General features: G+C 46.2%; 44 protein-coding genes and 2 tRNA genes (2 of these 46 cut by a window edge). 27 read left to right on the forward strand and 19 right to left on the reverse strand.

Translation table 11 applies throughout. The annotated features are described in order from the left end of the window. The 7 genes from ONB37_08445 to ONB37_08475 form a co-directional block, all read left to right on the forward strand. Positions 1 to 718 carry the end of an exo-alpha-sialidase gene (locus ONB37_08445; GenBank protein MDZ7400176.1) on the forward strand. The gene continues 902 nt to the left of window position 1, outside the view, so the window shows 718 of its 1,620 coding nt (coding positions 903–1,620); its start codon lies beyond the left edge, outside the window; the stop codon is at positions 716 to 718. 144 nt (positions 719 to 862) lie between these two features. Continuing rightward, positions 863 to 2,428: a sulfatase-like hydrolase/transferase gene (locus ONB37_08450; GenBank protein ID MDZ7400177.1), complete on the forward strand. Its 1,566-nt coding sequence runs from the start codon at positions 863 to 865 to the stop codon at positions 2,426 to 2,428. Between the two features lie 146 nt (positions 2,429 to 2,574). Next, positions 2,575 to 3,459 carry a metallophosphoesterase gene (locus ONB37_08455; protein ID MDZ7400178.1) on the forward strand — a complete coding sequence of 295 codons (885 nt, stop codon included), beginning with the start codon at positions 2,575 to 2,577 and terminating at the stop codon, positions 3,457 to 3,459. A gap of 56 nt (positions 3,460 to 3,515) precedes the next feature. Beyond that, complete coding sequence (locus ONB37_08460; protein ID MDZ7400179.1) at positions 3,516 to 4,880, forward strand: sulfatase-like hydrolase/transferase; 1,365 nt, start codon at positions 3,516 to 3,518, stop codon at positions 4,878 to 4,880. A gap of 220 nt (positions 4,881 to 5,100) precedes the next feature. Continuing rightward, entirely contained in the window at positions 5,101 to 7,653 is a 2,553-nt protein-coding gene (locus ONB37_08465; protein MDZ7400180.1) for a LamG domain-containing protein, read from the forward strand. Between the two features lie 27 nt (positions 7,654 to 7,680). Beyond that, on the forward strand, positions 7,681 to 9,267 hold the full coding sequence (locus ONB37_08470) for a right-handed parallel beta-helix repeat-containing protein (GenBank protein MDZ7400181.1): 1,587 nt from the start codon (positions 7,681 to 7,683) through the stop codon (positions 9,265 to 9,267). Between the two features lie 212 nt (positions 9,268 to 9,479). Beyond that, complete coding sequence (locus ONB37_08475) at positions 9,480 to 10,451, forward strand: aldolase/citrate lyase family protein (protein MDZ7400182.1); 972 nt, start codon at positions 9,480 to 9,482, stop codon at positions 10,449 to 10,451. A gap of 23 nt (positions 10,452 to 10,474) precedes the next feature. Here the strand turns inward: ONB37_08475 and ONB37_08480 are convergent, their stop codons facing one another. The 3 genes from ONB37_08480 to ONB37_08490 all read right to left on the reverse strand — a co-directional run bounded on the left by ONB37_08480 (position 10,475) and on the right by ONB37_08490 (position 13,574). Continuing rightward, a complete protein-coding gene (locus ONB37_08480) occupies positions 10,475 to 11,674 on the reverse strand; it encodes a PP2C family protein-serine/threonine phosphatase (GenBank protein MDZ7400183.1) in 1,200 nt (399 codons plus the stop codon). Positions 11,675 to 11,744: 70 nt separating this feature from the next. Further along, on the reverse strand, positions 11,745 to 12,092 hold the full coding sequence (locus ONB37_08485) for an STAS domain-containing protein (GenBank protein MDZ7400184.1): 348 nt from the start codon (positions 12,090 to 12,092) through the stop codon (positions 11,745 to 11,747). 354 nt (positions 12,093 to 12,446) lie between these two features. Beyond that, the gene (locus ONB37_08490) at positions 12,447 to 13,574 is read right to left on the reverse strand and encodes a M42 family metallopeptidase (GenBank protein MDZ7400185.1); all 1,128 of its coding nucleotides are present in this window, start codon (positions 13,572 to 13,574) and stop codon (positions 12,447 to 12,449) included. A gap of 670 nt (positions 13,575 to 14,244) precedes the next feature. Between ONB37_08490 and ONB37_08495 the strand changes: the two genes are divergently transcribed. The 4 genes from ONB37_08495 to ONB37_08510 all read left to right on the forward strand — a co-directional run bounded on the left by ONB37_08495 (position 14,245) and on the right by ONB37_08510 (position 20,878). Next, positions 14,245 to 14,318: transfer RNA gene (locus tag ONB37_08495), tRNA-His, on the forward strand. Between the two features lie 113 nt (positions 14,319 to 14,431). Next, a tRNA-Glu gene (locus ONB37_08500) sits at positions 14,432 to 14,504 on the forward strand. 1,202 nt (positions 14,505 to 15,706) lie between these two features. After that, positions 15,707 to 19,201 (forward strand): S8 family serine peptidase, encoded by a 3,495-nt coding sequence (locus ONB37_08505; protein MDZ7400186.1) that lies wholly within the window; start codon positions 15,707 to 15,709, stop codon positions 19,199 to 19,201. Positions 19,202 to 19,882: 681 nt separating this feature from the next. Next, positions 19,883 to 20,878 (forward strand): Gfo/Idh/MocA family oxidoreductase, encoded by a 996-nt coding sequence (locus ONB37_08510; GenBank protein MDZ7400187.1) that lies wholly within the window; start codon positions 19,883 to 19,885, stop codon positions 20,876 to 20,878. A gap of 78 nt (positions 20,879 to 20,956) precedes the next feature. Here the strand turns inward: ONB37_08510 and ONB37_08515 are convergent, their stop codons facing one another. The 10 genes from ONB37_08515 to ONB37_08560 form a co-directional block, all read right to left on the reverse strand. Then, positions 20,957 to 22,729: a class A beta-lactamase-related serine hydrolase gene (locus tag ONB37_08515; GenBank protein MDZ7400188.1), complete on the reverse strand. Its 1,773-nt coding sequence runs from the start codon at positions 22,727 to 22,729 to the stop codon at positions 20,957 to 20,959. A 246-nt stretch (positions 22,730 to 22,975) separates the two neighbouring features. Continuing rightward, positions 22,976 to 25,027, reverse strand: coding sequence for a PBP1A family penicillin-binding protein (locus tag ONB37_08520; GenBank protein MDZ7400189.1), 2,052 nt, complete (start codon positions 25,025 to 25,027; stop codon positions 22,976 to 22,978). Next, positions 25,002 to 25,949 carry a hypothetical protein gene (locus ONB37_08525; GenBank protein ID MDZ7400190.1) on the reverse strand — a complete coding sequence of 316 codons (948 nt, stop codon included), beginning with the start codon at positions 25,947 to 25,949 and terminating at the stop codon, positions 25,002 to 25,004. Before ONB37_08525 ends, ONB37_08520 begins: the two co-directional genes overlap by 26 nt. 114 nt (positions 25,950 to 26,063) lie before the next feature. Next, a complete protein-coding gene (locus ONB37_08530) occupies positions 26,064 to 26,933 on the reverse strand; it encodes a site-2 protease family protein (GenBank protein ID MDZ7400191.1) in 870 nt (289 codons plus the stop codon). 236 nt (positions 26,934 to 27,169) lie between these two features. Further along, positions 27,170 to 27,961, reverse strand: coding sequence for an SAM-dependent chlorinase/fluorinase (locus ONB37_08535; GenBank protein MDZ7400192.1), 792 nt, complete (start codon positions 27,959 to 27,961; stop codon positions 27,170 to 27,172). A 26-nt stretch (positions 27,962 to 27,987) separates the two neighbouring features. Beyond that, complete coding sequence (locus tag ONB37_08540; protein MDZ7400193.1) at positions 27,988 to 28,158, reverse strand: hypothetical protein; 171 nt, start codon at positions 28,156 to 28,158, stop codon at positions 27,988 to 27,990. A gap of 21 nt (positions 28,159 to 28,179) precedes the next feature. Then, the gene (locus ONB37_08545) at positions 28,180 to 29,037 is read right to left on the reverse strand and encodes a formate dehydrogenase accessory protein FdhE (protein MDZ7400194.1); all 858 of its coding nucleotides are present in this window, start codon (positions 29,035 to 29,037) and stop codon (positions 28,180 to 28,182) included. Between the two features lie 183 nt (positions 29,038 to 29,220). After that, positions 29,221 to 30,417, reverse strand: coding sequence for a phosphoglycerate kinase (locus ONB37_08550; GenBank protein ID MDZ7400195.1), 1,197 nt, complete (start codon positions 30,415 to 30,417; stop codon positions 29,221 to 29,223). Between the two features lie 126 nt (positions 30,418 to 30,543). After that, complete coding sequence (locus tag ONB37_08555; protein ID MDZ7400196.1) at positions 30,544 to 31,836, reverse strand: 4-hydroxybutyrate CoA-transferase; 1,293 nt, start codon at positions 31,834 to 31,836, stop codon at positions 30,544 to 30,546. Between the two features lie 195 nt (positions 31,837 to 32,031). Then, positions 32,032 to 33,141, reverse strand: a complete 1,110-nt coding sequence (locus ONB37_08560; protein MDZ7400197.1) for an alanine dehydrogenase — start codon at positions 33,139 to 33,141, stop codon at positions 32,032 to 32,034. Positions 33,142 to 33,444: 303 nt separating this feature from the next. On the opposite strand from ONB37_08560, the gene ONB37_08565 reads away from it, so the two are divergent. The 3 genes from ONB37_08565 to ONB37_08575 all read left to right on the forward strand — a co-directional run bounded on the left by ONB37_08565 (position 33,445) and on the right by ONB37_08575 (position 37,825). Next, complete coding sequence (locus ONB37_08565; GenBank protein MDZ7400198.1) at positions 33,445 to 34,713, forward strand: TonB family protein; 1,269 nt, start codon at positions 33,445 to 33,447, stop codon at positions 34,711 to 34,713. A gap of 154 nt (positions 34,714 to 34,867) precedes the next feature. Next, positions 34,868 to 36,460, forward strand: coding sequence for an FGGY family carbohydrate kinase (locus ONB37_08570; protein MDZ7400199.1), 1,593 nt, complete (start codon positions 34,868 to 34,870; stop codon positions 36,458 to 36,460). Positions 36,461 to 36,853: 393 nt separating this feature from the next. Further along, positions 36,854 to 37,825, forward strand: a complete 972-nt coding sequence (locus ONB37_08575) for an ROK family protein (GenBank protein ID MDZ7400200.1) — start codon at positions 36,854 to 36,856, stop codon at positions 37,823 to 37,825. 259 nt (positions 37,826 to 38,084) lie between these two features. On the opposite strand, the gene ONB37_08580 is transcribed toward ONB37_08575, so the two are convergent. The 4 genes from ONB37_08580 to ONB37_08595 form a co-directional block, all read right to left on the reverse strand. Further along, entirely contained in the window at positions 38,085 to 38,891 is an 807-nt protein-coding gene (locus ONB37_08580) for a DUF4412 domain-containing protein (GenBank protein ID MDZ7400201.1), read from the reverse strand. 216 nt (positions 38,892 to 39,107) lie between these two features. Further along, complete coding sequence (locus ONB37_08585; protein ID MDZ7400202.1) at positions 39,108 to 39,773, reverse strand: hypothetical protein; 666 nt, start codon at positions 39,771 to 39,773, stop codon at positions 39,108 to 39,110. A gap of 183 nt (positions 39,774 to 39,956) precedes the next feature. Continuing rightward, positions 39,957 to 41,003: a hypothetical protein gene (locus ONB37_08590; GenBank protein MDZ7400203.1), complete on the reverse strand. Its 1,047-nt coding sequence runs from the start codon at positions 41,001 to 41,003 to the stop codon at positions 39,957 to 39,959. 269 nt (positions 41,004 to 41,272) lie between these two features. After that, positions 41,273 to 42,043 carry a creatininase family protein gene (locus ONB37_08595; protein ID MDZ7400204.1) on the reverse strand — a complete coding sequence of 257 codons (771 nt, stop codon included), beginning with the start codon at positions 42,041 to 42,043 and terminating at the stop codon, positions 41,273 to 41,275. 274 nt (positions 42,044 to 42,317) lie between these two features. On the opposite strand from ONB37_08595, the gene ONB37_08600 reads away from it, so the two are divergent. The 7 genes from ONB37_08600 to ONB37_08630 all read left to right on the forward strand — a co-directional run bounded on the left by ONB37_08600 (position 42,318) and on the right by ONB37_08630 (position 48,172). Next, a complete protein-coding gene (locus tag ONB37_08600; GenBank protein MDZ7400205.1) occupies positions 42,318 to 43,013 on the forward strand; it encodes a MotA/TolQ/ExbB proton channel family protein in 696 nt (231 codons plus the stop codon). Next, positions 43,010 to 43,411: a biopolymer transporter ExbD gene (locus ONB37_08605; protein MDZ7400206.1), complete on the forward strand. Its 402-nt coding sequence runs from the start codon at positions 43,010 to 43,012 to the stop codon at positions 43,409 to 43,411. The genes ONB37_08600 and ONB37_08605 overlap by 4 nt, the downstream gene beginning before the upstream one ends. Before the next feature lie 41 nt (positions 43,412 to 43,452). Beyond that, positions 43,453 to 44,034, forward strand: a complete 582-nt coding sequence (locus tag ONB37_08610; GenBank protein ID MDZ7400207.1) for a TonB C-terminal domain-containing protein — start codon at positions 43,453 to 43,455, stop codon at positions 44,032 to 44,034. Then, positions 44,034 to 45,314, forward strand: coding sequence for a Tol-Pal system beta propeller repeat protein TolB (tolB, locus tag ONB37_08615; GenBank protein MDZ7400208.1), 1,281 nt, complete (start codon positions 44,034 to 44,036; stop codon positions 45,312 to 45,314). Before ONB37_08610 ends, tolB begins: the two co-directional genes overlap by 1 nt. Positions 45,315 to 45,386: 72 nt before the next feature. Further along, entirely contained in the window at positions 45,387 to 45,923 is a 537-nt protein-coding gene (pal, locus tag ONB37_08620) for a peptidoglycan-associated lipoprotein Pal (protein MDZ7400209.1), read from the forward strand. Positions 45,924 to 46,024: 101 nt separating this feature from the next. Next, positions 46,025 to 46,816, forward strand: a complete 792-nt coding sequence (gene ybgF / locus ONB37_08625) for a tol-pal system protein YbgF (protein ID MDZ7400210.1) — start codon at positions 46,025 to 46,027, stop codon at positions 46,814 to 46,816. 144 nt (positions 46,817 to 46,960) lie between these two features. After that, positions 46,961 to 48,172, forward strand: coding sequence for a glycoside hydrolase family 27 protein (locus ONB37_08630; protein MDZ7400211.1), 1,212 nt, complete (start codon positions 46,961 to 46,963; stop codon positions 48,170 to 48,172). A gap of 348 nt (positions 48,173 to 48,520) precedes the next feature. Here ONB37_08630 and ONB37_08635 read toward each other — a convergent pair whose 3' ends face one another. Together ONB37_08635 and ONB37_08640 are read right to left on the reverse strand one after the other, a co-directional pair. Then, a complete protein-coding gene (locus ONB37_08635; GenBank protein ID MDZ7400212.1) occupies positions 48,521 to 50,023 on the reverse strand; it encodes an insulinase family protein in 1,503 nt (500 codons plus the stop codon). Next, positions 50,020 to 51,369: an insulinase family protein gene (locus ONB37_08640; GenBank protein MDZ7400213.1), complete on the reverse strand. Its 1,350-nt coding sequence runs from the start codon at positions 51,367 to 51,369 to the stop codon at positions 50,020 to 50,022. The genes ONB37_08635 and ONB37_08640 overlap by 4 nt, the downstream gene beginning before the upstream one ends. A gap of 524 nt (positions 51,370 to 51,893) precedes the next feature. Here ONB37_08640 and ONB37_08645 point away from each other — a divergent pair. From ONB37_08645 to ONB37_08670, 6 genes are all read left to right on the forward strand, one after another. Next, on the forward strand, positions 51,894 to 52,730 hold the full coding sequence (locus ONB37_08645) for a hypothetical protein (GenBank protein ID MDZ7400214.1): 837 nt from the start codon (positions 51,894 to 51,896) through the stop codon (positions 52,728 to 52,730). A gap of 479 nt (positions 52,731 to 53,209) precedes the next feature. Further along, positions 53,210 to 54,685 (forward strand): anthranilate synthase component I, encoded by a 1,476-nt coding sequence (trpE, locus tag ONB37_08650; GenBank protein ID MDZ7400215.1) that lies wholly within the window; start codon positions 53,210 to 53,212, stop codon positions 54,683 to 54,685. After that, positions 54,669 to 55,232 (forward strand): aminodeoxychorismate/anthranilate synthase component II, encoded by a 564-nt coding sequence (locus ONB37_08655; protein MDZ7400216.1) that lies wholly within the window; start codon positions 54,669 to 54,671, stop codon positions 55,230 to 55,232. The genes trpE and ONB37_08655 overlap by 17 nt, the downstream gene beginning before the upstream one ends. Positions 55,233 to 55,247: 15 nt before the next feature. Continuing rightward, entirely contained in the window at positions 55,248 to 56,267 is a 1,020-nt protein-coding gene (trpD, locus tag ONB37_08660) for an anthranilate phosphoribosyltransferase (GenBank protein MDZ7400217.1), read from the forward strand. Continuing rightward, positions 56,264 to 57,100 carry an indole-3-glycerol phosphate synthase TrpC gene (gene trpC / locus ONB37_08665; GenBank protein ID MDZ7400218.1) on the forward strand — a complete coding sequence of 279 codons (837 nt, stop codon included), beginning with the start codon at positions 56,264 to 56,266 and terminating at the stop codon, positions 57,098 to 57,100. Before trpD ends, trpC begins: the two co-directional genes overlap by 4 nt. A gap of 230 nt (positions 57,101 to 57,330) precedes the next feature. Continuing rightward, positions 57,331 to 57,671, forward strand: the 5' portion of a protein-coding gene (locus ONB37_08670; protein ID MDZ7400219.1) for a phosphoribosylanthranilate isomerase. Its footprint extends 304 nt past the window's final position; only the first 341 of its 645 coding nucleotides appear in the window; the start codon lies at positions 57,331 to 57,333; its stop codon lies off the right edge, out of view.

Raw genomic sequence — 57,671 nt, forward strand, 5'->3', positions numbered from 1 at the left:
TTATGATCGGGGCAAAACCTGGCAAGGGCCGTTTTCGTTTCCCGACTTCGGCTTGAAGGAATTAACTTCCCGAACGGATTATCTGGTCATTAGCGAAGAGAGCTGTCTGTTCTTTTTGTCCGCGAAGGTGGAAAATGTGAGAGCCAGCCTGCAGGATCGGGCTTTTTGCGCCCGCACATCGGACGGCGGCAGAACATTTCAATTCTTATCGTGGATGACTGAAACCGACACGGTGCGTTCCGTCATGCCTTCGACGGTTCGGCTGGCCGATAACCATCTTGTTTCGGCGCTCCGTCGGCGTTACGATCCGACACCAATGCAAGGATATGCCCTACAAAAAAACTGGATCGATGTCTATCAATCGCTGGACAATGGTGCTTCATGGCAATTTCTAAGCAAAGTCGCTGATACTGATAATGGTAAGCGCAATGGCAATCCGCCGAGTATGGTTCGGTTGAAAGATGGAAGGTTATGCGTCACTTATGGCTATCGGGGAATCCCGTACAGCATTCGTGCCCGGATTAGTGCGGATGAGGGCAAAACTTGGGGCAAGGAGATCATTCTTCGAGAAGACGCTCCAACCAACGATATCGGCTATACACGTTCTGTGGTCCGATCGGATGGCAAAGTGGTGACGATCTATTATTTCACCACTGAGCAGAATGTGGAGCAGCACATCGCAGCGACCATTTGGGATCCCGCTGGAATTAATCCGTAAGGATTTTATGATATTCCCCCTTTGAAATGGACAAAAGAAATATCCTCCAATCTGTAAATAGAGGGTCAGAGAGATGTTAGCTAATTCAGAATTTTTTGCCGAACAACGAGTTCAGTTTTTGATAAGAGTTATCGGAAAAGAATTATGAGCCCAACCACATATTGGAACAAAAAATTAGATGTTGTTATGCCCGTTTCCCGGCGCGACTTTATCAAAGCCTCAACCATGGCAGCCTTGGGTTTTCATCTCATCGGTTGCAGCAGATCTGCTCGCAAGCCCAACTTGCTATTCCTCTGGACCGATGAGCAACGGGCAGATACGATGGCGCTCTATGGCAATCGCAAAATTCATGTGCCCAATCTCAACAAGCTTGCTAGCGAGAGTATTGTGTTTGGAAAGGCGTATGTGACCCAGCCTGTATGCACACCTTCCCGTTCTACGGTTATGACGGGGCTTTGGCCACACACCAATGGTTGCACGGAAAATAATATCTCGCTACGCAAAGAAATTCCCTGTCTCCCAGAGTTGTTGAATGATCCTGATTACCGCACTGGTTATTTCGGCAAGTGGCATCTCGGCGATGAGGTGTTTGCCCAGCATGGGTTCGAGGAGTGGGAGAGCATTGAAGATATCTACTGGGAATATTTCAGTGAGGGACGGGATCGCAATGCCAAAAGCAGTTATGCCGAGTACCTTCTATCATTAGGCTATCAGCCCGATCGAGAGCGCGGCGATTTTTCGCGGGATTTTGCCTCACGACTGCCGTTGGAGCATTGCAAGCCCAAATTTCTGGAGCAAAGGGCGTGCGATTTTTTAAGACGACATCGTCGCGAACCATTCATGCTATATGTCAATTTCTTGGAGCCGCATCCGCCTTTCTTTGGCCCATTAAATGATGAACATGATCCGAGTGAGATTGATCTTCCGCCTAATTTCGATGACCCTTTGGAGGAGGACGAACCTCTGCGCTATCGCTTAATCCGACACAAGATTTACCAGAGCGGTTATAAGGGCAAGGAATTGCGGACCGAGGAGCAATGGCGAAGACTTGTAGCGAATTATTGGGGATTGATCACACAAGTGGATTTGAGCATCGGCGCGATTCTCGCCGAGTTAGAGCGGTTGGGATTAGCGGAGAATACGATTGTGATATTTACCAGCGATCATGGCGATATGATGGGCGCTCATCGCTTGCTCAACAAGACCGTCATGTACGAAGAGTCTGTGCGCGTGCCCTGGCTGATGCGCATCCCCCAGCAGGGAAGACGGCAGCGCTTCATTCAAAATCCCGTCAGCCATATCGATCTGGTGCCGACGTTGTTAGAATTAATGGGCCAAAAGATTCCTGAAAATTTGCAAGGCAAAAGCCTAATGCCTCTGATAAAAGACAATCAGGTTCACCAGCAGGATGTCTTCATCGAATGGAATCCAAAGCGAAGAGGCGAAGAGAGCTATCCCGCGTTGCCCGGCATTTCAATCCAAGATGTGAAGCGGGCAGAAAGAGCTGCAATCCGGACCGTTATTACGCCCGATGGCTGGAAGCTCTGTTGGAGCGATCAGGATAAATGCCAGCTATTTGATCTGAACAAAGATCCGCTGGAAACGACCAACCTGTATTATCGATATGGGTACGAAGAGGAGAAAAAGCGGTTGAAGAATAAGGTTGTGAGCTGGCAGGAACAAGTGCGGGATAATATTTCTTTGGAATGAAAGTAGCGTTTGATAGTTTTTCCCAACGGATAAAAGTCAAATCGAAACGATCGAATGACAAATAATTTTCTTTTAATGAAAAATGCTCAAATTCCAAATTTCTGGATTCAACGATCAATTTGGGACATTTACACAAAAATAAAGCCATGAAATCGAGCATAAGAATTATCGCACTGATTGTTCTTATTCTGTTCTGTGCAAATTTCAAAGGATATAGAGAGAACAATTTCTTCGCTGATTTTCAAGCAATCATAATTTCTGATACGCATATTAGCAATGATGAATCCAAGGATAAACGACTGGCACAGTTGATCGATCGAATCAATAATGATGAATTTCACTCAGTGGCGCTGCTGTTTATTACAGGTGATTTGGTTGCCTGCGTTTATGGCAACAAAGAGCCAGGGGTCCCCGATGAATCGAACAATCGCATTAAAAAATTGCAAATGATTTTGGGTGAGCTCAAAATTCCGTATTACTTGATTTTGGGGAACCATGATTACCGTTTCAACCGCAGTAGCAATTCAGATCGCTCTTTTTCCCTCCAAGAAATCGAGCGAATGGAAGCTATTTGGAAAAGAGATAGCGGCATCGAGCCGTATGGTGCTGTTGAGTATCAAGGATGGAAATTTATCTGCCTGAACAGCATGAGGGGACGCTATTTAAATCGCCATTTTGACGGCGAGCAACTGGACTGGTTGGAGGCTCAACTGATGGATGAACTGCCCACAATCCTTTTATTTCACCACCCATTGAAAACCGATCATCGGAGGATCTGGTGCAAGTCGAAGGATCTCATAACTCCAGAAAACGAGCCTCGCTTTTTTTCCCTTCTGGAAAACCACAAGTTTCAAATCAAAGCTATTTTTGTGGGGCATGGTCATCGCTGGGTGATGGATACGCTATTTGGCAAAATAAAGGTTTTTGAGACAGATTCCTTCGGCGAATCAAAGGGATTGCTGTTTTATTTGGTTGAATTGGATCATCGTTCTTTTAACCTTCGGACCACAAAATTTAAAACAATAAAATAATCAACAAGAAAATTGAAAGATTTTGATTCAAAAGGTATCTATCAAGAGGAGAGGCATTGAAACGAAGAGATTTTTTGAAGCACACAGTTCAGGCGTGCGCTGGAATCGCTTTTGGCTCGATAATTTTCTGCTGCCAGAAGCGCCAAAAACGAGCTCCCAATATCCTCATCTTTGTCTCTGATGATACAGGCTGGAATGATGTGGGGTATCATAACCCAGAAATCAAAACGCCGAACATCGATCGGCTGGCGCGACAGGGGGTGGAGCTAGACAATTTTTATGTCAGTCCAGTTTGTTCGCCAACCCGTGCTGCACTGTTGACGGGTCGTCCACCCAGTCGCTTTGGAATTTTAGGTCCAATTGCGGGGAGAAGCGAATTGGCATTGCCAAAGGGGACAATGACCCTGGCAGAATTGCTGCGCCAGCATGGCTATCAAACGGCCATCACCGGCAAATGGCATCTCGGCTTAAAGCCTGAACTTGGTCCCAGACAATATGGGTTCGATTATTCCTACGGCTATTTTCATGGTCAGCTTGATCAATTCACTCATATCTATAAAAACGGCGACCGAACCTGGCATCGCAACGACCAATTCGTGGACGAGGATGGCCACGCCACGGATCTGATTACGAACGAGGCAATTCGGTTCATTAGGGAGCTTCGGGATGAAACCCGACCGTTCTTTTTATATGTGCCGTTCAGCGTCCCCCATTTTCCAGTGCAAGAGGAGAAGCGCTGGGAAGAGATGTATTCACAGATCGAAAACGAGTGTCGTCGGCTGTATGCCGCTTCGATGACCCACATGGATGATGGCATGGGACAAATTCTAGCTGTTATCGAGGAAGAAGGTCTAGCGGACGATACGTTGGTGATCTATTTTAGCGATAATGGGGGTCAGGAGAGTTGGAGCGCCGGCCCCGATTATTATGGAGGGAAGTTTCGCCCTTGCGACCAACTCGGCGACAATCGTCCCCTGAGGGGCTGGAAAGGCGAATTATATGAGGGTGGCATCCGCGTTCCAGCAGCGGTCTATTGGAAAGGACGCCTGCAACCAAGACAGGTAACCGAAGTGATAGCGGTACAAGATCTATATCCCTCCATCGCCGATTTGGTCGGCGCAGAAATATCCTCTGATTGGCCTATCGAGGGCATGGACATTTGGCAAGCTTTGAATGGCGGTGCGCTTCCGCCCCGGGTTTTGTACTGGCGCACAAAAGGGCAGTTTGCTGTGCGAAGAGGAAACTGGAAATTGATTCACACTGGAGAATCACTCGAGAGAGGCGAGCAAGAGCTGTTCGATCTGGCGCAGGATCCGTTCGAACAAGATAATTTAATCACGCAATGGCCAGCAATGGCGAATGAATTGATGGGAGAATTGTTAAAGCAAGCGTCTCTGGATACCATTTATGAAGGAAAATGAAAACTTGCCATTAAGATCGGCGAAAAAAACGGGCAGAGAGTGCCTTGCGCAGTCCGAAACAAAATTCTAATTGTCTGTTATCGTGATGGATCTTGTTTCGTTGACTTACTTACCATTTCTAAAAATATCGATCAAGCCGAGGAATCAATAAATGATTCTGAAATTAGGTATGACCCATTCAGGATGCCATTGAACTGAATAACACAGGAGTTTTGATTTGATGAATTATGAAATTGTTCATGCTATCGTCTGCTTGTTGCTTGCAATATTTTTTCAAATCGCTCCGCTTTCTGCTCAAACCATAGTTTTATGGACGTTCGACGAGCCGCAGGGGGGGTATCCCAGCACAGTGCTCAGCGATCATGGCCCCAATGATTACCCGCTGGTTATCGGTCTTGGGGGGCAAATTGTTGAAGGAAAATTTGGCAATGCCCTAGAGCCGATTGAACATCCAGATCGGGCTCTGGTGATCGAGCGGTTGAAGCAATATACCGCATCATTTGATGAAGATGAAGGAATTTTATTCGGCCTAAGAACATTGCCTATACCTGAAGGCAGAACCGTCGAGCCGATGAGCTGGCTCAATGCCAATTTCTGCGCACTGATGACCAGCGGAGAGATGCATCTGCGCAAAGAGGTTGGTTTCATCCAGCCCACCAAAACAGCGCTAAATTTGGGAGACTTCGATTGGACGATTGAATTTTGGTTTTTGCCAACTCGCATCACTGATGAGGCTGGTGTCGTGTTTGAAATCGGTCAAGGACCCAGAGGGGAAAATGATTTTGTTACCCGACTGGTTCTGAATGCGGACCAAAAAAGTTTTTCTCTTTTGAATCAGCCTTCGGGAACAAACCTCACTATTCCATCGGATGGTCAAGCCCTCAATCCCGCTTCCAAGCGATGGCAGCATCTGGCGTTTGTTTATTCCGCAAGACAGCAGCAGATTGTGCATTTTGTCAATGGCAAAAAACAGCGCCTCCCCGAAAAATGCCAATTAAAGGCGTTGAATCGAGGCGATGAGGATTATTTCACCATCGGTCGAGATGGGAAGTGGCGGCGTCCGCTCCAGGGTAGGATCGATGAGTTGCGGTTTTCATTGGGAAAAATATATCAAAAAAACTTCATCCCACCAGGCAGCTTTGCCGAGCCGCAGGCGCAAATCATTCTGAAAACTGGACCGCGGCTGATCTTCGCTGATAAAGAGATACTAACTCCTGTGCCGCTGGATGATCGAAAATACCTATTTATCGACGATGCCATTGTGGAGAAAATGGAGAACATCACTTTTAGCGTCAATCCGCCCCGTGTGATGGAATGCGTGATCGACAGCATTGAGGGCCCGTTCCGAAAGCACGTCAGCATTATTGAGGATGAAAATGGGCTAATTCGCATGTATTACGGTGGTCCAGACGATTGGCTTGAGGTGCGCACTTCACGGGATGGTATTCATTGGGACATCCCTGATCTGGTGCCTGAATACAAAGGCAGAAGAAATTATGTGATCACCGAACCGACCGCTATGGGAAATGTGTTCATCGATCCCAATGCCCCAGCAGAGGCTCGTTGGAAATACGTCAGCGATTTTCACCGACGGGGTATATTCCTCTATGCTTCTCCAGATGGCTGGTCATTTAAACGGCATAAAACAGCGATCCTGCCCGCTCGCTCTGGGTCTCAATCCAATGTGTTTTATGATGACCAGCGCCAGCTCTATGTTGGCTATCATCGGTCTGATCTCGGGGCCACGCCGTCGGGTAAGAGCCAGCGAATGTTCAATCTCACCGAGACGCGGGACATTATCCATCCCTGGCCATTTAAACCGATTCGATTGGCTGAGGAATTAGAGCTCGCCAAGAAAATTCGTTTGCGCGAGCCACTTCCTCATTACCTGGATAATGGACCGCTCACGCCCAGTGGGTTTGGCGTGGAATATCCCATCGTGTTTGCCCACATCGATACGCTGGATCCACTGGCAACCGATATTTACGTGCCCAAAGCATTAAAATATCCCTGGGCGCCCGATACTTATCTGGCGTTCCCATTGCTTTATTTTCATTACGAGGACGACGGGCCGATCACCCGGCAGATCCTTTATCATCCGGACCGGGGGTTGGGCTCTGGCACGGTGGAAACGCAATTGGCTGTCAGTCGGGATGGCATCCATTGGAAGCGCTATCCACGTCCGACTTATGTGGGAATCGGGGAATATGGGAATCACTACCTGCCGCAGATCTACATGGCACATGGGCTGGTAAAACGAGGCGATGAAATCTGGCAGTATTTCTTCGGCGAGACTCGCTACCATTCCTCCTGGCAAAAGCAAGGCCAAAATATTCGAGCGATTTATCGAACCGTGCAGCGCTTCGATGGCTTTGTTTCGGCGGATGCACCTTACGATCGAGAGGCCATTATCATCACCAAACCGTTGAAATTCACAGGCAATCGTTTGGTATTAAACATCGATACTGATGCCGCTGGCTACGCTCAGGTCGGTTTTTTGGATGAATTGGGCCATCCGATCAAAGGATTTTCGGTTGACGATTGCGTATACATCAATGGCGATTTTATCGCGACTGAAGTGGAGTGGATCAAAAATCAGGAAGTGCTACCACCCATCGAAGGAATGAATGAACGCCAATTGTTTTTCGAATCCCAAAAGCTTGGATTCAACAAGGATGTTTCTGAATTCCAAGGGAAAATTGTGAAGCTGATATTTCGGATGCGGGGGGCGAAATTGTATTCGATGCAGTTTGTGATGAAAAAAAAGGAATAATATCCCAGTATTCTGAAAGAGATTCCCATGAAATTTCTAGTACCCAAATTAATTCTGTTGATTCTGTTTTCTCACATGGATTGCTCTGCTCCTCAAGAAGAAAACTCCGGGCAAGTAGTTGGACCCAATACCGCTATTTTAGCATTGGGGGATTATCAAAAAATTGTATACGTTTCAAAAAGCGCTGCTTCAGATCAGCAAAATGATGGCTCCAAATCCCATCCCTGGGCATCAATTCAATTGGCTCTGTCCCGGATCAACGATACAAGCCCCGATAAGCGCTATGCGATTTTGGTAGCCGAAGGAGTTTACGCTGGTGAAACCATTCAGATGAAACAGTATGTCGATCTATTCGGTGGCTTCGATCCCTCTTCTTGGCAACGAGATATTTTCCGATTTCGGACTGTTCTGAGTGGCCGAGATAGCAATCGGGTGATTATTGCCGCCGATTCTGCCCGATTGGATGGATTTGTGATCAGCGGAGGCCAGTTTTGCGGCAAAGGAGCAGGGGTGCTTTGTGCAGGTGTTTCACCAGTAATTACAAATAACGTCTTCACCATGAATAAAAGCCTCGCGCCTCGGCCCTGGAATCCAAAATATCGCCATGAAATCGGACATGACGGTGGGGCAATTTATTGTGAGAATAGAGCAGCTCCAATGATTGCTCATAATTTGTTCGTGAATAATGCCACTGAGGTGGGTCGGGGAGCGGCAATAGCTTTTCATTCGCACTGCCAAGGTAGAATCCAGAACAATGTATTCATTTCAAATCAGTCTGGCATAGCAGACCCCATGCGCAGCAGCGATGGCGGTGCCGTGTCGATTTTCGATTGGTCCAGCCCAATTATCGAGGGAAATATTTTTCTGAATAACCAGGCGTTGAACAAGAACGATGCTGGTGGTCTCTTCGTCGCCCTATGGTCCTCGCCGATGATCCGAAGAAACCTTTTCGTTGGGAACGAGTGCACGGATGACGGCGGCGCGTTGTTCGTTGGCGGCCAGGAACATCGTTATGACCGACCTCTGGATGAGCTGCCTGGGCCAGATCAGTTTTTCGTCACGATAGCCGAAAATACATTTATCGGCAATTCCAATCCATCGCGAAATTCGGGAGCTCTTCGATTTACGATGGAGGCTCGGGGTGAATTTCGCGATAATTTCACTGCCCACAATAACGGCGTCTATTTTCAACGATGCGAGGCCACGATTTCTAATAACATCATCCTCGATAACTTTCTGTTGGTTGAGACCAAAACAGGATTGCACCCCTGTACGGTTAAAGATAACCTTATTTGGGGTGATTTCGATGTACAGGCTAAGGCAATTTTATCCGACAATCAAATGTTATTGAACTCAAGCCAGAAATTCCCGAGCCGTTCGGATGATGGAGCCCATTGGATCGCGACAAGTTCTCGATTCGATCGGACGATGTATTTGACCACCTTTTATTTTCCCAACGCCCATCTTCGACCTAATGAACTGAAGCATCGAGTGATCAAAATCGGCGATCGCTGGGGAGTGATTCGCGACAACGACACTCAAACCGTTTCGGTTTGGGGTGATTTTTCAGGCCAAGTGGAATTGATAGTACTGCCCACGATTCAGAAGGATTAGGTATTATCATGAACAGCTTCAAATCCGAGTAAGTGAATCCATAAAAAATTTGTCCGTCATTTGCAGGTTGGAAATGAAGTTTCTTTTTTAAATGGTCAAGAGATTCTCCTCCGCTTTTTCTCATTCATTGAGATACGGAATATCCAAAAAATTTGCAAAGGCATTTTCAAGCTGAAAACAAAGCGACTTAATTATTTCGGAGGGGCGAGTCAGTGAAAAACATAAATCGTCTTTGGGTCGTTTTAACATTTTTTTTGATCTGTTTGAATTACTGTGATGCCCATGCTCAGCAAGAGGATGCTAAAAAATATCAGCCGAAGCGGGTCAACAAATGTATTGAGCTTCTGGAACAAGGGCAGCCAATTTATTATATCGAAGCATATGGAGGCTATGAGGAGGGCAAAAAATTAGCTCAGACCTGGGCCGATTTCATCTATTTCAATATGGAACATCAGCCGTTGGATTTTGGGCTATTGCGAGAGTTTATGTGCGGTTTGGTTGATGGTGGCCCGACTCCCAGCGGCCACCGGACGCCGACGGTGATCGCCATTGTACCGGTGCTGGGCCTTGATGCGGCGACGTTCAAGGGGGGATCATGGATGATTCAGCAAGCTCTGGCACAAGGGGTTCATGGGGTCCATCTTTGTCGGGCACAAGATCCTGAGGCTGTCCGGCTTTTTGTTCAGGCTGCTCGTTATCCCTTTCAGAAAGCTGGCGTCGAACAGGTTGGTGAAGGTGTTCGTGGCTGGGGCAGCCAGAAATTTGCCGCCTGGGTCTGGGGCATCGATGAGAAGGAATATCTGAAAAAAGCCGATGTCTGGCCCCTCAACCCTGACGGGGAACTCATGCTCGGTTTAAAGATCGAGGATAAATTCGCCTTACAAAATGCCGAGCAAAGTCTTGCTGTGCCAGGGATCTGTTTTGCTGAACATGGGCCGCGGGATATGGGGCTTTCCTATGGCTATCTCGATGGTCGTGCAGATCCGCCTGTCCCACCTGAAGTAGCTGCGGCAGGAGAGAGAGTGCTTTCCGCTTGCAAAAAGAACGGCGTGTTCTTTCTCGATAACGTTTTACCTGAAAATGTGATCGAGCAGATTAAAAAAGGGGTGATGATCGGGGCTGGTCGGCGTCAGGACTCGGCTGAAGTTGGAAGGAGATATACCAAGCGGATCATGCCATGGTGATGCGGAGCCCAGAAGTGCAATGATTAGGCCAGTCGCTTCACCACGACTACAGTGACATCGTCAAGCCATCGACTCTGTTCGCCGAATTCATAGGCTGAATCGATGATCTTGTTGACTAGATCGTTAGCGCTGAGCTGTTGATATTCCAGCACAAGCTTGGTCAGCCGCTCCAGTTCAAACGGTTCTCCGAAACGATTGAGACGTTCAATGAGACCATCGCTATAGAGGATGAGAACGCTTCCTGGATTTAAGGTGGCAAAGCCGCGTTTCAATTTCACTTCAGGCAAAGGTCCCAAAACGAACCCACCTTGATCTAGCGTTTGAACGTTGTAGCCTGAGATGATGATCGGAGGAGGATGCCCCGCGTTGCTATAAACCAGATTCCCATTAGTTTCGATTTCTCCATAAAACAGCGAAATGAACGAAGTTGACAGCGTACTGCGATGAATAACACGATTTAATTTTTCCAACGTCGGGGTCAATTTTAGATCTTTTTCAAGACCCATTCTGAGCCCAGTCACCACATCCCGCACCAGTAGCGCTGCTGGTAGCCCATGACCGCTGGCATCACCGATCGCCACTCCAAATGTGGAATCATCGAACACGATGAAGTCGTACAAATCACCGCCCACAATATCCGCAGCGATAGATTTTCCTGCGATGTCGAATCCTGGGATCTGCGGAGGCGCTTTCGGTAGTAAGCTGCGCTGAATGTGTTCGGCTTGATGCAGATAATTCTGAAATAATTCACTGGACATTCTGGCATTGAGCACTTTTCGGATCGTATTCAGAGAAAAATCGATCTCCTCTCGATCCCAATCCCGATGCAGCTCGAAAATGAATAGCCACATTCGATCATCTTTCTGAACCATGAAAGCTGCCGGAGTAGATTGATCCCCTCCAGCGTTTGTGGCGATCAGTCGGCTCAAATTTGGATCATTAAAAATGTAGCTACCGTGTTTGATAATCAGTTGAACCGCTACATTGCTTAATGGCAATTTTTTTTCAAGTCGGGTACTGTCCTCTAAATTGACTGATTCAACTAACCGAAAATGGTCCAATTCCAACTCGTACAATCGCCCATTTTGAATGCGCAGGTCACGACCCAACAGCATTACAAGTTCCTTGAGCACGACCGAGAGGACGTTATCGGCTCCGATCAAATATATTTCGGAGAGGAATTTATCTAATTTTCGATAGAATTCTTTAGGGTTCTGTAACATAAATGAGATGGTCGTTTGAGGTCATTGGTTAATAGGTTTGCCAGGGGAATATTTGGTAACGGTTTCGCAATTACAAACCCAGGCTCACCCGAGCCTCTTCAAGGCTATCGTGAAAATTAAAAAATTGGTGCAGTCGAGTTAATGTGAGCGCGCCCTGGATGAAATCGTTTGCCCCAATCAGCGTAACTTTATCCTCGCCCTTCTGAGATGCCAATGTGGAAGCGGTAATGAGGATCGCCAGTCCAGTACTATTGATGCGATGCACCCTTGCCAAGTCTAATACAATATGAACCACCCCTTTGCTGATCAAATCCTTTAATTGCGACTCGAACCGCTTGGAGTCGGCAGGTTCACCCAACATCTTTCCTTCAAAGGCAATCACTCCGATATTGTCAATAATTTGACTATCAATTTCCATAAATCCTCCAGGCTGCTCACATTTCTGTTTCGGATCATCGAGCCGCGCAAGGCAACATGTTTCAAAACACCGCTCACCCAATCTGGACAAGACACGTTCGACGAATACTTGCCTCTTGTTGTGAGTGGTGATGAAATCTCTATTGCGGCGCTCGATCAGCGAGACAAGATGCCGAATCCGAACCAAGCAAGGATGATGATCAATTCAAATCAAATGCAAAAATCAGCGGGATTCGATTCCCCCTCCATGGATTTGCTGGATCAGGCCTCTTAAATCAACTCGAAATGCCGATCGACTTCGGCAGATGAAACCCAACAGTAAGGATTCCAAGAAGTATTAAATTCAGATTCAATATTAAACAGAGATGAAACTGGTCGCTGTTCGCGTATCCAACGTTTGAATAACATGCAAAACCAACTGGATCGTTTGCTCAACATCGTCTAAACAAAGGATTCCGACATGAGAATGAATATGCCTTGTTGGAACGCCTAGCACAATACTCGGGCAACCTGCTCGAACCAAATGAATCGCTCCCGCATCTGTTCCTCCGCCCGCCGAGGTCGCAAATTGATATGGAATATTGTTTTTTTCGGCAACTTCAATAATGAATTCCTTGAGCGCCTGATTGGGGATCATCGACGCATCATAAGCGCAGATCGCTGGACCTTTGCCCAGTACCGCCTGCGCTTTCTGGGAGTCAACCCCAGGGATATCCCCAGCAATTTCCACCTCCAGTGTCAGGCAAACATCTGGATCAGCTAACCATGCTGCTGTTCTGGCTCCCCGCGCACCCACTTCCTCTTGAATCGTTGCCACCCCTATGACCGTGTTGGGATGAGATCGGCCCTCCTCCTTGAGTCGCCGAACCACCTCAGCCGCAATAAACACACCGATCCGATCATCGAAGGCTTTGCCCATGGCCAAAGTGATTGTCCCTTTCTCAATTACCTTGCCATTTTCTATCTCGTAGCCTTGTTTTTGAAAGGTCGAAAAGTTAGAAAATGGAATAACTGGATCACCGATCCGCACCCCCAGTTTCTCAGCCTCTTTCTTATTCGAGCAGCCGATATCGATAAACATCTCATCAAGCTTGACGAGCTTGTTCATCTCTTCAGTGGTCATCACATGAGGCGGCTTGGCAGCAATAACACCTGGGATATCTCCCCGCTTCGTTCGGACAATCACCCGCTGGCCTAACAAAACCTGATCGAACCAATCTCCAATGGTGTTAAAGGATAAAAACCCTTTCTCATTAATGCTCGAAATAACAAAGCCGATTTCATCGATATGCCCTGGCAGCAAGATGATTGGGCGAGAGGTACTGCCGATTTTTTTGAACAAACATGAACCCAATTTGTCGAAATAGATCTCGTCGCAAAAGGGTTCAACGTAGTTTTTAGCAATTTGAATTGCTTCACGCTCAAAACCAGATGGGCCGAAACTGTTGCTAAGCTGCTGTAAGAATTCTAAGGATGGATTCATCGGTGCTGCCTTTCTTCGATGATGCGGTTCATGAGTTCATTATACAAACTCGGTTGCGATGATTCTTAATTCCAAAGTCAAGTGATGCAGCTATGGATCATGTTGTGCCAAAAAATGTTCAAGAATTGGAGCGAGTTTTTTTTAATCGTCCAATGAAACACCTGAAACCTCTTCCTCTATGGTGCTATCAGGATTGGGTAAATTCCCTAATTTATATGCTTTGATATTTTTAAAACGCTGGCAAATTTAATAAATCAAAATCGTAAAGTCAAGCAGTTTTTGGCTGAAGCAAATGTCTGTCTCTTGCGCTTCTTGTTATTTAGTATCGAAGTCCGACCATAGTTACGGCGGGATAAGCGAATTGTTCCTTTGCCGAGCAAAAATCATTTTTTATCTTACAAGTGATCAATAGAATGTAAAATGGGGCAACCAGTTTTTGAAATTGAATTTGGTCAGCTAATAATTTCTCGTTGAGATATGACGATCTGATTTCGATCCTTGCGAAAGGTTTCTTTTGTCAAAACAACCTTAGTTTTGTCAAACCAGCCAACCAAATCGAGCGTGATGCTTCCTTATAAGCTAACCGCTTATGGCTGAATATGCTGAAATTTGCCGATTTTTTTCTTGCATTTCAGAAAAAAATAGCTTATATTTAGCCACACAAAAAATGGAGGGTGTAGCTCAGCTGGATAGAGCACCAGGTTGTGGCCCTGGTGGCCGCGGGTTCGAATCCCGTCACTCTCCCTGGTTAGGGAGTGGTTAAAGGTGCATTGCGGAGAATGATGGCACTAATCTGATTCATGCGCACGTAGAAGGCCATCAATCTCGCAAGTGCGCTAATGCCATTCACCGAAACTGTCCCCATCGTCTAGTGGCCTAGGACTTAGGATTTTCGATCCTACAACGGGGGTTCGATTCCCCCTGGGGACGCTCAAACCAAACAGCCGTGAAAAAACTTCACGGCTTTTTTTATTTAAATCTGAAATTCCATAATGAAATTTTTTTCGGACGCCCACGGACCACGCAATATTAGGATAAAAGCGCTTTTTTCGAGTTATAAATCCTTCCTCATGTTTCGTGGTCTAAGGCTTTTTATAATTCAGCGTTATGGTTCAGCATTGCAATTTAACGACAAATTTTCCTGCTGTGTCGAATTCTATTTCAGCAACTCTCATGCAAATCCCCCGATCAGTTGCTTCTCATATTATTCGATTATTTTTAAAATTGAAGTTATGATGATGCGAAGCGAATAATCAAAATTTGGGGCGAAAGTTCTTTTATGATTGCATTGAATGGCTGTTTAAATCTCTAGCTAAGCAAATATGAACGGGTGCTATTTGAAAATATTTTCATTCGGATTTCGAGCTCACAATGAGTTTTGGAGATCTATAAAGACAATCTAAGCGAATTTCTTTTTAATCTGTGCATGACGTTCGAGTTGCTCGAATCCTATTTTAAATTGTATTCCGCTGCTAGTCGTCCTTCGACTTTATTTGTTGCACCACTTTGAAACCGAAATTGAGCCTCGCAATATCATTTGGCCTCAAGATTGAAATGATTTTTTAATTCGTGGGTAAATCATAGAATGTGGTTCTGAATACATTTTTGTAAATTTGAACCAACAGAGTTTTGTTTCTGGCGGGGGAATGCTCTCATTATCATCAAATTCTGTTCGATGATATTGATGGCTGACATCTTGATATGCAATTTCATGAAATGCAAAACTCGATATTAAATTCTGTTAATCGCATACAAATCACTTGAAAATTTTCCGTTTTTTATATTTCTTGTCCCAATAAATGATCGATTTGATGGGCTTTGCATCTTAAACTTATGGGATCGAAACGGGTAATGGTCATCATAAGGGGAACAGGGGAAAGATAGTCGAGTTTATGGTCCGATTTTCATCATCGAGATTCAGCCGCTATGCTCGGAGAAAGGGAAGAATCGCCTCTGTTTGGACTAAATTATGAGACAATTTCGATCGAAATTTGGCGGCTCATCGTCGCGAGACCTTTATTGCAGCAAAAGTCATAGCCCTTTTGGATATGATGGAGGGATTTGTTCGACCATAAATTGCTAAAGGAATTCCTTTGACCCATATAACATTTTAACCAAAAGTAGGAGTCGTTATGAAGAGAATTGGTATGCTGTTGGTGTTGTCAGTGATTTGTGTGGCTGGCGTGAGGCTGGCTTATGCTGCTCAACCTTTTGAACGGGTGAAGATGGCAGGGGCACAAAATATCGCTATTTTGGAGTCGTTTGACAAGGGCGATCTGCCCGCAAATTTGGCAAGCAGCTTAGATCGCCTGTATGCCCTTTACAAGACCCAGAGAGATTTCCGAAGCTATGCGGAAGACAATAGGGTCCAATTGAAGGGAGACATGGTGGTAGCTACGATGCTGCCATATCAAAACCGAAGCACGGCCGACATTGATGATCGATTGCTGCAAAAATTGGGAGTAACGATCAAGGCAAAAGGGAAACATTCGATGCGGGTGGAGATCCCGATTGCAGAGCTTCGGCGTGTTGCCAATGCGGTTCAAGGCATAGCAGAGATCCATAATGTCATTAGGCCCATACCTGATGCGATCATCAGCGAAGGGGTTGCATTGATGAATGCCAATACCTGGCAATCAGCCGGTTATACGGGAACAGGAGCGAAAGTGGCTGTGATTGACGGCGGTTTTGCTGAACTAACGGAGGCCCAAGCCAATGGCGATATTCCCTCGAGCTATTATTCGCTTGATCTGACTGGTCGCGGTCTGGAAGCTTATGCTGATGGTGAACACGGAACGGCTGTTACAGAGGCGGTTTACGATGTCGCTCCTGGAGCAGCTTTGTACCTTTATAAAATAGACGATCTCACCGATCTGGAGGTTGCTAAGAACGATGCGATCAGCCAGGGGGTGCATGTGATCAATCATTCAATGAGCTGGTTTGGTCTTTCCTATTACGATGGTACAGGCGGCGCATGTAATGTGGCGGCAGATGCCATTGCCAATGGCATCACCTGGGTTAATTCCGCCGGGAATCATGCGGAAGATCATTATCGGGCGGTCTTCGTGCCGACCCTAGATAATTTCCATGACTTCACGGGCACAGGGGAAAAATTAAATCCAATGGGGCCAGACCCCGGTTATGTTTGGCTGTTTCCTGCTGGAGTAATTATTCAAGTGTGGTTGAATTGGAACAATTATCCCACCACCAGCGAGGATTACGATCTCTATCTTTACAAATGGAATCCATCCAACTCGACGTGGGAAGCTATTGCCAGCTCCACCAATCGCCAATCGAATTCCTCGCCTACCGAGTCGATAGCTTATTTGAACAGAACTTCAAACGCTCGCTATGCTGTGGCGGTCAAAAAGTATTCGGCTACAACGAATGTGGACTTCACCATTTTTGCAAGCTATGGGTTGAGCTATCATATGGTCGAAAACAGCATCACAGATCCTGGATCCCATAGTGATGTGGTGACTGTTGGAGCTATTGGCGCAAGTTATTATAGCACAGGACCTCAGGAATATTTCAGCGGTCAAGGACCAACGACAGACGGCCGACCCAAGCCTGATGTGGCTGCGCCCGATAGTTGCGATAGCTTCGCTTATGGCTATTGGCAGGGCACTTCCCTTTCATCTCCGCATACTGCAGGGGTATGTGCGCTCATTAGAAGCCGATTCCCGAGCTTTTCTGAGTCGGAGATCAGGAATTATTTATATACGAAATGCACATTTGATCTGGGCGATCCTGGCCGTGATAATGTCTATGGCTGGGGCAAAGTGCTGTTACCCAATTTCGGTGAAATCACTGTGACCAGCCCCAATGGCGGGGAAGATTGGGCAGTCGGAAGCACCCATGCAATCACCTGGACTTCGAGCGGCACTTCTGGCACCGTGAAAATCAATTATTCGGTCGATAATGGCAATTCCTGGATCCCCATCACGGCTATTTGTCCTGACACTGGTGCTTTTCGATGGACCATTCCTAATACCCCATCGAGCCAGTGTCTCGTCCAGGTGGCTGATACGGCCATAACCCCTGTGGACAAAAGTGATGCGGTATTCGCGATTACATTGTTAAGCATTGCTGATCTTCGGGCCTCGGTGCAAGGCAGTAGCATTTTGTTGGAATGGAGCCCTGTGAATGGCGCGGAGAGTTACAACGTCTATCGGGGCACAAGTTATGATTTCGTGCCAGATAAGATCGGGGGCAGCAATCGGATTGGCACCCAGATAGTGGACGAGGATCCTGGAACGAATGGCATCCAATGGACAGATACCGGCAACGGCGCGACGGTGGTAGGCGACGTGAATGTCTATTATTGCTATCGGGTGACGGCAGTGGTGCCCAGCCAGTCGTTTGAAACCGATCCTTCCAACCTGGCGCTGGAGTTCGATTATCCGCTGATCACGACTGGCAGAACAGACATCAATGAAATTGCTGTGTTGGTAAATACCCAGAATACTCGTAAGCCTATTTCCACTGCCGAGGAACTGGCGCAAGCCATTCCGAATTGTACCGATGTCTATTATTGGGATGCAGCAGGGCAGGGGATCGTTGGCCATCCAAAGGGACTGCCGTTCAGCAATTTCAGCATCATCCCTGGTTACCCGTATATCGTTAATGTAGTGGCTGATACGGTGTGGACTGTGGCTGGCAGTTATGAGATGCCGCAGTTCAATTTGATAACGACTTCGGGGACAGATATCAATAACCTGACCGTGCCGCTGGAAAAAGCTGGTCTAACAACGGCCGAGGCGCTCGGAACTGATATCTCCAACTGCACCGATGTCTATTATTGGGATGCCGCAAGTCAAGGAATCGTGGGCCATGTGGTGGGTTTGCCATTTGCAAATTTCTCGGTGCAAGCAGGTTATCCCTACTATGTGAACGTCACTGCACCAACGACTTGGCCAGCGTCTGGAACGATGCTGTCCACGGCGCCGACAGGGCTGCTTCGAAGCGGATCGATGGCTCCGAACAAGGCTCGGGGTACTGCTGGAGCGCCCCATATCGCTTTCGGCAAAATTAACTCCAGCTCATCCCAATGTCTTCCAAAGGATGGTTTTAAGATTAAAGCATGGATCGCTGGTCGGTCTGAAGAGATCTTGACCCAAGATGACATCGGCACTGGCTGTGATGGCTCTTATTGGTGGGTTGCAGTCAGCAATTTCCCATCGAAATGGGCTGTCGGCGATACGCTGCACGTGATCGTGAGCCATGATAAAATTGGGCTCAACGCTCAAGCGTCAGTGAAACTCACTAACGCCGGTTCTGATTATGCTGGAGAAGCTCAAACAATCGAGGCTGCAACAGGCATTAGCGATCAAAAGGGGAATACATCCCCCAAATTGATCCTGCAATCCAGCCATCCTAATCCTTTCAATGCAGAGACTGAGATAACATTTCGGCTCACCAGCACAGGGCAGGTGAAAGTTCAACTCTATGATGTGACTGGGCGTTTGGTTCGCACGATATTTTCGGGCGTAAAAGAATCTGGCGAGCATCGGGTTCTTTGGAATGGTCGGGACGATGCGGCTCAGCCAGTGAGCTCGGGCATCTATTTCTGTGTCATTGAGGCGTTTGGTGTCCGAGAGATGATCAAGCTCGGCTTGATAAAATAGCAAGGATCGCATCACAAATGAACATCAAAATTCGATTGAGTCATTCAGCCGTTCGATTTTTTCATTCATTTGTGATGCGTTCGAATTTTAATATTCATGAGTGCCAATCTGGATTGTCTCGCCCATTTGATAGATTTTGTTTCCCACAGATTGAAGCTTACGGATTTCAATTTTCTCGGAGGATGAGGACGGAAGTTCAATCTGTGGGAAATAAATTGATTAATTGAAGAAACCATATTCGATCAAATCTCTCTCTTTATCCAGCACCTTCCTGTCAGAAAAAAGCAGCCGCAAAACCCTATTGAATTCTACACCCCTTCTGAACGTCTCGGTGAAATCCAGGTTTCAGTACCTCAAGAATTCCAAATGGAGCCAAAATTGCATTTTCATTGGTTCAAGAATATTTCCAATGAATCCATTTGATGGATGGCGAAAAAAGAGATTGACACTCTGTGGATATTTTGCTATTATTATGTCCCGCTATGGGTTAAATTTGCTGCTTTAGGTTCACGATGAGTTTCAATTGTCCTTTTTCCAAAATTGAGAGTGAATCCACAAGCTTATCGGCCATATGTTTTTCAATCAAACATTCGCGATATTGGCTGAAGTTTGGATTTAAGATGAAGCAAACTTTGATTATTTTCGATATGAACCGATGAAATTTCGACATGGAGGCACCAGATGAAAAAGGTTCGTTGGGGAGTTCTTGGCGCAGCCAAGATCGCGCTCCAAAAGGTGATCCCGGCGATGCAGGCCAGCCGCTATTGTGAGGTTATTGCTATCGGATCTCGAAGCTTAGAAAAGGCGCAAAAAGCCGCTGCTCGATTGGGAATTCCTTTATCATTCGGCTCATACGAGGAATTGTTGGCAAGGGATGACATCGATGCAGTTTATATTCCTTTGCCCAATCATCTCCATGTGCCTTGGTCCATTCGGGCGTTGCGAGCTGGGAAACATGTGCTATGCGAGAAGCCGATCGCGCTATCTGCGCTGGAGGCAAAAGAGCTGTTGATCGAGGCGCAACGATATCCTCAGCACAAAATCATGGAAGCGTTCATGTATCGCTTTCATCCACAATGGCAGCGGGCCAAACAATTAGTTGAGAATGGTGAGATCGGCGAGCTACGAACTATCCATTCTTTTTTTTCTTATTACAATGTGGATGTTACCAACATCCGTAACCAGGCGGAGATCGGTGGCGGTGGTTTGATGGATATCGGTTGTTATGGCATTTCACTATCTCGGTTCATTTTTGCTGCGGAGCCGCTGCGCGTGTGCGGAATCATGGAATTTGACCCTCAGTTTCAGGTCGATCGTCTGACCTCAGCAATACTGGAGTTCCCGCAGGGCATCGCCAGCTTCACTTGTGCCACGCAACTGATCCCATATCAACGAGTGAATATTTTCGGTACGAAGGGCAGAATTGAAATCGAAATTCCGTTTAATGCCCCTCCCGATCGTCCCTGTAAGATCTGGCTTCAGATAGGGAATGAGCTGAAAGAGATCCTATTTCCCATCGCGGATCAGTATACGATTCAGGGAGACCTTTTCTCATTGGCAATTCTCAATAACACGGTTGTTCCCACGCCGCTGGCAGATGCGGTTGCCAATATGCAAGTTCTCGATGCCGTGCGCCAAAGCGCTCAGGAGAAAATCTGGATTGATTGTTTATTTTGAGAGATTACATCTAAGGACCATCCCAGTTGAACAATGATTGGTGAATTTGATAGTATTTGATCGTTTCCGCAGGTTGGTTCAGCGTTCAATTTCCTTTTTGTTCATTCGCTGCTTCAAGCAGCTCTTTTCGAGCCAACGCTGAAACGTTCCCTCGATCACGCAATTATGGCATAGATCCGTTGGCAGTAGAATGATTTGTGCATTTGACTCGAGCGATTGCCCATATTTGAGATGAGCCTTATTAATCGACCTGATGAATTGCTGATGTTCTTCCGCAAGATGATCAGTATAAATGCTTCGTAATCGGTTGTGTTTGTCCCGGCGCAGCCAGGGGATGATTTGATCGGTCAAATCATAAAAAGCGTCGAATAAAAATAGCTCCTTCACCTGGTGGTCCATTCCGCCGCGAACCAAGGAGAGGATGGCTGGTCGATAGCCCCCACTATGGGCTGAAATGATGATTTTGCCGACTTGGACATAATGAATCCGATTTTCTGATTTTAATATTTGCAGGATTTCTTCAACAAACCGTTTTAGCCCACCTTCATCTTCCATTTTGCCACCACCAGAATCCGAGGCCCTGTAAGGGCCTTGGGCGAAGATCAAAATGGCATTTTTGTTCGATGCAATCAGTTGTTGCACCATGTTAAACTGTTCCATAACATTGAGCACATCGTTATTCCAGCCATGGAAATGGACAATAAGATCGATCGACTGATCGACCTCGTGGAACCCACGAGGAATGACGATCACGGCGCTGCTATCGCAATAATGAGGATCAAACGGGAAAAAGCGATCTTTATACTGATGGCCTTGGCTTCGGGAACCATGGGGAAAAGGGGCATGTCTCAAAAAGACCCGACACCACTCGCCGCTCGGGAAGCTATTCCAATCGATCGAGGTTGAGTAGGGTCGATCGAGGCCTTTGTCTCCAGTAAAAGCGTTCCACACGATTCGGCTGGCATATGCCGCTGCCAGCACCCCGAGATTCTCAGGGCCGTCGCGGTGATCTTGAATTTGATCACAAAAGATCGCAACGGCAAAATCAACTCTGGAGGAAAGCACTAAGCCGACATCAACGCGCACCGAAGTGACACCACCAGTTTTATGCGCGACTTTGATATCAGGAGTGATTTCGATCGGCAAAAAGCGCGGGATCATGTCGTTATATTGCTGCTTGGCTAAAATGTCAATCATCGTTTGGCAGGCCATAGAGTCGACCAATTCGCTTCGATACAGTTTTTCCAGCAATAGTACCATATCTTCTGGAGTTGAAACCCCTACGCCATAGCGAATCGATTCTGGGGAATCGGTCTTCGTCACCCATGACATCAGTTTGTTCAGCAACCTGGTCTGCTTGAGGCCTAATGCGCGCATTCGGTCATTCACGGCAGATAATTTTTCTTGATGATTTTTGCCCAGCGCATCGATGACCAGATTGGTGGCGGTGTTGTCGCTGATGGTGATCATCATCATCACCGCGTCGATCAATTGGTGTTCTGTTGTGCCAAAGAAATATTGATACAGGCCAGATCCGCCCCATTTATTGGAATCTGCTAATACCATTTTTTGCGTGGGATGCACTTTTCCTTCGGCGACTTGATAGAAATATTCGACCATAATTGGCAGTTTGATCGCGCTGGCGGTTGGAAATTTTTCATCAGCCCGAAAAGATAAGACCTGGCCGGTTTTCAAATTTTTGGCCATTATGCCCAAACGGCCACCAAATGACCGCTCCAAAGCGCGCATTTGTAGGGCAATATCAGATTGATCCTGACAATAGAGCGGTGTAAAATACCAGCAAGTTACAAGAATAAGATTCAGAACAAAGCACCAGACGATTTTTTTCATCGCAAATAGGTTCATAGCACCAACCAATGTTAGTGAGGTTCAAATTTTCAGAGCTAAAAAAAGACTACTAATTTTGCATTCAAGCGAATGAAACTCATAAAGTGTGTTCGATGTGCTTACAATAATATTTCATTTCGTGCAATTTTTAAACAAGAGATTCCAAGACCAGGTCGCAGGGTGAATTTTACTTAAATCATGTGGGCAACTCAGCCGAATCGATTCAATAGAAATTTGGTCAGTGCGTTATCAACGATTTCGATAGGCAGTGCTATCTATCATGGTGGATTGGTTGAAAATCTTTTTATGGTCTTCTTTTCGAGGGAGAACGGTGCCGATCTTCAATGCCACCTGCTGGGCATTCGGGTAATCGGAAGGCACAACTTCCCCAGTGGTTGGATCAACATATTCGAACAGGATGCCTTCGGGGATTGGGAAATCGCGATAACGTTCGGGCTGCAGCGCGTTTTCCATGAATCGGACCCAAATAGGGATCGCTGCTGCGCCACCGGTGAGCTCTCTATTGTTGGCATCTCTCACAGGACGGTTATCGTCATATCCAACCCAAACTGCGGTGACGAGCTCTGGGGTGAAGCCGATAAACCACAGGTCTCTGGCATCGTTGGTCGTGCCAGTTTTTCCTGCTGCTGGTCGGTGAAAGCCCCAGTCGCGCAGGCTCCGAGCCGTTCCTTCCTCCACCACGGCTCGCAGCATATCCAGCACCATATAAATGGACTGTGGATCTACCACCTGAGCACTGTGACTGGTGAATTCCCGGAGCAAGTTACCTTGGTAATCTTCGATAAATTTCAAAATCAGTGGCTCCCGCTTGATGCCCCCATTTGCAAACGGGCAATAGGCGCGGCACAGCTCCAGCGGCGAGACGCTGGAGGTCCCCAACGCGAGTGACAAATTCGGCGCTAAAGGACTGGTGATCCCCATTCGCTGAGCATATTGGACCACGGTTTCAGGGCCAATGTCGTAGATGAGTTTAGCCGTCACCACATTGATGGAATGGGTTAGTGCGGTTTTCAGGGTAATTGGACCACGGAATTTCCGATCGAAGTTCGGAGGTGACCATTTTTGTCGATCGAATTCAAACGTCACGGCAGAATCGACCACAATCGAAGCGGGGGTGTATTTGCCCTGATCGATCGCTGCTAAATAAACAAATGGCTTGAATGCCGAGCCCGGGAGACGGTTGTTGCTAATGGCGCGATTAAATGGGCTGGAGGCAAAATCTCGACCTCCAACCAGGGCTTTGACTTTGCCATTACGGGGATCAATCGCAACCAGAGCTGCTTGGAGATAAAGTTTCTTTTCCGCCTCACTGGCCAGTTCGTAATCTTTCAAGCCAATACGGCGATCGAGGGCCGATAGGCCGAACTGTACTGCTTCTTGGGCATAGTTTTGAAGTCGAGTGTCCAACGCGGTATAGATTTTGAGTCCGCCATAGGATAGAACCTCTGGGGAATACAGGTTTTCGACCATCCGTTTCACCTGATCAACATAATAGCTCGCTTTGCCCCAAAACAAGTTTAATCGTTTCAGTTGCAGGGGCTCTGCCAGGGCTTGGTCCTTTTCAGCTTCAGAGATAAAACCTGCGGCCACCATTCGCGACAGAACCAGACGCTGTCGTTCTTTGGCGAGGTCAAAATTTAAATAAGGATTATAGCGGCTCGGCCAGCGTGGAAGGTTAGCCAGAAACGCCGCTTCAGCCAGCGTTAACTCGTCAGCGTGCTTGGCAAAATAGGTCTCGCTCGCCTGTTCGATCCCAAAGGCATTCGATCCGAAATCGATCTGATTACAGTATGCTTCCAATATCTCCTCTTTGGTATAACGTTGTTCCATCTGACAGGCAAGCAGCAATTCCCGCACTTTGCGACCCCAACTCCGTTCAAAAGAGAAATATAAGTTCTTGGCCAATTGTTGGGTGATGCTGCTTCCGCCACCTGCCCGACGCCAGCGAATAAAATGGTTGAACAACGCGCGCATCAGGCCTTTTTTGTTAATGCCATGATGACGAAAGAATTCAGCATCTTCCATAGCGAGGATCGCTTTGATAAAATACGGCGAGACTTGTGAAAGGCGAACTTCCTTCCGATTGGTGAGCACCAGGATCAATTCGCCTGAGTCGGAATAAATTTCAGATGGAGTGCTTAACGCTAAATCATGCAAACGATCGGGCAACTGGGGCAGCGTCAATACCAGGCGGAAGAACAAAATCATCAGCATGACCAATAAACCGAGCAGCACTGCGATCCATGTTTTTCGTTTAGAAATGCTCGGCAGACGCTTCATAGCGCTCCTCCGGGTAGATGTAATGAAGCTCAGGATAAAGCTGATTGAGGTTTTCGATCAGCAGTTCAACGGCCAACTCGCTGGCCTCAAAAATATGAACCTCACTGTAAATTCCCTGTCTCACTTGAATACCCAATGGTACAACATTTCCGTTGGCATGACGGGCGATGGCTACTTTCTGAATGTTCTTGTCCCATTTGACCAGTTGAAAGGGATTATTGATGAGTTGCAATTTAATCGAAGTTGGAAGGTCATCAAAGGCAGCGAAGAACTGTTCGCGCGTGATGGTCCTGCCCGTAAATTGCTCCATCAAATCCAAGCCTGGCGACGCGATTTGGCTCGAATCCGCGATAGCTAATAAAAGCGCCATTGATGGGTAGCTATCTAATAGCAATTGCTTATCGCCATCTAAAAAATAAAAGCGCAAGCTGCTATCGCTGGTAACAATTTTGGTCCAGACCCATTTGCGACTATGGCTCAATTTGAGAAGATCGAAGGGCGAAACCATTTCCCCGGCCAAATTGGGCGGGAATTGGCTATATAATTCGACAAATTGATCTGCACTGAGGAACACGGAGCCGTGAATTTCGAGCCAATTTTTGAGCTGGGGGAGCGTATTGATCTGAGGTACCGGGGGAGATTCATCTGGTAAGGTTGCAATGATTTGTTTTATTTGTTCGTTAGCCAATCGGTCCTTGCGATATAATTCCCAGATCGTGCCCGACCTAGGCCGATACGGATTGGTCAGTTCAACAGCCGTTCCTAACATAATCTCGACAAAGTCAAACGAAATTTCGATGATGAACAACGACAATAGGATTGACAAGACAATGATTAGTTTTTTATGAGAGAATAAGCGAATCAATTTTGATTTGAAATGGGCAAATAGTTCTTCTTTGCCAGCCGTGGCTTGCTTTTTCATCTTTAGTATAAATTTTCTGATTCACTCCGGGCAGTTTTAAATATCTCTTGCAAATATTGAATCGCAGCATTAAGCTGAGCCATAGCTGCCTCGGGCTTCAACTGCCCAGTTTGTTCATCGGAAATAAAATGGCACTGGGATGAAAGATACGACGAAAATGACAAATGTGCCATAGCCAATAATCCGTCGTTTTTTGTCGAGTTGAATGTAGTCGTTTTCCGGAGCTGGATGATGGAAGCCTAACAACAATAGGAGTACGATCATCACCAACCATCCGGGATAGAAGAAGGCAGCGACGATGATAAAGGCCGCCATAGTGAGCTTAAAAATTCTCTGACTGTGATGGCCGAACAACGCATAAAGTACGTGGCCGCCGTCCAATTGGCCAATGGGAAGCAGATTTAAGGCGGTGACGAACAATCCCGCCCAACCTGCATAGGCCATGGGATGAAGCGCGGTATCATAGCCCTCTGGCGGTGTTCCGAGGATCAGCTTGGCGAGCTGAGAAAATAGCAACGATTCCCCCAAAAATAAGCTTTCACCTGGCAAACTATCCAACCGGACAAATTGAGAGTTCTTCAGTCCCAGAATGAGCACTGGGATCGTAAGGGTCAGCCCAGCAAGCGGTCCTGCAACTCCAACATCGAACAGCGCCCGTCGGTCGGGGATTCGTTCTTTCATTTTGATGAATGCACCCATCGTGCCGAACGGTGCAAAAGGAACCGGGATGAAATAGGGTAACGTCGCAGCAATGCCATATTTTCGGCACATTAGATAATGACCCATCTCATGTGCCAACAAAATGGAGACGATCGAGATCGAGTACGATATGCCATTGACCAGGTAGGTTGTCAGGATCGTCAGCAAAAATAAAATGAGGTTGATATAAGGTCGATCGCCTTTGATTCGATTCAATAAACGCAAGCTTTGTTGCGGCTGATATTCATAACTTTCAAATCGAAAATAATATTCTGGCTCTGGCATAACTGTTCCTCGGTGAAACGTTCCCTTTCCACAATTGGAAAACGAAATGAGTGAATTTAAGTTTTTCGAATCAATCCCATCTAATTGGGATCAAAGATGATGATGGAGCATCCCTATAGCTAAGTTTGATTTTTTCCCTGCAATTTCAATTCCAAAATTGAATCGTTGTGCATGCAGGAGCATGCCCAAAAATTTCGCTCAGGCCGCCTTCGGACAGAGCGTTTCATTTTCGAACCTCAACGATCATGTACCATTTTGAGGGTGACCTTGGTCCCTGGCGACGCGGACAATCGATTTTGAGCATTCCCATTCCGAATGGCGATCTCTAAAAATCCCGAGCTGCCCACAATGGCCAGCGGTTGACCAATTTCAACTTCGGCATAGCTCTGCGACAAATGTGGGATGGTCACATCTCCCACGCAAATGCGAAACTCGTGTTTCGGCAACTGTGTCGCCTCGATGTTAGTGATTAAGTTCCCGAAGCGATCACAATAGATCACTTTCCCGATGATTTCATGCTTCGAGACCGAAGGCAGATGGATCTGACCTCGATCGTAATCTGATGTCAGTTCCCCCAATTGAAGAATGTCGACTCCTAAAGAGAGATGCGCCGCGATCGGGGCGAAAATGTCTCGACCATGAAAGGTCTGGCTAACTTGGCCCAGGAAGAACCGCTTGTTTAACACTTCAACTACGGTCAAGGTTTCCCCGGCATGAAAGACATATTTGAGCAACTGGTTGTCTGGTGCGAGAAACCAATAGTCAGAGGATTTGACTGCGAGAATTTTGCGGTTCGTACCCACGGTGGGATCGACCACGGCCACATGAATGGTACCGCGAGGGAAATAGCGAAAACTAGCTTCGAGTACAAATGCCGCGGCAGCAACATCCTGAGCTGGAATATCATGGCTGAGATCGATGATCGTTGCTTTTGGGTTGATGGAAAGGATTACCCCTTTCATCGTTGCAACGTATCCATCCGATAGACCAAAATCGGTCAGCAGCGTGATAATGCCACTTGGTTTCATGACCGTTCTGGGTTGATATTGTATTTTTATTTGACCGAACGCAGGGTGATCTCAATGGTCTGCGGCTTGTCTGGAATTTTCAGTGAGCTGACCAGCGCAAAGGCGACATTCTTGACCATCTCCTGGACAAAAAGATTCATGGTCAGCTCATGGCCATTCACTTTCACAGAGACTTGGAATGATTCGGTATTTTGCATCGTAAATTATTCCTCGATTGATTAAAATGTTTCAAGATAAAATTTGATAGAATCAGATGTCTGATAGCCCATAATCCGAGCTAACAGATCGAGCGTGACAGTCTCCACATGTTCAACGCTTAGGTTATGGATCGGTTCAGCGATCGCTGCATCAATTGTCTTGATATAATTGTGACACTGATCGCAGCCATCGATGCGAATAGGCTTCCGATCCGAAAGAAAAATATGCTTTGCCTTGCTTGCATCTTGATTCAAACAATAGGGGCAACCGATGAATGGATAAGCCCATGTGGTATCGCAGATGCGGCACCACAGTTTTCGCTCCATCTGTCTTTCGTTCACCAGCGCCATGGTTGGCGCTCCTCCACAAATCGGACAGACCGGCAGCTCCCAATGGTACTGGAGCAGCTTCTTTGTGAAGAACTCTGAGCAGAGCTCTAAATAAGGCTCGGAAACGTATTCTACCAGTTTTTCAATAAGAATAGCTGGGATATTATATTTATTGGCGAGCTGCCGAGGCTGGACTTTGCTTCCGGTGATCTGGTCAATAATTAGATTTCCAAGCGGCAGCTTTCTTCTATCGTAAAGTTCCTCGATTCGAACGAGTAGCTCTTTGCTGCGATAAAAATATTGCTTGATGAGGGGGAAGATCAATTCAAAGATCAGCTCGATATTTCGATCATCAAAAATAAAATTGTCTTCGCCCAAAATCGGGAGCTTCTGACTGAAGCGGCTGCCGATGTCGATCTGGTTCAGCTTTTCAAAAGGAACTAATGCCACCAAATGTTTCATGCAGTCCAACTGAATATTGAACAGCTTATGGTGAAATTCCAGATAAGTGGCATAAAATTGCTGCAGTCGAGATAAATTCTCGCTCATTGGTCTCTCAGTGCTAAGATGCAGTGCTACATGAGTCAGGAAAAGTGGATCAACGATTAATGTTCTTGACCATTATCCCACCGATGTGCCTTGGTTTGGCAATGAATTTCAAGGGCGATGCCGAAAGTCCATGATTCCATCGGTGGGATGATCTGAACAAATTGCTTCGTCAATATCGATGCGCTATTTATCGCTCAAGGCTGCTACTCCAGGCAGGGTAAGTCCACCAAGAAATTCTAACGAAGCGCCGCCGCCAGTAGAGACATGGGTGACTTGATCGGTCAATCCCGCCTTTGCCAATGCTGCCACAGAATCCCCACCACCAACAACCGTGGTTGCACCTTTGCGGGTGATTTCAGCGAGCTTTTTTGCGATGGTCAGGGTACCGGTAGCAAAGGGCTCGATCTCGAACACGCCCATTGGCCCGTTCCAAATGACAGTTTTGGCGCCATCGAGGGCTGAGGCGAATTGTTCAATGGTCTTGGGGCCAATATCCACACCGATCCATTCATCGGGTATAGCCTGACCATCGGTCGTTTTGGATGCGGCTGTGGCTGAAAGCTCGGTCGCGATCACGTGATCGACTGGGAGATGGAATTTAATTCGTTGGGATTCAGCTTTCTTTAGCACATCCTTAGCAAGCTCCACACGATCGGCTTCGAGCAGCGATTTGCCGATGGGGATATTTTTGGCATAAAGCAGCGTATAGGTCATCCCTCCGCCGATCAGCAGGGCATCGACTTTGGCCATGAGGTTTTGAATGACATCGATTTTACCAGAAATTTTGGCGCCGCCCAGCACTGCAACCAGCGGGCGCTTCGGATTATCGATCGCATCGCCCAGATACTGAAGTTCCTTTTGCATCAAGTAACCAGCCGCGCGCTGCTTGAAATATTTGGTGACACCCTCGGTCGAAGCGTGAGCTCGATGTGCTGTCCCGAAAGCATCGTTGACATATACGTCCCCGAGCTTCGCTAACTTTTCGGCAAACCCAGGATCGTTCGCCTCCTCTTCTTTATAGAATCGAAGGTTCTCGAGCAACATCACCTCGCCATCATAAAGTTGATTGACCGCTTTTTCGACCTCTGGACCAATGCAATCGGTCATATATCGAACCTCCTGATCCAGCAATTGCGACAGTCTTCTGGCAACTGGCGCCATTCTCATGGATTCATTCACCTTGCCTTTGGGCCGCCCCAAGTGCGACATCAGAATGGCCCTGCCTCCTGCTTTAATGATCGCTTGAATGGTGGGCAACGCAGCTCGTATCCGCGTGTCATCTGTCACTTGCAAATTTTCGTTCAACGGTACATTGAAATCCACTCGCACTAACACTCTCTTATGTTTCAGATCTACATCATCAATCGACAGTTTCGCCATATCTTTGTCTCCTCAAATTGCTGAAAAATTCAGATTTTTGCTAAGCCTAAATCTTGCAATGCATAGGGTTCCCCTCGGGCTCAATTCTCTTAGCCGAGTAGGACAAATGCAATATGCCATTTGTGGTTAAATCAATTTTATTTTTTTTGCGAAATGAGTCAGCTCATCTCGGAAGTTGGGATGTGCAATGCTGATCAACGCTTGCGCTCGGCGACTCAAGCTTTTTCCATGCAAATATGCCACGCCGTATTCAGTAACGACATAGTGAACGTCGCCACGGCTGGTGACCACGCCTGCCCCTTCTTTCAGATGCGGGACAATTTTCGATATTGTGTCATTTTTGGTGGTTGATGGCAGGGCGATGATCGGTTTTCCTTCTCTGGAACGTGCTGCTCCTCGAATAAAATCCACTTGCCCGCCAAAACCAGAATAAATTTGATAGCCGATCGAATCTGAACAGACCTGGCCGGTCAAATCGATCTCAATGGCGGAATTAATGGCTACCATTTTATCATTCTGCGCCACAATGAACGGGTCATTGGTGTAATCCACAGGATGCATTTCGAACAAAGGATTGTTGTGTGCAAATTCGTACAGCGCCTTGCTGCCCAATAAGAAAGTGGCAACTATCTTGCCAGGATGCAAAGTTTTCTTGGCCCCAGTGACGATCCCTTTTTCGATGGCTTCCATAATTCCATCAGATACCATTTCTGTGTGAATACCCAGGTCCTTCTTATTTCCCATAGCGCTCAGTGCTGCGTTCGGGATGCCACCGATGCCCAGTTGAAGAGTGGAACCGTCCTCCACCAAATCAGCGATATACTCACCAATCTTTCGTTCCACTTCACTGGGGGGCGTGATCTCCAGGGTCGGGAGCTCCATTGATACCTCAACGATTTTGGTGGCCTTGCTGATGTGGATAAAGCAATCCCCGAGCGTGCGCGGCATTTTATCATTGACCATGACGATCAGTTTTTTGGCATGCTCTGCTGCTGCCTTCGTGGCTAAATCTTCAACGCCTAAAGACAAAAAGCCATGGGCATCTGGCGGTGACGTTTGGATGATGGCAACATCCAGCGGCAATGTGCCTTTGCCATGGACGAACAATTGCGGGATCTCATAAAGAAAAATCGGGAAATAGTCAGCTTTGCCTTCATTCACTGCCTTGCGGTCGGCCGGGCCCACGAATAGCGATTTATGCCGAAAATGTCCCTCCATGCCCGGGGCGGAAAGAGGATCTTCACCCAACAACAAGACATGAACCACATCTACATCACGAAGCGAATCCTTTCTGGCTGCAAGCGCCTTCACGAGGGGGAATGGAGTCGCAGCATTGCCTGAAATATAAACTCTATTACCACTCTCCACAATCGATACTGCATCCTCTTTCGTCGTCAATTTGCTTTTGTATTCTTCCATCCATCTCATCGTTTACTCTCTCTTGTTAAATTAATTATCATTGCTCGTTCTGATTGGTATTTTGAATTTGCGACCTGTGTCCTGTTGAATAAACCTGTAGTGTTTATCCATGCAATTTTTAAGTGTTACAATATTAGCATGGCGTGAGGATTCGGTTTTGGTTTATCATAACAGTAAAATTTCTTAGCAATGGGACTAACATTTATATTTGCTAAACTCCAAATCATATAGATCTGCCACTCCTTTATTGGTGCATTTGCCATCGCTCAGATAGATACCAGAAGCCAATATCTGGTTTGTTTGGCAGGCTTTTTTGATGCCCTCTCGAGCGATCGACATGGCAAATGGGGCGACGATGTTATTCATGGCTCGAGATGCTGTCCGAGCGACGACCGCTGGAATATTAGGAACGCAATAGTGCAGAATCCCTTCTTTGATAAATACCGGGTCAGAATGCGTGGTCGGTCGGCTGGTTGCGACACATCCCCCATGGTCAATAGATGCATCAATGATGAGCGAACCTTTTTTCATCAACTTCAGATGCTCTTCGGTAATGAGAATCGGGGTCCGTTGTGCTGGTTGATACACAGCACCAATGAACACGTCTGCAAATTTTAGTGCCCGCTCAATCATATAAAGGTTGGCTTCAGCAGTGATTACCCTGCCCCCTAATTCTCGATGAATAAACCGCAGTCGCGAGATATCTTCATCCATGACGACGACCTGCGCGCCGAGACCGACAAAAGCTTTGGCAGAATTGAAACCTAACTGGCCTGCACCGAGAATGACAACGGTCGATGGCGGGATGCCCGGGAATCCACCAATGGCAATCCCACGGCCACCGTTATCGCATTGCAAAAAACGACCTGCAATTTGGGGCATCATGTTGCCAGCAATTTCACCCATAGCGACCAGGAGCGGTCGATATTTGGGTGCGATCTCGATCAATTCCGTCCCCACAGCGGTGACTTTCTTTTCCAACATCATCTCAATCGTACGCTTTTTCAGCAGCCCCGTCAACAGAAATGAGAAAATCATTTGCTCTGGATGAAGCAATTCCGCCTCAGATTCTGTCGGTGGCATCACTTTGATAATCAGATCGGAGCGCTTAAACACTTCCTCGTGGTTGAACACAATTTCACCACCCATTTTTTGGAAATCCTCGTCTGAAAAGCGACTGTCCAATCCTGCTCCACGTTCGATGTAGACCTTATGCCCTTCCTTGACCAATGAGTAGACACCTGGCGCCGTCAGCGAAATTCGCCGCTCCTCAGCTAGGATTTCCTTAGGAATTCCAATATTCATATCTTAACCTCCACAGGAACGATTTATTTTTTCCCAAAAGTTAGCTATATAAGATAGCTTTTTTTTGCTAAAATGCAAGTGAATTATTTAAATTTTTATCAAATCCATATCAACCATTTATCTTCATCTAAATCGCTGGGGTGAAAACTTTAAACTTTGCACAAATCACATCCTGCTGGCAGACATTTTGCTTTCTATAAATTTTAGTAACAAGGATTTTATGCTTGACTTTAAAGAGAATAATTTTTATAATTCATTCGAATTTTGAAAAGCAAGGGGTAACAAGTTATTGTGGAGACCAGTGTGAAGCACGATAGCCGCGACCGCACCAAGTTTGAAGTGTTGAAAGATTTAGCTAAAAACGAAAAATCAAGCGCTCAGACCTTTAAAGTGGGCACTTCCCAGAAAATCGAAAAATTTCCAGCCGAATTTAAAAAGGGGATTCTTCAATCGATCGATTTGCGCTTCCTCCTGATTCTCTTGTTCTCATTAGTCCTAAATGTGAGCTTTATTTTTTTGCTCCGACGGATGGTGCCCATGGAATTAACCAGCAAAGCGATTAGCAATATTCAAGAACGCTACGCAAAACTTTTGCTCAAAGAGGGCTCTCTCTCGTACCCGAGCTTTTTGGATCGATTATCGAAATACGAAAATCGAATCGATCCTGAGGTGATCACTGGATTGACCCGATGGATGTCTACTTATACGGATAATTTTATCGAGAGCATAGCAGAGATTCCTGCAGCTCGCGAATCAAAAGGTTCAAGTGCTGGTCCCTTAGGACCTAGAGAGACAAGCTTACCATCCCGGGAAGATTTGCTTGGTGCGCGATCTACGGCTACTGCGCAAAGGCGAGCGTCTCGGGCTGAATTAGAGCAGCAAATGAGCTCAGTAGGGTTATTGGGATTAATTTCCAGTAATACTCGAGCAGCCGATCGCGAGTATGTGGAGGACCTCCTGGAATACGCTTCAGAAAACTCTGAGCATTTAAGTGAGGTGCTATCCCGTCTGAGTGCAATCGAGGTTCCGCGCTATGGAAGCAGTCATTATCTCAGGAGATTAAAGGATGGGGATGATAGTCGTGGCATCGGTAGCGACGAGGCACTTCTCAAAGGGGGACGTATCACAGCTAACGAAGAAAAACAACAGGCGATCGAAAATGTCAAGCCAATCGAAACGGTTCAGGCAAAGCCTGCTAAGCGCAATCTAAATTACGAACCTGTTCCTACGAGCGAGGAGGAGCAAGCAGCCATAACCCAGAAGCGCGTCAAAACCCGGTCGGCTCAGGACGTGATGCGGGTTGTCCAATCTCATACTCGCGCTTTGCAGGATTGCTATAAGCAAGAATTGCGCTACGCACCGAATATCAGTGGTAAGATCACTGTGCGATTTGTGGTTGATCCTGATGGCAATGTGAAAGATGTCGCGCTTGTATCTTCCACGCTCAATAGCCCCAGGATGGAACAATGCATTATCAATCGGATCAAACGCTGGCGCGACTTCCCACCGTGCGACCCAAGCGTTGGAGATAAAACCTATCGACAATCGTTTAGCTTCGGAGAGAAAAATTGAGTCATGGGCCTCTGCACCACTGAAACACAGCAAAATGATTAGCAGCTTGTGCTGATGTTGGCAGACATGTGACGCTCAAATTGAAGAATGGAATAAAGCAGAAGATTGTACTACCAGCGGCGAGATGAATTGACCGAACTCAAGGAGGGAGAAAGTGAAACAATTATTTGCTGGCATTGATTGTTCGACCCAAAGCTGTAAGCTTGTCATCATCGATCTGGATCTCAAACAGGTACTTTATACTGATGTTGTCAATTATGATCATGATCTTCCCCAATATCACACAGTAAACGGGGTTATCTCAGGCCTCGGTGAGGGAGTTTCTGAATCTGATCCCAAGATGTGGATCGACGCGCTGGAGACGCTATTTCAGCGATTGGCTCGATCTGAGATTTCGCCGCGGGATATTCAGGCGATTTCGGTATCAGGGCAACAGCATGGGCTGGTGTGTCTGGATCGGGAAGGCAATCTCTCGCGAACAAGAAGCAAGCTCTGGAACGATTTCTCCACACGCGCCGAATGCGAACAGCTCACCGAATTTGTCGGAGGGCCGAAGCAAATGATCGCTGAAGTGGGGAATACGCAACGCACCGGATACACCGCTGGCAAAATTCTACATTTCGCTCGTCACGAGCCAGACGCCTTCAGAAGAACTGCAACCTGTTTTCTGGTTCACAATTTCGTCAATTGGTACCTAACTGGTGGCAAAAACGGAGGCGTGCGCGTTATGGAGCCAGGTGATACATCCGGTATGGCGCTTTGGCATCCAGCCACAAGATCTTGGTCTGAAAAATTGATAGATTTCATCGATCCCAGCTTGCGGGAGAAACTTCCTCCAGTCCTGCCATCCGATCGATTTATCGGCACCATCTCTGCAGATTTGGTCCATCGCTTTGGTTTCGATCCCAAATGTCAAATTGATGCTGGCAGCGGCGACAATATGTATGGTGCGATTGGAACTGGCAATGTGGTCCCAGGGATTGTTACAGTCAGCCTGGGCACCAGCGGCACGGCGTATAGCTTCATGGAACAACCATATATCGACCCTGAAGGTGAAATTGCAGCCTTTTGCGATAGCACAGGCCATTATCTGCCGTTGCTTTGCGTATCCAATCTCGCCAATGGATATAACACGCTGCTGCAACAATTTAACCTGAACCATGAGCAGTTTAATCAAATTGCAGCTAAAACCCCTGCTGGTTGCCTGGGGCGAGTGGTGATCCCATGGTATGCTGGGGAGCGGACTCCGGACGTGCCTTTGGCTGCTCCGCTCTACTTCGGTTTCGGGTTGGACGATTTTCGTCCCGAATGGCTCTGTCGCGCGGTGCTTGAGGGACATGTACTCAATCTATATGATGGATTTCAGCGGATGCCAGTGACCGCTCAAGAAATTCGGCTGACAGGTGGTTTGTCGCGCTCGGAGATCTGGTGCCAAACCATTGCCGATATCTTTGAAGCCACGGTCGTGCCAGTGGAGGGAGAAGGCGCTGCGTTGGGTGCTGCTCTCCACGCTGCTTGGGTATATCGTAAAAATCAAGACCCCTCCATTTCTTTGCTTGAATTGATTACACCTTTTGTCCTGCTCCAAGAACAACGTCGGAAAAACCCAATTGCCGATAATGTCAGGCGTTACCAGATCCTTAAAAAGCTATATCATTCATTGAGCTGCCTTGTTCGCAGACAACCGAGCAGTGAAGATCCTTTTGAACTGAGAAATCATCTAATTCAAATCGGCAGCAACCGATGAGTTGGTATTTCAATATTTCTTACAGGGCTGAGAGGCTGATTTGATGCTAAAACTATTATCATCACTCAAAATCTTCATCTCAAGGCCCTTACTCACCACAAAGGGTTAACAATCCCCCAACGAGGACGCATTGCAGGCCAATTATCCTTCAGCCCAATTCGTCACTGTTGGGGCTTTTTTATTTATTTGTTCGGCTTTGGTTCAAAGAAAATTTAATTCAAATAAGGTTCAATGCGTCATCTGGGTATTTTTCTGAATTCAAAAAGGAGTGAATTTGAGTTGTTACAAAAAAACAAAAAAAGCTTGACTTAGAAAATAATTTCCCTTAAATTTGCCAGCTATCCTTTGGATTTTCTGATTCGAAAACGGTTGAATGAAATCTTACGGTGAGTAATGAGTTTATTTATCGGTTTGGATCTTGGGGGGACAAATTTGAAATATGCGCTGGGCACTGGGAATGGTGATTTGTTGATTCGTTTTAGCAAGCCTTCGATGGCGTTTGCCAAGCAAGATAAGATTTTCGAGAACATGTTTTCCGCTGTGGATCAGTTGATAGAAGTAGCGGCAAGTCGAGGCGAGACCGTGGTTGCCATCGGGATCGGCAGTCCTGGTTGCGTTGATTTTGAGACAGGTCAATTATTGGGTAGCACGCCAAATTTTGTGGATTGGACCAATGCTCCGATCAAAAAGCGTTTCGAAGAGCGATTTCACGTGCCAACTTGGGTTGATAATGATGCGAATATGATGGCTCTGGCGGAGTCGCGCAAAGGAGCTGGCCGGGGATACCGATCCGTTCTCTGCGCGACATTGGGGACAGGAATAGGCGGGGGAATGGTCATCAATGGAGAACTCTATCGAGGTTCACATTATTCAGCAGCGGAGATCGGGCATATTGTGATTGAGATCGATGGTAGGCCGTGCAATTGCGGCAATCGCGGATGTCTCGAGGCTTACGCTGCCGCCCCCGCGATTGTGGATCGCTATCGGAAAAAGTTGAAAAGATTCGGCGTCATGTTCGATATCGAAGGTCTAAATACCGAAACGATCTTTTTGAAAGCACAACTAAACGAAGACCTCGCTAAAGAGACCATTTTGGAGACCTGCGACTATCTAGGGACCGGGCTGGCAAGCGTGGCCAATGTCATCGATCCAGATTTAATCATTCTTGGGGGCGGCGTAGCTGAGGCTGGCAATGAATTTATTCAGCGCATTGAGCAAGCAGTAAAACAAAATGCCATTGGTGCCATTGCCGAAAAGATCCGCGTGGTAAAAGCCATGTTGAACGTCGACGCTGGCATCATTGGCGCGATCCTTCTGGCTGCTGAAAATTATGCGGCATCACATAGCAAACCCAGAAAGCTATAATGATGAAACCCCGCCCCCATACGAGGAAATGAAATCGAAATGAAATTTTATGTTTTCAGAAATCAGGAGTAAGAAAGATCGTGATTGAATCGAATGAAATTGTGGGTTTTTATGCGCTCAATCCACAGGGTCATCTTGACCAAACAGCCGCGGATTAAATGATTAGTGGTACAGGCATCTCTTTTTTTCTTTTCAATTCCAATCGAAAACTCAGCCAATGGTAAGCTCGTTGCAAAAAGATCCTATTTCTGTTGGTTGATTAATGTTTGAAAGGCGTCTCCAAGGATTTCTTCGTGTATCCCCTCGGAACTTCAAATTCGCTATCAGAAATTGAGGTCTTTACTACCCGTGTCGTTTCGGTGATTATTTCAATTTTCACCATGCCTGTCTCGGAGTTTATTTTAGTGAGCAACGGCAACCCTCGAAGTTTTCGAGCTTCCGAAGATAATTTAACTTTCATCATGCCTAACTTTTCGTAGATATCTACCCACTCGCTGCCCATATTCAGTTTGCTGGTTAGCCACATCTCCATAATCGGTTCATCGTCCAAGTTGAAAAACACTTGTTCACAGTCGTAACCGAGAATCATTTTGGTTTTCCCTGTTTTCTTAAAAGAAATTTCAAATAGTGATTGATCGGTGAACATTTTGCCTAGATCCTTACCCAGCATTTGTTCCATGGCTTTGCGTTCCTCGGGAGACATCTTTTTCATCTCCTGCTGCATAGCGGACTGCATGTCGGTCATCCCCTTCTGCATATCTGCGAAGGTCATCTCCGTATAGCTTTTCTCCTTATGATTGACTGTCCACATTAATTCTTTATCGAACCTGAGGATCATATCTTCTCCATTTGTCAAATCGGCAGACTTAAACTTGCCCGACTTATAAAACGCCTTGTGTTGTTCAGTTTTCTGGCTCGGCTGCCTTGGCATGGTAGATTTCGTTATTACAGTTTGCTCTAAATAGCCTTCAAAGGTTTGAGCGTTGGCAAATTGGAATGTCAAGACCATTATGGCGAGGCCTAAAAATTGGAATCCTTTGATCGGACGGTTCAAATTTGTTCTCATGAATGATTCCTTTCAGCTAAATTAACAAAAGTTGCACGATAGATTCGTTGAAGCAATGGACAACAAAAATATTTAGATTTCTTCTTGTTTTTCAGCCGAACTGGTTATGAGAGATGGCAAGTGTCGGTTCATTGGGCGTATTTCTCGAATTTTTTTACCCGAAAATGCCAAAACCTCATTTCAGCCAGTGACTTCATTTCACCAAAGGCTTGTTGATTAAAAGAACCATCTGGAAGTGACGTAGAGACCGGTTCCGATGGCGAGACCGACCACAATTACCAGGATCAGATATCTGCTGAAATCTAGTTCAATCTTTTCTCTTTCCTTACGCCGAATGACGTTAAAAAGCATAGTGGCCAACGCGACGACGACGGTGAAAAAGAAGAAATACATTGGAGTATCAAAATAGCCGCGGGAGACCCCAACCTCCTCTCGAAACGAGAGCTTTGCCAGCACAATCGAAACAACGAGAGTGACTGCTTGCACGATGACCCGAAATTCGATGTGCGTTTTTTTGGATAACCAGACGTTCAACAATGTCAGACCAGAGCACCCCAAAGATGCCGTCAATAGGATGGCAGCATTGTAGAACAAAATCGAATATTTCAATGGATGGTGGGTCAAGGTCAGAAAAAAAAGCCCTACCATTTCACCGATGATGATCGTCTGGAGCAGCATAATAAATTTGGGATTGGGAGCCTTCGCCTCTTCAGGTTCTGGAGGAGCTGCCTCTTTGTGAATACGAATTTTTCGAGCCTGGCGATTAATAAATCCATCCTTTGGCGTTTCAGATTCATCTGATGCAAAAGAGGCGAATAATAGGATGAACAGCCCGGTCATGCTAACCAGAAGGCTGAGGCTGCTGAGGCAAATGAATACCATTGAGGCGCACTCCGAAGTGGGTGATCGCATTGTTTGCCTTAATATATGAAATAATAGCAAAATGTCAAGTAAAATTATTGTTTCAATTCGAGCTCAAAACCTGCCGGCATGATCATTTTTTCCACTGAGAAACCCAATCGGCAAAAGGGAATGATAGGAAAAGCGTCACCTCACTAGTCGCTGCTAAATCGAGGGGGAGATTTTCCGATGCTGGCTTATAGGGGAACCCGGTTCTTGCAGCGCATTGGGAGATTTCAAATAGATCGTTTCGAACGCCTGAATGAACAAGCTCATGATCCAATCTGAGCTTCCTTGTTTACGAGCAAAATCGAATTGGGACCATTCCGGGATCCGCTTTTCCGATCGCAATGCATGCTCTCTCCTCCAGCGATCCAAGATTGGCTTTAATAATCGAGCAAGGTTTTCCGGTTGAACAAGGTGAGCAAAAGTGGAGATACTATGCACCAAATTTAAGATATCCAAACCTGTATAGTGAGGGGGATACCGCAATTTGTTGAAATTGAGTTTGGCATGATGGTCGAATTCGCATCCAAGGGCTGCGGACTCAAGATCGTAGTTCAACAACGAGCGAAGGGATGGCGCGATAATGGCGTCATATTTCCCATCGAATTGGGCGAGCAGCCGGGCCACATGGACCGTGGCTGCTGGGCAACTTGGAGTGGATTCCAATTTTTCACCTGGCTGCTTGAGCCGATCGCAGTGCCAGCCTCCATCTCCTCGCTGCGTGGTGATTATGTAATTTATTGCCGCTATGACTGAATTGCTCTGCCGATACCCCAGGCGCGTTAAACAATAGGCCAAATGAGCCGTGATGCAAACGAGCGTGATGGCTTGTTGTTTTTGGCGATGATAGCGGATCATAAATTGTCCGTCCTCCATTTGTTGCCATAGCAAAATCTTTAGCAACTCGTGGATGCCGAGTTTTTCCGCTGAAACGCCTATATCGGCGAGGAAACGAATGACCCAGTAGAATGAACCATATACCCGATAATCGGCTGGCCTTTTCAGTAAAGATTTGATCCCCAGCGTTGGATCATTCAGCCGCTGGATCAGATTTGCGATGTTTGGGTCAGTGAGCAGGGCTTGTTCCAGCAAATTGCGCCTTGCATCATAGTTCGGCAACAATACCAAACGCGACCAGGTAGTGCCGGAAGATAATATTTTCCCCTTTTGCTCATTTATTGAATAAATAAATTGATCGAAATTCATATCGATTTTAAAGTACCTAATCAAATGATGAAATGAAAATTGACAAGCATATCTGCTCTAAAATTTTTCAGAGATAGGGGGGAGGATCATCACGAAAAAAATCTTATAAGTGTTGAAGTCCTATTCGTGTTAGTTATTTTTCAGCGCCGATCAGGAACATCATGATCATTGAAAGAAAACAGACTTATCCTAAACGCAAAGATCCTGCCATTGAATTTCCGTTGCGCTGCTATTAGAGAAATCAAATTAGAAACATGTGTAGGCAAAAGCTAGGGCTGCTGAGGAAACAGCTCATCGATTGGGGTTTGCGCCAGCTCGCTGAGAAATGTAGCGATCCGTTGGCATACCAGCGCCAAATACTGTCTTCCCTTTTCAGCGCTCGCTCGTGATGGATCGCCCACAGCGCAATGATCATTGAGATTTTTGAACCGACGACTGGTTTGAACCCATCCCCTTTTTAGGGCTTCAAATCGGAACGGACGAGCTGGGGCAGGTTTTGCCCTTGATAGCTCCACCAATTCAGGATAAATGGCTAATGCAACGGAGGTCTCGAACTCGCCAGCATGATCGTCTGGGGTTTCAAAAATCTCATCGTATTTATCCGATCCCACTTTCCACCAATTGCAAACGAACAAATGGACGTCCAGCTCGCATTGCAATTGTCGAACCAAAGGGGTAAAATCATTGCCCCCGTGCCCATTGAGAATGACGATCTTTCGAATCCCATGGTGCCGCAATGAACGAATAATATCGCGGAGCATGCCATCCAGCGTGGCTTGAGAAATATGGATCGCCAGCGGGAAGTCCAACAAATTGCAATCGACCCCATATGGGATCGCTGGCAAGCAAATGATGGAGCGGCACTCTTGCCAAGCCAGTTGACAGCTTTGTTGCGCCACATAGGAAGTGTGAAGAAAATCCTGCCCTTCTGGAAGATGATGATTGTGCGGCTCAATTGCACCAACGGGTATGACTGCCACCTCAAGTTTTTGTTTCGAGAGACGATCCAGATTCGTTTGTGTTAGATCCCATTCGTTCATCAATTGTTCACTCCTCAGATTTGATATCTTAACCGATTCGTCATGGTTGAATTTAATGATTTATTCAATTGAATGCAAGACAATTGCTTCAGCTCGTTCATGTTTGCTTTCAACGAAGCAGCGGAAGACTTTTTTCAATCAACGATTGATAGGTTCGAACATTTTATTAAAAGGATTGGTTGTAGAGATGAAACTAATTTCTGCCTTGATGGTTAGAAATAGCAACATGACAAAGCGGGCAAAAATTTTTTCATCGTGATGTGGGAAGCAGCGTATGGCCGAGTTGACAAGATTCGTTTTTCAATCGAGTTTAGTTGCCAAAACGGTTTTATTGATCTTGTTCGTTTTATCGGTGATTTCTTGGGGGATTATTATTGAAAAGGCAAGATTGTTCTATAAAATTGCCAAGGAGAACGAAAAATTCTCGCGGCTGTTCAAGCTGCGAGTGAAATGGAATGACCGATTTACCTTCAGTCGCGAATTCCAATATAGCCCAATTGCCCGCGTATTCCGAAAAAACGCCACAGATCTCAAAGTTTGGCTCGAGCAGTCTCTTGAACCCAATGGAACTGTGAATCTTTCAACGGATCGAACGGTAAGCAATCGACAATCCATTCCTTTGCGTCAGATTTTCGACGTCTCTATCGCTGATGAGATGGAGCTGTTGGAGCGTCGTTTGGTATTTTTGGGAACGACCGTGAGCGTTAGCCCATTTTTGGGATTATTTGGTACTGTCTGGGGGATTATGACATCGTTTTTGAGCATGGGCATGCGCGGCTCAGCCGATATATCAGCAGTTGGACCAGGGATTGCTGAGGCACTGATCACGACTGTGGCGGGCTTGGCTGTCGCGATTCCTGCGCTGGTGGCTCATAACTATTTCGCCAATCGATTGCGCCAGATTGCAAATGAAACCGAAAGCTTTTTTTCCAATTTGATGATTTCCATCGAAAGAGAGCGACCGCTGTGAAAAACGGAAGATATCGGATCATTTCTGAAATCAATGTGACTTCCCTAGTTGATGTGACCATGGTGCTATTGATCATTTTCATGATTACCGCACCGTTGATGCGAAGTGGCATCGATGTCGAACTACCAAAATCGACTGCCGATGATCTCAAGCCCTATGATGGCGTCGTGGTTACTCTGATGCGGGATGGAACCATCAAGTTGAACGATGCCAAGGTCAGGCTGGAAAATTTTGAAGTGAGATTATTGCAGCTTTATGCTACAAGTCGCCAAAAAGTGGTAATGCTTCAAGCCGATCAAGAAGTCCAATATGGCAAAGTCATTCAATTGATGGATCGAATCAAGGCGGCGGGGATCAACAATTTGGGATTAATTGTTCAACCTGAAAAAAAGCCATGAGAAACTCGGTGTTGTTATCTTTGGCATTGCATGGAATGCTAATGGTTTTATTAGTGTTTTGGCCGTCACGGCCAAAGCGCCCAACGAAACCGATCAATATTTATCCAGTGGAGTTGATCAGCGCGGCGCAATTGGTCGAAACACATGCTCCCAAAATTACGGAGACCAAAACAACACCGCCGCCGCCGAAGCCGAAAGAGCAAACCGTTCCAATCGCCAAAACAGCGCCCAAAAAACAGATGGAGAAGAAGAGCGAGCCACCACCTCCTCCAACCGCTCAGCAATCTGAAGCACCAGTTGCAGCAGGATCGAGCGGATTGAAAATTGATACCAAAGATTTCCCGTTCAGCTATTATCTGGCGATCTTGCAGAATCGGATCCAACGGAACTGGCAGCCACCTTATCAGCAAACCACTTTGCCCGAAAAACTGACTACAATGATTCGATTTCAAGTGCAAAGGAGCGGCAAAATTGTGAATGTCGTAGTGGAAAAATCATCGGGGCGATATCTATTCGATCAAGCAGCGCAGCGTGCTATCTATTCGGCAGATCCGCTGCCTCCGCTGCCGGATGATTTTGCGGGCGAATTTCTATCCGTGCACATTGAATTTGAGGGATTATAATGAATAATCGAATTCAGATCAGCCTATTCATTCTGTTACTGTTGGCGCTGGGTTCGCAAGCGCCAGCACAGGATGAAGTCTATTTGAAAATTCAATCCGAGGGATATAATAAGATCAATCTTATTATTGCCCCGTTTCGAGCAGAGGAGCAATTGGAGGCCACAGAACAGATCCGCGGTATTATGATCAATGATCTCACGTTATCAGGTTTTTTCAACATCATCGATGCCGCACAAACAATAATGGCTCTCGGCGATACAGGGACAGGAACTCAAGCGATAACCGGCGCGCAAGTCCAAGCAAGCTTATCTTATCGCAGCGATCAAATCAATCTGAAAGTGTTGTTGTCCGAACTTCCTAGCCAGCGCAAAATTTTTGAAAAAAAGTTTGAGGGTCAGCAGCAATCGCTGCGTTGGTTGGCCCATCAAGCGTCCGACGAGGTCGTTTATTACCTAGTGGGAGAAAGAGGGGGTGCAACGACGAAGATCGCCTTCATCAGCCAACAGGGCAATGGAAAAGAACTTGCAGTGATCGATTATGATGGGGCTGGATTTCAGCGACTCACATCATCTGGGGTTCTCAATTTATCGCCGCGATGGTCGCCACAAGGTGACAAAATCGTGTTCACGAGTTACATTATGGACAATCCCGACCTGCTAATTTTGCGATTGAGCGACAAGAAACCCTATCGGATTTCAAAAGAAGCTGGGTTAAACACATCACCAGCATGGTCCCCTGATGGCAAAAAGATTGCCCTTACGCTTAGCAAAGACGGCAATCCGGAGATCTATGTCATGGAGTACGCCAGCCGCAAACTGCAGCGATTGACCAATCACCCAGCCATTGAATCCTCGCCCTCCTGGTCACCCGACGGTCGGGAGATTGTATTCACCTCTGACCGAAGCGGCTCTCCCCAGCTCTATTTGATGGACGCGCAAGGAGGTAACATTCGCAGGCTGACTTTCGAGGGGAGCTATAACGAGTCGCCCGCTTGGTCTCCCCGCGGCGATCGGATCGCGTTCGTCTCACGAGACAATGGTCGCTTTCATATCTGCACCATTAGCGTGACGGGCGAAGATCTTTTGAAATTGACAGACGGGCCTTCGGATAATGAAAACCCGTGCTGGTCTCCCAATGGATTGCACATCGCCTTCGCATCGAACCGTGAGGGGAGATGGGATATTTACGTGATGAACTGGAATGGCACCCAACTTAGAAAATTGACGCGAACTGGTGGAAACACTTCGCCGACATGGTCGCCACGATTGACCCAAAATTGATCTGTCTTTTATAAATGGCTCGATTCATTAGTCAATTCATCTTTCATAAAAATTTTATAGGAGGAATTAGATATGAGAATCCATAAGATACTCGGACTATTATTGAGCCTGTTATTAATAATTACATGGGCTAGTTGTTCGAAAAAGGTGACCAAAACGGCTCCACAAATAGGAGAAACTAGCGCGCCTGCACCATCGCCCCCGCCTATTGAGAGCGAGCGACAGATAGCCCCAATAGACCTTGATGTCAAAGAAACCGCCGAAACTACGGAAGAAATCGTGTTCCAAGATATCAATTTTGATTTTGATCGGTATGATTTAACCCCACGAGCGCGCGATATTCTGGCCAATCATGCGCGGATCTTGAAAGAGAATCCGCAGATCAAGCTGACCATCGAGGGACATTGTGATGAACGAGGCACGATTGAATATAACCTGGCGCTTGGCGAGCGACGTGCCAATGCCGCAAAGGAATACTTGGTCAAATATGGCATCGACCCCTCCAGAATTCGGACCATCAGCTATGGCAAAGAACGGCCGCTGGATCCAAGAAGCAATGAAGAAGCCTGGGCCAAAAACCGTCGCGCTGCTTTTGTGATTCGAAATTAGCGAATATTGTTTTCTAAATCCAGCAAATCTCCTCGGAGGTTTACCGCGCTCCGAGGAGATTTGCTTTGTTTGAAAGAATGATATTCGAACGGTACTAAAAAATGAAGCATCAAATCACTATTTTCAGAATGTGTCTGATCGGATTGATGGCAGCACTGATGCTAAGCTGTGCGACTCGCAAAGAGATCGTCCAGTTCAAAGATGACACTGCCTATCTCCGATTAAAGTCGGATGCTCTGCAACAAGAAAATGCCGAGCTCAAGCGGATGCTTCAGGAATTGAACCGGCAATTAGCATCCCTTCAGGACGAAACGCGTCGCACCAAGGCCGATTTGCTGACCGAGATCGATCAACTTAAAAGCCAGATCCAGATCGTCTCCAGCCGATTGGAAGATAATACCTATCGCATGTCTCATCTGATCCAGAAACCTGGACCAGTAATGCCCCCGCCAGCAGCAAAGGATACGGCGAACGATGCCGCAGGTTCCGATGCTTCGATCATGAAAACCATTTTGAGCGATGATGATCCTTTGAAAATCTACAACGCAGCCTATCTTGATCTCTCCAAAAGGAATTACCAATTGGCCTTGCAAGGTTTTCAGCAATTTTTGCAGCGATACCCCCAAAGTGATCTGGCTGACAATGCTCAATATTGGATTGCAGAAGCCTATTACGCTCAGAAAGATATACAAAGAGCGATCGAGAATTTTAAGAAAGTGATTGAAAACTATCCCAGAGGGGATAAGGTCCCAGCTGCTTTGCTTAAGCTCGGATATTGTTATTTGACGCTCGATAATCAGGTGGAAGGCAAAAAATATTTGCGAGCGGTCATTGAGCGATTTCCCAATTCTGAAGAAGCACGGTTGGCACGAAATCGGCTCTCGTCGAATTGATTTGAAAATGCAGCTTGACCAAAAAATCAAATGTTAAATTAGGAATATCACTTCTGAGTGAGCAACTCAGAAAATTTCCAGAATTATCTATTTGAGTTGCAAAAAATACCTATCACCACCTTAACTCAATAAAGGAGCTAAACCATGAAAGCGCGAACCCTGCTGATTCTTATCTTGCTATTATCAACCTCTTCGCTTTATGCCCAAAAATTTGCTGGATTGGCATTGACGCCCCCCATGGGCTGGAATAGCTGGAATAAATTCGGCTGTGACGTAGATGAGAAGATGATCCGAGAAATGGCCGATGCAATGGTAGCTAGCGGTATGAAGGATGCGGGGTATCAATACATCGTAATAGACGATTGCTGGCATGGCGAGCGAGATGCACTCGGTTTCATTCAGGCCGATCCAGAGCGATTCCCCTCCGGAATCAAGGCGCTGGCTGATTATGTACATTCCAAGGGGTTGAAATTCGGCATTTACTCGGACGCTGGTTGGAAGACCTGCGCTGGTCGACCAGGCAGTCGCGGCCATGAATATCAGGATGCGATGAAGTATGCGGAATGGGGGGTAGATTATCTGAAGTACGATTGGTGCAATACTGAAGGATTAAACGCCGAGGGCGCTTATTTGACCATGCGAAATGCACTTTACGCCGCAGGACGGCCCATTGTATTCAGCCTATGCGAGTGGGGCAGCAACAAACCCTGGCTTTGGGCGAAGGATATTGGCCATCTATGGCGCACCACTGGCGACATTTCAGTCAGCTTCGGCCAAGATATAGATCACGGCACCTGGAAATCATTGAGCGTCATGTCCATCCTCGATTTGCAGGAGGGGCTGCGTGGCTATGCAGGACCCGATCATTGGAACGACCCAGATATGCTGGAGGTCGGCAATGGAATGTCGATTAGCGAAGATCGCGCCCATTTTTCGATGTGGTGCATGCTGGCCGCGCCGCTCATCGCTGGGAATGATCTGAGAAACATGTCCAAAGAGACGGTGGCAATTCTTACCAATAAAGAAGTGATTGCCGTCGATCAAGATTCTCTCGGCATCCAAGGCTTCAAATATTCAGCACAAGATAGTCTGGAGACCTGGTTCAAGCCGCTCTCAAAGGGCGCGTGGGCGGTCTGCTTTTTGAACCGCAGCATCGCTCCGAAAAAGATATCATTCACATGGAAAGACCATACCATAGTGGACGATTTCGCCAAACGGGAGATCGATTTCAAAAAGGCGAGTTTCAAGATTCGGGACCTCTGGGCAAAAAAAGATGTTGGGACAACGGATAAGCCCTTGGTCACCAAGGTTGGCGGGCATGATGTGGTGATGCTAAAATTAAGTCCTATTAAGTGATTTTTCATTTTAGCTTAATGCTCAGCTACTAAGGACAGTGAATCTGTTGCCAATGTCTTTAACGGTTCAAGCTGAGCGACAGGTAGGATAGAATTCGTTTCTCTATAAAAATAACCAAGGGATTTTCATTAAAATGAGGACGTATCATTTCATTTGATTATTCTATGTGAAGTGAATTTGCGCGAGTTTTCTCAGAGAACCGTCGCACAAGCCTCCCATCGCTTTAAGCGATAAAAATCAAAAAAGGAATATTGAAACTCAGGGATGCTTTTGGATGCATGGAGTCCCTTTAATTCAATATTCCTTTTTTTATTCGCTTCAAGTGTAAACGAGCTAATATCTGGATTCTCAGCGCAGAAAAAGCTCGGCCACTGGAATGATCGTCACGTTCTCTGGCTTGATGTTGAGCGGATAGCGCTCGATCTCTCGATCTTCCTGGAGCACCTCTGCGGGTTTTGGAGTAACATATTTCATAGGACTGGGGGCGTCCGCAATCAGTGCTTGCTTCAAGGCAATAGCGTTATTGGTTACAATAACGATTTTCAGGTTTTGATATTGTAAATGCCGTTTGATCGCAGCGTTGACCTGTTCCAACGTCAATCGATCAAGCATTTCAGGGAATTTTTTGAGATGATCTTGAACCCCATAAAATTTATCGTCCAACTGATACCCTAACCGCAATGATGTGGTTGGAGCGTAATGGAGATAGTATTTTTTGAGGAACTTTCTAGTCAATTCAAAATCCTGCTGAGTCATGCCGTTATCGACCAACTTTTGCAGCTCGCGAATAGCGGCACGAAGGGCGAAATGGGCAGCCTCGGTCTGGACAGGCCGGATCCAGATCTCAAAGATCTGTTGCCTTCGGCCCACATTCGGGGCGGGAAATTGTCGCGCCCATCCGTTGGGAAAGCATTCAATGTATGAATAATCACCATAATTCATCCCGCGCGCCTCACGGATGACCTGGTACAGGTGGCTGCTCGAGTTGCGATGCTCGCCAAACCAGGAATTAGCCAGCCATAGTGCATAGAAATCATCCTCACCTCGCAATACATCGATTGGAAATCCTATGGAGATGGCGCTGGAGCGAGTGTCCTTTTCGACCAGGATCACTTGCCGACCGTCGATCGGTAGGGGAGAGGGCTTCTCAACTGGAACTGGAGCCCCTTTCGGCAGTTTATTGAGCGCTTGTTTCAGCCGATGCACAAGCTCATTGTCAAATCCTCCACCAATGCCGATCACCAAATTGTCACGAGCAAAATATTTTTTATAGAAATTTTTTATATCATCCAAGGTGATCGACTTAACGCTTTCGATCAGCCCCGCTTCAGGGTGGCCGTAAGGTGTTTGCTTAAAAATCGCCTGATAGAGAACTTCTTTGCCGAGCGCTTCATCATTCGCATAACGCAAAGTCTTTTCGAGGTAATTGATCGTATTGCTCTTGATCCGCTCAAAGTCCTCGGGTTTGAATGCTGGGCTGATGATCGCCTGGGTGAACAGATCGAAATAGCGATCGAGATTATCCCGATGGATTCTCCCGCTGATCACGGTCATCTCCTTATCCACCGAAGCGCTATAGCTTGCAGCCATGGGATAAAGTTGTTCGAGGATCTGATCGTAACTATTTTGTTGCGTGCTTGCTTCAGTCAGCATCGCGGCGGTCAATTGGGCCAATCCTTCTTTGCCAGAGGGATCGTTCTGCGAGCCGACCTTGAACCAGATCGCAAACGAAATGGTCGGATCGGATGAAACCTTGAGCAGAACGGTTTGATCATTAAGTGAAGATCGACAGCCGGCATAGAGAAAGCCGAACAGAATAGCCATTGCAAAAACAATCATGGGAGATTTCATGACTTCTGCCCTCCTTTCAGCACCACGACGGTTCGTTTTTGTTCGACCAGCAAATTATTGGCAGCATCACGGATGTCGGCTGGCGTAACCTGTTCATAGGTTTCATAAAGCTGATTCACAGCCTCAATGTCACCAGTCAGGGCGATATAACGGGCCAAACTTCCAGCGACATCATCGGGCGTTTCTAATCCCATGAGGAAGCTGTATTTGAGCCGGCGCTTCAAATCGTTCAATTTCTGCTTGCTGACTGCTTCTTGCTTGAAATGTTCGATTGTCCGATAGATCTCATTCTTGATGTTGTCAATATCGTCCTCCCGCTTGATCATCGTCCAGATAGTCAGCAGTTGCGGATCTCGAGCTGAATTGAAATCGGCCGAAATAAATTGCACTCGCTGCTCGTTCAAGACCAATTTTTTATATATATCGCTGGTCTCGCCGAACGCCAAATCGCCCAAGAGAACGCAAGCTGCCATGGTTTTGCTCTTGGGGTCAAAAGCCAAGGATTTATAGGCGACGCAGAGGATCGGCAACGTCTCTCCGTTATAGGTGACATTGGCAGTACGTTCGGCCTGCTGTTCTGGTTCTGCTGGGATTTGCGGTGGAACATAGCCTGGTTTCCAATTTCCATAGTATTTTTTGACCAACTCCATTGTGCTGGCTGGATTAACATCTCCCACAATCACCAGGACTACGTTTTCTGGTCGATAATAGCGATTGAAGAAGGAGAGGCTATATTCGTACATCGTTGGCATCGCTTCGATATCCTGACGAAAGCCGATCGTCGTATGCTTATAGGTGTGGACATCAAAAGCGGTATCCATGAGCTTTTCCGAGAGCAAAAACCAGGGACTGGAGAGGCTCTTCAAATATTCGCCATGAACGGCCCCGGCCTCGGTTTTGAACGCTTGTTCTTCGTAGTATAAATTTTGAAAACGATCGCTTTCTAATTCCATAACCTTTTCGAGGTCCTCTGAAGCGAAGTTTAAATGATAACAGGTCAGATCATCAGAAGTGTAGGCATTGGCATCGGCACCCATCTCGGTGATGAGTTTATCATAAACCGAACCAGGGTATTTTTTGGTCCCCCGAAACATCATATGCTCAAAAAAGTGGGCGAATCCCGAATGCCCTGGCTCATATTCATCACGGCTACCCGTCCGAACGATGCTATAGTAGGCCACTAACCCCGGGCTTTCCATAGGAATGATGATCACCTTTAGCCCATTATCCAAAACCTTTTTATGATATGGATAGGGGAAGATCCCGCTGGCTTGCTCCGACTGAGCAGCCAACGCAAAAACATAAAACAGCAATAACAACAATGAGCTCATCATTACAGTTTTCATAATGAGTTTCATCCTCCTGGATTTCATCCAAAGATACACCAATTATGACTTAAGATTTGGTGATACTTAATTGAGCAGCTCCTTTGGTTCGTCCATGAGAGCCGCTATTCATAAAATTATTTCTCATAACTGAACGTGCCTTTTGAAACGATATCGGATGTCCATAATGCCAACCGATAAGAAGCGCAACATAAAATTGAAAATCATATTCGAATCGGTTTCAAAAATCTGTTCAAGAATTTTAAACGAAAACTGACAATGGCAAAAAGGATTTGTTGATGATTCCGATTCTTTGGAAAAGATCAGGTATTTTGAGGATATTAGTATCCCACTGCCCCCAAAATCGAATTGCACGAAAGCTTTTATTATGCAAAATCCGCCTCATAGATAATGGCTTAAAAATAACAAACCAGAAAAATAAATGCAAATGATTTCTTTCAATAAATGTGCTGTACATCAAGTTTTTTTATAGCAAGAATTTTAAATTATCAACAGAAAAGATAATCAACCAGGAGGACAAAGCCATGAAGAGAGCGCGAACGAAAAAAATTCTTGCTCTGGGGGGTATGATTATCTTGTTAATGGGTTTGACGACCTGTGAGAAAGAACCTACTAAGCCGGTTGCTGTGGCGCCCGATTTACCACCCGTAGAATCCTTGCAGGCCGATCTCTCCTTTTTCAAGCTGAATTCCAATTCAACTTTAAATAAAGCCACTCTTTCTAAAAGCAATTTTTTCGCAGCGGTTTTCCGAGTTTCCGCGATCAATCTTACGGTATTGGCAGCTTCGGCCGTTCCGACTGCTGTACTGACCGCGGCGCTCACTCAGCCAGCAGAATTAAAATCCGATGGAAAATGGCACTGGATTTTTCACGCCTCTGAGGGACCTCTGACCTTTAGTGTCGATCTAGCTGGGTGGATCGATACCCAAAATGGCGAGGCAGTGTGGGAAGCATATATATCAAGCAATGCCCATCTTCCACCGTTGGAGCATTTCCTCTGGTTCGAAGGACGGGCAAAAATCAGCAACAAAGAAGGATGGTGGACCTTTTATGACCATCAATCTCCCGATTCTCTCATTGCTACTCTAAAAGTTGAATGGGATTTGAGTGATGAAAACGATCGGGAATTGACCTTCACCAGGGTGAAAGTTGGATGTAAAAATTATGGAGATTATTTGAAGTACGGGATAGAATTGACGGATCATTTTTTGATTTACTACGATGCCTCGACAAATCGGACCAATACGATCTATTGGAATTCTGAGACACGGGCTGGATATATCGAGTGGTTCGATTATAACAATGGGCAAAAAAGTTATTGGGATGAATATTTTAATGATATATCGGGTCCTCCAGCATAGTTGAATCGTTTCATTCAACGACCAAAGCCCTGGTGCTAATCCCCTGATCGGTACCAGGGCTTTTTTATTTGGAGAGATCAAATCTGGTGAGCACACTCGGAGCTCCCGCATCGTCCTTTCAAATAGACTTCATTTTTTTTAAGGTCCGAAAACAAATTTTCCGCAAATAGAACAGACTGCCGGTATTTTGCGCACAAAAAGAGCAAATTTATTCTCGATGGTATCGATCCCTTTTGTAACGGTTTCATTTGATCAATGAATTTTAGAGGCAGTATGTTTTATAATATATCAAAAATCGACAATGCGAACAACTGGTGGTGGCGCTGGATGAATTGCACGTAGGCGTCCACCCATTATTTTTTAAAGAAAATCTCATTGGCCGTGGATGTCTACAGTCCACGGCCTTTTTAATTGGAAAGGCTGTGATCTAAAAGTAAGACAGCCTTTTTTATTTTCAGCCCTAAAAAAAGGAATAATGTATGAAGCTTAACCAATTATTGGATTCAAAAATCAGAATGAAATCGTTCAGCAAAAAATTTCTTGCTGACATGGATACTCCTGTATCCACGTATCATAAATTGAGCGATCAACCTTATTCATTTTTGTTGGAGAGCATGGAGGGAGATGGGCAGCGCGGCCGGTATTCGGTTATTGGAATGAAGCCTTTGCTCATATTTAAGCGACTATCCAATCATACTATTATTGAGAGTCCGCTTTCAGAGGATCAACTGGATTTAGGAGATGGAAATCCATTTGACCATTTGAAGTGGATATTGACCAAGTTTGAATTTGATCGAACAGCCTTATTTGAATGCGGTTTTCTTTGCGGGTATATCTCCTACGATGCGGTCAGGCATATCGAGCAAATCCCAGCCAAATCAAGGGTTGATTTGCAACTGCCTGAGATCCTTCTGGTATTGCCGACACAAATCATCATTTTTGATAATTTCAACCACACGCTTCAACTCATTATCCACTTTGAGGATGGGAGTGCGCCGAAGCAGTTAGCTGAACGTGCAGATGCTTTTTTTGAGATGACACTCAAAAAATTTTCTTTACATCAGCCGAGAATAAGGGAGATACAAGGGAATCCGAAAGCGTCAGCGCCTGGGGTATGGTTCAATATGACGGATGAAAATTATCTTCAGAGCGTCGTTAGAGCCAAGGAATATATCCGAAATGGGGATATTTTTCAGGTCGTCTTGTCGCGTCGATTTCACGGCTCGATCCACTGTGGGGGATTCGATGTTTTTCGGATGTTGCGGTTGATTAATCCCTCCCCGTACATGTTCTACCTCAATTTTAATGGATTGGAACTTGTGGGGTCATCACCAGAGACCATGGTCAAATATGACGGTTCTCGAGTAATGGTTCGACCCATTGCCGGAACACGCCGGCGCGGGCAAACACCAGATGAGGATCGCAAGATCGCGGCAGAACTGTTACACGACGAAAAAGAGCTGGCTGAACATGTGATGCTGGTAGATCTGGGGCGCAATGATATTGGCCGGGTTGCTCGATATGGAACTGTGAAAGTGGACGTGTTGAAGCATGTGGAGAATTATTCTCATGTCATGCACATCGTTTCCACTGTGACAGGTGAATTACAGCCAGGATTCGATAGTGTCGATGTATTTAAAGCCTGCTTTCCTGCTGGAACGGTCACTGGTGCGCCGAAAGTCCGTGCCATGGAGATCATTGATGAACTGGAAACGACGCAGAGAGGCTTTTATGCGGGTGCGGTCGGTTATTTTGATTTTTGCGGAAGGATGGATACCTGTATAGCTATTAGAACAATGTTGATCAAAAATAAAATCGCATACTGGCAAGCTGGAGCAGGGATCGTCGCTGATTCCGTGCCTGAAAAAGAGCTTGAAGAAACAGGGAATAAAGCACGAGCATTATTCAAGGCCATTTTAATGGCAGAGGAGGCTCATGATGATTGCCGTGATTGATAATTATGATTCGTTCACCTATAACTTAGTTCAGTTCCTCGGTTGTCTGGGGCAACAAATTGAAGTCTATCGCAATGATCAAATCACGATTGCCGACCTTGAGCGGTTGGCTCCTGATCGGATTGTCATCTCTCCAGGGCCAGGTTGGCCGAAAGATGCGGGCATCACGATGGGGGTGATTGAGCATTTTGCTTCAAGGATCCCAATTTTGGGAGTTTGTTTAGGTCATCAGGCCATTGGTCAGGTGTTCGGCGGTAAAATTGTGCTAGCGCCCGAAATGATGCATGGAAAATCTTCGAACATTTTTCATGAAGAAAGGGGTATTTTCAAAAATGTGACAAATCCGTTCAAAGCCGGGCGTTACCATTCATTAATGGTTGCTCCTGAGTCACTACCAGAGACACTCAAAATTACGGCGCGTACGGATGATAATGTGATCATGGCGATAAGCCATAAGACCTATCCTACCGTAGGCGTCCAATTTCACCCCGAATCAATTTTAACAGAGCAGGGAATGCTAATTTTAGAAAATTTTTTGTATCTTTAGATGAGGAGTCAGCTCATGGAATTTGCAACTTATTTAGAAAAGCTAATTAGAAAGCAGTCGCTGAGTGAATCGGAAGCTTATGATGTGATGATTCAGATATTAAGCGGCAAATATTCCAATGAAAAAATCGCAGGATTATTGGTGGCTCTCCGTGCCAAAGGCGAAACGTCTGCAGAGGTGAGTGGCTTTGTCAAAGCGATGCGTGAGTTATCTGTCCGAGTCGAGACTCCTTTGCCAGTGGTAGATACCTGTGGAACTGGAGGAGACGGAGCGCACACGTTCAATATTTCAACCGCTGCTGCTTTTATTGCTGCTGGTGCGGGTGTTCCTATTGCCAAGCACCATAATCGTTCTGTCTCCAGCAAGTGTGGGAGCGCTGATGTGTTAGAGGCGCTGGGCATTGATATTTTGATGCCTCCCGAAAAAGTAAAAATGGCTATTGAAACGATTGGGATCGGATTTTGTTTTGCGCCGCTGTTCCACCAATCGATGAAATTTGCTACTGTGCCCCGAAAAGAATTAGGGATCCGAACTGTATTTAACATGCTTGGTCCTTTATTGAATCCGTGTTCGGCAAAGCGACAGGTTATCGGCGTTTTTGCAGATGATCTGACAGGCTTTTTTGCCGATATTCTCAAGCAATTGGGAAGCGAGCATGTCTTCATCGTCCACGGCGAGGATGGTCTGGATGAATTGACTTTATGTGGCCGAACCCTGGTCACAGAGCTAATTGGCGATCGAGTATCGTCGCAATTTGTCAGCCCTGAGGATTTCGGTTTCCAACGAGCGAGATCGGGAGATCTGCTGGGAGGAAATGCATCCGAAAATGCCGTGATTTTAAAAAATCTTCTTTATGGTGAAAAAGGTCCCAAGCGCGATGCAGCGGTATTGAATGCAGCTTTAGCAATTGTCTGTGGCGGGTTAGCAAATTCAATACATGAAGGAATTCAAAAAGCGCAAGAATCCATTGATTCTGGGGCGGCCATAGAGAAATTAGAACAGCTAAAGCATTTTTCTCAAGGAGGAAAGAAATGAATCTTTATCATATCGTGCAAAAGGTTAAAGAACGAATACGTGAACAAAAGAAAATAGCTCCCATGGAATGGTATCAAAGTCCAAGATTTCCCCATCAGAATCCGAATTTATTCAAACAGGCGTTCGAGCAGCCTGGAATTCAATTAATTGCGGAAATCAAAAGGGCTTCCCCAACAGCGGGAACGATTACCAAGGATTTTGATCCCGCTGCCATCGCCTTGGATTATGCCACTGCGGGCGCGGCCGCTATTTCCGTCGTCACAGAACCCGATTTTTTCCAGGGCTCTTTAGAAATTTTGAACAAAGTTCGCCAGGTTGTCTCAATCCCCTTATTGCGCAAAGATTTCATCATCGATCCATATCAAATCTATCAAGCGCGATATTTTGGAGCGAACTGCGTTTTGTTGATTGCAAGCATTCTTTCAGACGACGAACTGAAAGAATTTTCTAAATTAGCCGCTGACTTGCAGATGAATGTGCTCCTTGAAATTCATGACGAACAGGAATTGGATCGGGCATTACCAATTGAAACCGCCATAATTGGAATTAATAATCGAGACTTAAAGACATTTCAAGTCGATCTCCACACCAGTTTTCGATTGATAGAAAAGATCCCCTCGGATCGGATTGTGGTGAGCGAAAGTGGCATCAAAGATCATCATGAGGTCAAAGCATTGGAACAGGCTGGCTTCAAGGGAATTTTAGTGGGGGAGTTTCTTATGAGGCTTAATGATAAGAGACATGGTGTAGAATCCCTCCTTGGCAACACGCTTACGCAAAACAAGAAGAAAGATCATTTCGACCCGCCAGTGGCCGAAGAGAGACCTGATTAATGAATTAATCGTGTGAGAAATGCACCTTTGTCAGTTTGCTTGGTTCTGTTAAAAATGATATAAAGATTTCGTTCTGCGAACTTCTACATGATTAGAGCTCTGCAAAATAATAAAAGCGAGTCATTACGAGGAGCAAAGCTACGGAGCAATTTTTGGTTTTTGACGATTGATGGGATTCTTCGCTGCGCTCGGAATGACTTGATTCTCTGTTTTGAAGAAGTCTATTTAACATGATGAAAAAGGAATGGATTATGCTTTTTGTAAAAATATGTGGCATAACCAATATTGATGATGCCCTGTTAAGTGCGGAATTGGGCGCTTCGGCGGTGGGATTCGTTTTTGCTCCCAGCAAACGCCGCATTTCCGCTGAACAAGCCAGACATATCATTTCTCACCTACCGAAGGACATCGAAAAAGTTGGTGTTTTTGTGAATGAATGCCCAACGAATATTTTAAACCTTGCTAATTACGCAGGTCTCACTTGTGTTCAACTTCATGGCAATGAGAGCCCAATGATGTGCGAATTGTTGGGAAAATATCTGCCTGTGATAAAAGCAGAGAAAATCACCCC

Source organism: candidate division KSB1 bacterium, from assembly GCA_034506395.1.
Classification (GTDB): domain Bacteria; phylum Zhuqueibacterota; class Zhuqueibacteria; order Thermofontimicrobiales; family Thermofontimicrobiaceae; genus Thermofontimicrobium.

Coding starts and splice junctions, on each gene's coding strand:
- ONB37_08450 (MDZ7400177.1), top strand. CDS start 863: ATGAGCCCAACCACATATTGGAACAAAAAATTAGATGTTGTTATGCCC.
- ONB37_08455 (MDZ7400178.1), top strand. CDS start 2,575: ATGAAATCGAGCATAAGAATTATCGCACTGATTGTTCTTATTCTGTTC.
- ONB37_08465 (MDZ7400180.1), top strand. CDS start 5,101: ATGAATTATGAAATTGTTCATGCTATCGTCTGCTTGTTGCTTGCAATA.
- ONB37_08470 (MDZ7400181.1), top strand. CDS start 7,681: ATGAAATTTCTAGTACCCAAATTAATTCTGTTGATTCTGTTTTCTCAC.
- ONB37_08480 (MDZ7400183.1), bottom strand. CDS start 11,674: ATGTTACAGAACCCTAAAGAATTCTATCGAAAATTAGATAAATTCCTC.
- ONB37_08485 (MDZ7400184.1), bottom strand. CDS start 12,092: ATGGAAATTGATAGTCAAATTATTGACAATATCGGAGTGATTGCCTTT.
- ONB37_08490 (MDZ7400185.1), bottom strand. CDS start 13,574: ATGAATCCATCCTTAGAATTCTTACAGCAGCTTAGCAACAGTTTCGGC.
- ONB37_08505 (MDZ7400186.1), top strand. CDS start 15,707: ATGAAGAGAATTGGTATGCTGTTGGTGTTGTCAGTGATTTGTGTGGCT.
- ONB37_08510 (MDZ7400187.1), top strand. CDS start 19,883: ATGAAAAAGGTTCGTTGGGGAGTTCTTGGCGCAGCCAAGATCGCGCTC.
- ONB37_08515 (MDZ7400188.1), bottom strand. CDS start 22,729: ATGAAAAAAATCGTCTGGTGCTTTGTTCTGAATCTTATTCTTGTAACT.
- ONB37_08520 (MDZ7400189.1), bottom strand. CDS start 25,027: ATGAAGCGTCTGCCGAGCATTTCTAAACGAAAAACATGGATCGCAGTG.
- ONB37_08525 (MDZ7400190.1), bottom strand. CDS start 25,949: ATGAAAAAGCAAGCCACGGCTGGCAAAGAAGAACTATTTGCCCATTTC.
- ONB37_08530 (MDZ7400191.1), bottom strand. CDS start 26,933: ATGCCAGAGCCAGAATATTATTTTCGATTTGAAAGTTATGAATATCAG.
- ONB37_08535 (MDZ7400192.1), bottom strand. CDS start 27,961: ATGAAACCAAGTGGCATTATCACGCTGCTGACCGATTTTGGTCTATCG.
- ONB37_08540 (MDZ7400193.1), bottom strand. CDS start 28,158: ATGCAAAATACCGAATCATTCCAAGTCTCTGTGAAAGTGAATGGCCAT.
- ONB37_08545 (MDZ7400194.1), bottom strand. CDS start 29,037: ATGAGCGAGAATTTATCTCGACTGCAGCAATTTTATGCCACTTATCTG.
- ONB37_08550 (MDZ7400195.1), bottom strand. CDS start 30,417: ATGGCGAAACTGTCGATTGATGATGTAGATCTGAAACATAAGAGAGTG.
- ONB37_08555 (MDZ7400196.1), bottom strand. CDS start 31,836: ATGGAAGAATACAAAAGCAAATTGACGACGAAAGAGGATGCAGTATCG.
- ONB37_08560 (MDZ7400197.1), bottom strand. CDS start 33,141: ATGAATATTGGAATTCCTAAGGAAATCCTAGCTGAGGAGCGGCGAATT.
- ONB37_08575 (MDZ7400200.1), top strand. CDS start 36,854: ATGAGTTTATTTATCGGTTTGGATCTTGGGGGGACAAATTTGAAATAT.
- ONB37_08580 (MDZ7400201.1), bottom strand. CDS start 38,891: ATGAGAACAAATTTGAACCGTCCGATCAAAGGATTCCAATTTTTAGGC.
- ONB37_08585 (MDZ7400202.1), bottom strand. CDS start 39,773: ATGGTATTCATTTGCCTCAGCAGCCTCAGCCTTCTGGTTAGCATGACC.
- ONB37_08590 (MDZ7400203.1), bottom strand. CDS start 41,003: ATGAATTTCGATCAATTTATTTATTCAATAAATGAGCAAAAGGGGAAA.
- ONB37_08595 (MDZ7400204.1), bottom strand. CDS start 42,043: ATGAACGAATGGGATCTAACACAAACGAATCTGGATCGTCTCTCGAAA.
- ONB37_08600 (MDZ7400205.1), top strand. CDS start 42,318: ATGGCCGAGTTGACAAGATTCGTTTTTCAATCGAGTTTAGTTGCCAAA.
- ONB37_08610 (MDZ7400207.1), top strand. CDS start 43,453: ATGGTTTTATTAGTGTTTTGGCCGTCACGGCCAAAGCGCCCAACGAAA.
- tolB (MDZ7400208.1), top strand. CDS start 44,034: ATGAATAATCGAATTCAGATCAGCCTATTCATTCTGTTACTGTTGGCG.
- pal (MDZ7400209.1), top strand. CDS start 45,387: ATGAGAATCCATAAGATACTCGGACTATTATTGAGCCTGTTATTAATA.
- ybgF (MDZ7400210.1), top strand. CDS start 46,025: ATGAAGCATCAAATCACTATTTTCAGAATGTGTCTGATCGGATTGATG.
- ONB37_08630 (MDZ7400211.1), top strand. CDS start 46,961: ATGAAAGCGCGAACCCTGCTGATTCTTATCTTGCTATTATCAACCTCT.
- ONB37_08635 (MDZ7400212.1), bottom strand. CDS start 50,023: ATGAAATCTCCCATGATTGTTTTTGCAATGGCTATTCTGTTCGGCTTT.
- ONB37_08640 (MDZ7400213.1), bottom strand. CDS start 51,369: ATGAAAACTGTAATGATGAGCTCATTGTTGTTATTGCTGTTTTATGTT.
- ONB37_08645 (MDZ7400214.1), top strand. CDS start 51,894: ATGAAGAGAGCGCGAACGAAAAAAATTCTTGCTCTGGGGGGTATGATT.
- trpE (MDZ7400215.1), top strand. CDS start 53,210: ATGAAGCTTAACCAATTATTGGATTCAAAAATCAGAATGAAATCGTTC.
- ONB37_08655 (MDZ7400216.1), top strand. CDS start 54,669: ATGATTGCCGTGATTGATAATTATGATTCGTTCACCTATAACTTAGTT.
- trpD (MDZ7400217.1), top strand. CDS start 55,248: ATGGAATTTGCAACTTATTTAGAAAAGCTAATTAGAAAGCAGTCGCTG.
- trpC (MDZ7400218.1), top strand. CDS start 56,264: ATGAATCTTTATCATATCGTGCAAAAGGTTAAAGAACGAATACGTGAA.